Source organism: Cryobacterium sp. Y62 (genome assembly GCF_002929785.1).
GTDB lineage: Bacteria > Actinomycetota > Actinomycetes > Actinomycetales > Microbacteriaceae > Cryobacterium.
In genome coordinates this window covers 1-54,572 of sequence record NZ_PJJK01000095.1, presented here as the reverse complement: position 1 = coordinate 54,572, position 54,572 = coordinate 1, and the positions used below count along the sequence as shown (strand labels likewise).

Annotated in this window: 62 protein-coding genes and 3 tRNA genes; 21 read left to right on the top strand and 44 right to left on the bottom strand. The window is 63.5% G+C overall.

Annotated elements, in window-relative coordinates:
* Positions 1-115: 115 nt before the first annotated feature.
* A tRNA-Met gene (locus tag CXY71_RS06610) sits at positions 116-189 on the bottom strand.
* A gap of 31 nt (positions 190-220) precedes the next feature.
* Positions 221-292 (bottom strand) — tRNA-Thr (locus CXY71_RS06605).
* A gap of 126 nt (positions 293-418) precedes the next feature.
* Here CXY71_RS06605 and CXY71_RS06600 point away from each other — a divergent pair.
* Both CXY71_RS06600 and CXY71_RS06595 read left to right on the top strand, forming a co-directional pair.
* Positions 419-2,116 carry a glycoside hydrolase family 13 protein gene (locus CXY71_RS06600; protein ID WP_104134858.1) on the top strand — a complete coding sequence of 566 codons (1,698 nt, stop codon included), beginning with the start codon at positions 419-421 and terminating at the stop codon, positions 2,114-2,116.
* Complete coding sequence (locus tag CXY71_RS06595) at positions 2,113-2,892, top strand: GTP pyrophosphokinase family protein (RefSeq protein ID WP_199184230.1); 780 nt, start codon at positions 2,113-2,115, stop codon at positions 2,890-2,892. Before CXY71_RS06600 ends, CXY71_RS06595 begins: the two co-directional genes overlap by 4 nt.
* Positions 2,893-3,009: 117 nt before the next feature.
* On the opposite strand, the gene CXY71_RS06590 is transcribed toward CXY71_RS06595, so the two are convergent.
* The 4 genes from CXY71_RS06590 to CXY71_RS06575 form a co-directional block, all read right to left on the bottom strand.
* Positions 3,010-4,164 (bottom strand): M23 family metallopeptidase, encoded by a 1,155-nt coding sequence (locus CXY71_RS06590; protein WP_104134857.1) that lies wholly within the window; start codon positions 4,162-4,164, stop codon positions 3,010-3,012.
* A gap of 203 nt (positions 4,165-4,367) precedes the next feature.
* On the bottom strand, positions 4,368-5,195 hold the full coding sequence (locus CXY71_RS06585; protein ID WP_104134856.1) for an inositol monophosphatase family protein: 828 nt from the start codon (positions 5,193-5,195) through the stop codon (positions 4,368-4,370).
* 73 nt (positions 5,196-5,268) lie between these two features.
* Positions 5,269-5,353 (bottom strand) — tRNA-Tyr (locus tag CXY71_RS06580).
* Positions 5,354-5,457: 104 nt separating this feature from the next.
* The gene (locus CXY71_RS06575) at positions 5,458-5,724 is read right to left on the bottom strand and encodes a hypothetical protein (protein WP_104134855.1); all 267 of its coding nucleotides are present in this window, start codon (positions 5,722-5,724) and stop codon (positions 5,458-5,460) included.
* 181 nt (positions 5,725-5,905) lie between these two features.
* Here CXY71_RS06575 and CXY71_RS06570 point away from each other — a divergent pair, with 181 nt between their 5' ends.
* On the top strand, positions 5,906-6,394 hold the full coding sequence (locus CXY71_RS06570) for a YajQ family cyclic di-GMP-binding protein (RefSeq protein WP_092448417.1): 489 nt from the start codon (positions 5,906-5,908) through the stop codon (positions 6,392-6,394).
* Positions 6,395-6,490: 96 nt separating this feature from the next.
* On the opposite strand, the gene CXY71_RS06565 is transcribed toward CXY71_RS06570, so the two are convergent.
* Genes CXY71_RS06565 through ubiE form a run of 3 tightly spaced genes read right to left on the bottom strand, consistent with a single transcriptional unit; the run spans position 6,491 to position 9,715 of the window.
* Positions 6,491-7,873 (bottom strand): FAD-dependent oxidoreductase, encoded by a 1,383-nt coding sequence (locus tag CXY71_RS06565; protein ID WP_104134854.1) that lies wholly within the window; start codon positions 7,871-7,873, stop codon positions 6,491-6,493.
* Positions 7,874-7,920: 47 nt separating this feature from the next.
* Positions 7,921-8,991: a polyprenyl synthetase family protein gene (locus CXY71_RS06560; RefSeq protein WP_233198149.1), complete on the bottom strand. Its 1,071-nt coding sequence runs from the start codon at positions 8,989-8,991 to the stop codon at positions 7,921-7,923.
* Positions 8,992-9,013: 22 nt separating this feature from the next.
* Positions 9,014-9,715, bottom strand: a complete 702-nt coding sequence (ubiE, locus tag CXY71_RS06555; protein WP_104134853.1) for a bifunctional demethylmenaquinone methyltransferase/2-methoxy-6-polyprenyl-1,4-benzoquinol methylase UbiE — start codon at positions 9,713-9,715, stop codon at positions 9,014-9,016.
* Between the two features lie 94 nt (positions 9,716-9,809).
* Between ubiE and CXY71_RS06550 the strand changes: the two genes are divergently transcribed.
* Complete coding sequence (locus CXY71_RS06550) at positions 9,810-11,042, top strand: isochorismate synthase MenF (protein ID WP_233198148.1); 1,233 nt, start codon at positions 9,810-9,812, stop codon at positions 11,040-11,042.
* A 115-nt stretch (positions 11,043-11,157) separates the two neighbouring features.
* Here the strand turns inward: CXY71_RS06550 and menD are convergent, their stop codons facing one another.
* On the bottom strand, positions 11,158-12,879 hold the full coding sequence (gene menD, locus CXY71_RS06545; protein ID WP_104134852.1) for a 2-succinyl-5-enolpyruvyl-6-hydroxy-3-cyclohexene-1-carboxylic-acid synthase: 1,722 nt from the start codon (positions 12,877-12,879) through the stop codon (positions 11,158-11,160).
* Positions 12,872-13,321, bottom strand: coding sequence for a PLD nuclease N-terminal domain-containing protein (locus tag CXY71_RS06540; protein ID WP_104134851.1), 450 nt, complete (start codon positions 13,319-13,321; stop codon positions 12,872-12,874). The genes menD and CXY71_RS06540 overlap by 8 nt, the downstream gene beginning before the upstream one ends.
* Before the next feature lie 72 nt (positions 13,322-13,393).
* Here CXY71_RS06540 and CXY71_RS06535 point away from each other — a divergent pair, with 72 nt between their 5' ends.
* The gene (locus CXY71_RS06535) at positions 13,394-13,693 is read left to right on the top strand and encodes a DUF4229 domain-containing protein (RefSeq protein WP_104134850.1); all 300 of its coding nucleotides are present in this window, start codon (positions 13,394-13,396) and stop codon (positions 13,691-13,693) included.
* Here the strand turns inward: CXY71_RS06535 and CXY71_RS06530 are convergent.
* The 3 genes from CXY71_RS06530 to CXY71_RS06520 form a co-directional block, all read right to left on the bottom strand.
* On the bottom strand, positions 13,667-14,524 hold the full coding sequence (locus CXY71_RS06530) for a 1,4-dihydroxy-2-naphthoate polyprenyltransferase (RefSeq protein WP_233204532.1): 858 nt from the start codon (positions 14,522-14,524) through the stop codon (positions 13,667-13,669). The two genes, CXY71_RS06535 and CXY71_RS06530, sit on opposite strands and share 27 nt — an antisense overlap.
* A gap of 186 nt (positions 14,525-14,710) precedes the next feature.
* On the bottom strand, positions 14,711-15,868 hold the full coding sequence (locus tag CXY71_RS06525; RefSeq protein ID WP_233198147.1) for an AMP-binding protein: 1,158 nt from the start codon (positions 15,866-15,868) through the stop codon (positions 14,711-14,713).
* 29 nt (positions 15,869-15,897) lie between these two features.
* Complete coding sequence (locus CXY71_RS06520) at positions 15,898-16,809, bottom strand: 1,4-dihydroxy-2-naphthoyl-CoA synthase (protein WP_104134849.1); 912 nt, start codon at positions 16,807-16,809, stop codon at positions 15,898-15,900.
* A 217-nt stretch (positions 16,810-17,026) separates the two neighbouring features.
* Here CXY71_RS06520 and CXY71_RS06515 point away from each other — a divergent pair, with 217 nt between their 5' ends.
* The 4 genes from CXY71_RS06515 (at position 17,027) to CXY71_RS06500 (ending at position 19,782) form a co-directional block, all read left to right on the top strand.
* On the top strand, positions 17,027-18,088 hold the full coding sequence (locus CXY71_RS06515; protein ID WP_104134848.1) for an RNA polymerase sigma factor RpoD/SigA: 1,062 nt from the start codon (positions 17,027-17,029) through the stop codon (positions 18,086-18,088).
* Positions 18,089-18,131: 43 nt separating this feature from the next.
* A complete protein-coding gene (locus CXY71_RS06510) occupies positions 18,132-18,464 on the top strand; it encodes an ATP-dependent DNA ligase (RefSeq protein ID WP_104134847.1) in 333 nt (110 codons plus the stop codon).
* A complete protein-coding gene (locus CXY71_RS06505; RefSeq protein ID WP_104134846.1) occupies positions 18,461-18,718 on the top strand; it encodes a hypothetical protein in 258 nt (85 codons plus the stop codon). The genes CXY71_RS06510 and CXY71_RS06505 overlap by 4 nt, the downstream gene beginning before the upstream one ends.
* 77 nt (positions 18,719-18,795) lie before the next feature.
* Entirely contained in the window at positions 18,796-19,782 is a 987-nt protein-coding gene (locus CXY71_RS06500; RefSeq protein ID WP_104134845.1) for an o-succinylbenzoate synthase, read from the top strand.
* A gap of 90 nt (positions 19,783-19,872) precedes the next feature.
* On the opposite strand, the gene ccsB is transcribed toward CXY71_RS06500, so the two are convergent.
* The 10 genes from ccsB to CXY71_RS06450 all read right to left on the bottom strand — a co-directional run bounded on the left by ccsB (position 19,873) and on the right by CXY71_RS06450 (position 27,959).
* The gene (ccsB, locus tag CXY71_RS06495; protein ID WP_104134862.1) at positions 19,873-20,874 is read right to left on the bottom strand and encodes a c-type cytochrome biogenesis protein CcsB; all 1,002 of its coding nucleotides are present in this window, start codon (positions 20,872-20,874) and stop codon (positions 19,873-19,875) included.
* A 69-nt stretch (positions 20,875-20,943) separates the two neighbouring features.
* Positions 20,944-22,614, bottom strand: a complete 1,671-nt coding sequence (locus CXY71_RS06490) for a cytochrome c biogenesis protein ResB (RefSeq protein WP_104134861.1) — start codon at positions 22,612-22,614, stop codon at positions 20,944-20,946.
* Positions 22,598-23,359 (bottom strand): cytochrome c biogenesis CcdA family protein, encoded by a 762-nt coding sequence (locus tag CXY71_RS06485; RefSeq protein ID WP_104134844.1) that lies wholly within the window; start codon positions 23,357-23,359, stop codon positions 22,598-22,600. Before CXY71_RS06485 ends, CXY71_RS06490 begins: the two co-directional genes overlap by 17 nt.
* Positions 23,356-23,961 (bottom strand): TlpA disulfide reductase family protein, encoded by a 606-nt coding sequence (locus tag CXY71_RS06480; RefSeq protein ID WP_104134843.1) that lies wholly within the window; start codon positions 23,959-23,961, stop codon positions 23,356-23,358. Before CXY71_RS06480 ends, CXY71_RS06485 begins: the two co-directional genes overlap by 4 nt.
* Positions 23,958-24,602 carry a histidine phosphatase family protein gene (locus tag CXY71_RS06475; RefSeq protein ID WP_104134842.1) on the bottom strand — a complete coding sequence of 215 codons (645 nt, stop codon included), beginning with the start codon at positions 24,600-24,602 and terminating at the stop codon, positions 23,958-23,960. The genes CXY71_RS06480 and CXY71_RS06475 overlap by 4 nt, the downstream gene beginning before the upstream one ends.
* 47 nt (positions 24,603-24,649) lie before the next feature.
* Positions 24,650-25,216: a hypothetical protein gene (locus CXY71_RS06470; RefSeq protein WP_104134841.1), complete on the bottom strand. Its 567-nt coding sequence runs from the start codon at positions 25,214-25,216 to the stop codon at positions 24,650-24,652.
* A complete protein-coding gene (locus CXY71_RS06465; RefSeq protein WP_146072760.1) occupies positions 25,213-25,755 on the bottom strand; it encodes a hypothetical protein in 543 nt (180 codons plus the stop codon). The genes CXY71_RS06470 and CXY71_RS06465 overlap by 4 nt, the downstream gene beginning before the upstream one ends.
* A 76-nt stretch (positions 25,756-25,831) precedes the next feature.
* Positions 25,832-26,368, bottom strand: coding sequence for a hypothetical protein (locus tag CXY71_RS06460; RefSeq protein WP_146072759.1), 537 nt, complete (start codon positions 26,366-26,368; stop codon positions 25,832-25,834).
* Positions 26,362-27,663, bottom strand: a complete 1,302-nt coding sequence (locus CXY71_RS06455) for a hypothetical protein (RefSeq protein ID WP_104134838.1) — start codon at positions 27,661-27,663, stop codon at positions 26,362-26,364. The genes CXY71_RS06460 and CXY71_RS06455 overlap by 7 nt, the downstream gene beginning before the upstream one ends.
* The gene (locus CXY71_RS06450; protein ID WP_104134837.1) at positions 27,660-27,959 is read right to left on the bottom strand and encodes a hypothetical protein; all 300 of its coding nucleotides are present in this window, start codon (positions 27,957-27,959) and stop codon (positions 27,660-27,662) included. Before CXY71_RS06450 ends, CXY71_RS06455 begins: the two co-directional genes overlap by 4 nt.
* Positions 27,960-28,038: 79 nt before the next feature.
* Here CXY71_RS06450 and aspS point away from each other — a divergent pair, with 79 nt between their 5' ends.
* Positions 28,039-29,367 carry an aspartate--tRNA(Asn) ligase gene (gene aspS / locus CXY71_RS06445; protein WP_104134836.1) on the top strand — a complete coding sequence of 443 codons (1,329 nt, stop codon included), beginning with the start codon at positions 28,039-28,041 and terminating at the stop codon, positions 29,365-29,367.
* Between the two features lie 115 nt (positions 29,368-29,482).
* Here aspS and CXY71_RS06440 read toward each other — a convergent pair whose 3' ends face one another.
* The 4 genes from CXY71_RS06440 to CXY71_RS06425 form a co-directional block, all read right to left on the bottom strand.
* A complete protein-coding gene (locus tag CXY71_RS06440) occupies positions 29,483-29,782 on the bottom strand; it encodes a Dabb family protein (RefSeq protein WP_104134835.1) in 300 nt (99 codons plus the stop codon).
* A complete protein-coding gene (locus CXY71_RS06435) occupies positions 29,779-30,048 on the bottom strand; it encodes a glutaredoxin family protein (RefSeq protein WP_104134834.1) in 270 nt (89 codons plus the stop codon). The genes CXY71_RS06440 and CXY71_RS06435 overlap by 4 nt, the downstream gene beginning before the upstream one ends.
* A gap of 114 nt (positions 30,049-30,162) precedes the next feature.
* Positions 30,163-30,261: an AURKAIP1/COX24 domain-containing protein gene (locus CXY71_RS06430; RefSeq protein WP_003792170.1), complete on the bottom strand. Its 99-nt coding sequence runs from the start codon at positions 30,259-30,261 to the stop codon at positions 30,163-30,165.
* 133 nt (positions 30,262-30,394) lie between these two features.
* On the bottom strand, positions 30,395-30,850 hold the full coding sequence (locus CXY71_RS06425) for a helix-turn-helix transcriptional regulator (protein ID WP_104134833.1): 456 nt from the start codon (positions 30,848-30,850) through the stop codon (positions 30,395-30,397).
* Between the two features lie 143 nt (positions 30,851-30,993).
* On the opposite strand from CXY71_RS06425, the gene CXY71_RS06420 reads away from it, so the two are divergent.
* From CXY71_RS06420 to CXY71_RS06410, 3 genes are all read left to right on the top strand, one after another.
* Entirely contained in the window at positions 30,994-32,385 is a 1,392-nt protein-coding gene (locus tag CXY71_RS06420) for a TrkH family potassium uptake protein (RefSeq protein WP_233204522.1), read from the top strand.
* Positions 32,378-33,049, top strand: coding sequence for a TrkA family potassium uptake protein (locus CXY71_RS06415; protein ID WP_104134831.1), 672 nt, complete (start codon positions 32,378-32,380; stop codon positions 33,047-33,049). Before CXY71_RS06420 ends, CXY71_RS06415 begins: the two co-directional genes overlap by 8 nt.
* A 156-nt stretch (positions 33,050-33,205) precedes the next feature.
* The gene (locus CXY71_RS06410) at positions 33,206-34,831 is read left to right on the top strand and encodes a chromosome partitioning protein (protein WP_233204520.1); all 1,626 of its coding nucleotides are present in this window, start codon (positions 33,206-33,208) and stop codon (positions 34,829-34,831) included.
* A gap of 3 nt (positions 34,832-34,834) precedes the next feature.
* Here the strand turns inward: CXY71_RS06410 and proC are convergent, their stop codons facing one another.
* Positions 34,835-35,683 carry a pyrroline-5-carboxylate reductase gene (proC, locus tag CXY71_RS06405; protein WP_104134830.1) on the bottom strand — a complete coding sequence of 283 codons (849 nt, stop codon included), beginning with the start codon at positions 35,681-35,683 and terminating at the stop codon, positions 34,835-34,837.
* A gap of 69 nt (positions 35,684-35,752) precedes the next feature.
* Here proC and CXY71_RS06400 point away from each other — a divergent pair, with 69 nt between their 5' ends.
* Positions 35,753-36,715: a cation diffusion facilitator family transporter gene (locus tag CXY71_RS06400; protein ID WP_104134829.1), complete on the top strand. Its 963-nt coding sequence runs from the start codon at positions 35,753-35,755 to the stop codon at positions 36,713-36,715.
* Positions 36,716-36,718: 3 nt separating this feature from the next.
* On the opposite strand, the gene tadA is transcribed toward CXY71_RS06400, so the two are convergent.
* Positions 36,719-37,195 (bottom strand): tRNA adenosine(34) deaminase TadA, encoded by a 477-nt coding sequence (gene tadA, locus CXY71_RS06395; protein ID WP_233204513.1) that lies wholly within the window; start codon positions 37,193-37,195, stop codon positions 36,719-36,721.
* Between the two features lie 44 nt (positions 37,196-37,239).
* Between tadA and upp the strand changes: the two genes are divergently transcribed.
* The 4 genes from upp (at position 37,240) to CXY71_RS06375 (ending at position 40,803) form a co-directional block, all read left to right on the top strand.
* A complete protein-coding gene (upp, locus tag CXY71_RS06390; RefSeq protein WP_104134828.1) occupies positions 37,240-37,872 on the top strand; it encodes a uracil phosphoribosyltransferase in 633 nt (210 codons plus the stop codon).
* Between the two features lie 492 nt (positions 37,873-38,364).
* Entirely contained in the window at positions 38,365-39,066 is a 702-nt protein-coding gene (locus tag CXY71_RS06385) for a winged helix-turn-helix domain-containing protein (RefSeq protein ID WP_104134827.1), read from the top strand.
* A 314-nt stretch (positions 39,067-39,380) separates the two neighbouring features.
* Positions 39,381-39,839 carry a MarR family transcriptional regulator gene (locus tag CXY71_RS06380; protein ID WP_104134826.1) on the top strand — a complete coding sequence of 153 codons (459 nt, stop codon included), beginning with the start codon at positions 39,381-39,383 and terminating at the stop codon, positions 39,837-39,839.
* A 265-nt stretch (positions 39,840-40,104) separates the two neighbouring features.
* On the top strand, positions 40,105-40,803 hold the full coding sequence (locus tag CXY71_RS06375; protein ID WP_104134825.1) for an SDR family oxidoreductase: 699 nt from the start codon (positions 40,105-40,107) through the stop codon (positions 40,801-40,803).
* A gap of 3 nt (positions 40,804-40,806) precedes the next feature.
* Here the strand turns inward: CXY71_RS06375 and CXY71_RS06370 are convergent, their stop codons facing one another.
* The 4 genes from CXY71_RS06370 to CXY71_RS06355 form a co-directional block, all read right to left on the bottom strand.
* Positions 40,807-42,270, bottom strand: coding sequence for a cryptochrome/photolyase family protein (locus CXY71_RS06370; protein WP_104134824.1), 1,464 nt, complete (start codon positions 42,268-42,270; stop codon positions 40,807-40,809).
* 856 nt (positions 42,271-43,126) lie between these two features.
* Positions 43,127-43,288, bottom strand: coding sequence for a methionine/alanine import family NSS transporter small subunit (locus CXY71_RS06365; protein WP_104134823.1), 162 nt, complete (start codon positions 43,286-43,288; stop codon positions 43,127-43,129).
* Entirely contained in the window at positions 43,285-44,895 is a 1,611-nt protein-coding gene (locus CXY71_RS06360) for a sodium-dependent transporter (RefSeq protein WP_104134822.1), read from the bottom strand. Before CXY71_RS06360 ends, CXY71_RS06365 begins: the two co-directional genes overlap by 4 nt.
* A gap of 1,027 nt (positions 44,896-45,922) precedes the next feature.
* A complete protein-coding gene (locus CXY71_RS06355) occupies positions 45,923-46,162 on the bottom strand; it encodes a hypothetical protein (protein ID WP_104134821.1) in 240 nt (79 codons plus the stop codon).
* Between the two features lie 570 nt (positions 46,163-46,732).
* On the opposite strand from CXY71_RS06355, the gene CXY71_RS06345 reads away from it, so the two are divergent.
* The 3 genes from CXY71_RS06345 to CXY71_RS06335 all read left to right on the top strand — a co-directional run bounded on the left by CXY71_RS06345 (position 46,733) and on the right by CXY71_RS06335 (position 48,312).
* Entirely contained in the window at positions 46,733-46,981 is a 249-nt protein-coding gene (locus CXY71_RS06345; protein ID WP_104134819.1) for a hypothetical protein, read from the top strand.
* An 86-nt stretch (positions 46,982-47,067) separates the two neighbouring features.
* Entirely contained in the window at positions 47,068-47,403 is a 336-nt protein-coding gene (locus CXY71_RS06340; protein WP_146072758.1) for a hypothetical protein, read from the top strand.
* A gap of 240 nt (positions 47,404-47,643) precedes the next feature.
* On the top strand, positions 47,644-48,312 hold the full coding sequence (locus tag CXY71_RS06335; RefSeq protein ID WP_199184229.1) for a tyrosine-type recombinase/integrase: 669 nt from the start codon (positions 47,644-47,646) through the stop codon (positions 48,310-48,312).
* On the opposite strand, the gene CXY71_RS06330 is transcribed toward CXY71_RS06335, so the two are convergent.
* The 10 genes from CXY71_RS06330 to CXY71_RS06285 form a co-directional block, all read right to left on the bottom strand.
* A complete protein-coding gene (locus tag CXY71_RS06330) occupies positions 48,309-48,551 on the bottom strand; it encodes a hypothetical protein (protein ID WP_104134817.1) in 243 nt (80 codons plus the stop codon). The two genes, CXY71_RS06335 and CXY71_RS06330, sit on opposite strands and share 4 nt — an antisense overlap.
* On the bottom strand, positions 48,548-48,973 hold the full coding sequence (locus CXY71_RS06325; protein ID WP_104134816.1) for a DUF2746 domain-containing protein: 426 nt from the start codon (positions 48,971-48,973) through the stop codon (positions 48,548-48,550). Before CXY71_RS06325 ends, CXY71_RS06330 begins: the two co-directional genes overlap by 4 nt.
* Before the next feature lie 30 nt (positions 48,974-49,003).
* Positions 49,004-49,726 (bottom strand): M23 family metallopeptidase, encoded by a 723-nt coding sequence (locus tag CXY71_RS06320; protein ID WP_158253000.1) that lies wholly within the window; start codon positions 49,724-49,726, stop codon positions 49,004-49,006.
* A gap of 34 nt (positions 49,727-49,760) precedes the next feature.
* Positions 49,761-50,360, bottom strand: coding sequence for a hypothetical protein (locus CXY71_RS06315; RefSeq protein WP_104134814.1), 600 nt, complete (start codon positions 50,358-50,360; stop codon positions 49,761-49,763).
* A gap of 3 nt (positions 50,361-50,363) precedes the next feature.
* Entirely contained in the window at positions 50,364-51,239 is an 876-nt protein-coding gene (locus tag CXY71_RS06310) for a hypothetical protein (RefSeq protein WP_146072757.1), read from the bottom strand.
* A gap of 231 nt (positions 51,240-51,470) precedes the next feature.
* The gene (locus CXY71_RS06305; RefSeq protein ID WP_146072756.1) at positions 51,471-51,758 is read right to left on the bottom strand and encodes a hypothetical protein; all 288 of its coding nucleotides are present in this window, start codon (positions 51,756-51,758) and stop codon (positions 51,471-51,473) included.
* Positions 51,755-53,242 carry a hypothetical protein gene (locus CXY71_RS06300; RefSeq protein ID WP_104134811.1) on the bottom strand — a complete coding sequence of 496 codons (1,488 nt, stop codon included), beginning with the start codon at positions 53,240-53,242 and terminating at the stop codon, positions 51,755-51,757. Before CXY71_RS06300 ends, CXY71_RS06305 begins: the two co-directional genes overlap by 4 nt.
* Before the next feature lie 113 nt (positions 53,243-53,355).
* The gene (locus CXY71_RS06295) at positions 53,356-53,694 is read right to left on the bottom strand and encodes a hypothetical protein (protein WP_104134810.1); all 339 of its coding nucleotides are present in this window, start codon (positions 53,692-53,694) and stop codon (positions 53,356-53,358) included.
* 4 nt (positions 53,695-53,698) lie between these two features.
* Positions 53,699-54,046, bottom strand: coding sequence for a hypothetical protein (locus CXY71_RS06290; RefSeq protein ID WP_199184228.1), 348 nt, complete (start codon positions 54,044-54,046; stop codon positions 53,699-53,701).
* A gap of 23 nt (positions 54,047-54,069) precedes the next feature.
* Complete coding sequence (locus tag CXY71_RS06285; protein WP_104134808.1) at positions 54,070-54,480, bottom strand: hypothetical protein; 411 nt, start codon at positions 54,478-54,480, stop codon at positions 54,070-54,072.
* Positions 54,481-54,572 lie beyond the last annotated feature (92 nt).

Here is a 54,572-nt window from a genome sequence, read left to right as displayed (position 1 = left end):
CCTGGAAACGATGAGATGCCGAGTTCATGCGATTTCAATCTGCGGGGTTTATGCGGGGTTGGCCCAAAATCGGCGAAAAAATACCCCGGACTTCCGCAGAAATCCGGGGTTTTTGTAGCGGGAGCGGGAATTGAACCCGCGACACCACGATTATGAGCCGTGTGCTCTAACCAACTGAGCTACCCCGCCGCGACTTGTCGGCTGTTCGCTTCCAAGCCTGAGCCCCCTGTGGGAATCGGACCCACTACCTCTTCCTTACCAAGGAAGTGCTCTACCAATGAGCTAAGGGGGCAGAGCAACCAAAAAACAGTAACACTGCCACGTTTTTGGCAACCTAGGAACTTTATCACCCCAGCAGGGCGATCGAGACCACTTAGCCAGCACCGGGCATCCACTGCAGATGCCGTAGCATTTAAATATGACTGGTACCAAACTGATTTCCGGCGCCGAGTGGTGGCGCACGGCCGTTATTTATCAGATTTACCCGCGGTCTTTCGCCGACGCAAACGGTGACGGCATGGGTGACCTCGCCGGCATCAGCTCGCGACTGCCGCAGCTCAAAGACCTCGGCATCGACGCTATTTGGCTCTCTCCCTTCTATACGTCGCCGCAGCGCGACGCTGGATACGACGTCTCCGACTACTGCGACGTCGACCCGTTGTTCGGCACCCTCGACGACTTCGAGGTGCTGCAGCGCACGGCCCACGATCTCGGCATTCGCGTCATCGTCGACATCGTGCCGAACCACTCCTCAAGCGACCACGGCTGGTTTCAAGCCGCCCTCGCCGCCGGCCCGGGCAGCGAAGAGCGCGCCCGCTACACCTTTCGCGATGGCAAGGGCAAGGTTGGCGAACTGCCGCCGAACAACTGGGAGTCCGTCTTCGGCGGCCCCGCCTGGACCCGCACGACCGACCCCGACGGCACCCCCGGCCAGTGGTACCTGCACCTGTTCGATACCAGCCAGCCCGACTTCGACTGGGACAGCGAGTGGGTGCGCGAACAATTTCGAGCGGTGCTGCGCTTCTGGCTCGACCGCGGCGTCGACGGTTTTCGAGTGGATGTCGCGCACGGCATGATCAAGGCTCCCGGCCTCCCCGATTACACGCCACCCGCCGAGGGCGGTAGCATGGGCGGCGCCCCGGCCACCCTCGAGCCCGGCATCAGCGCCGAATCGCCCGTAACCGCGCCCTATTGGGCGCAGGACGGCGTGCACGAAATCTACCGCGACTGGCACAAGGTGCTCGCCGAGTACCCCGGCGACCGCGTGCTCGCGGCCGAAGCCTGGGTCGACCCGCTGAGCAAGATGGCCAAGTGGGTGCGCCCAGACGAGATGCACCAAGCCTTCAACTTCGCGTATCTGGAGACCCCCTGGAACGCAGCAAAGCTCAAGAGCGTCATCGACGAGTCGATCGAAGCCTTTGGCAACGTCGGCGCACCGAGCACCTGGGTGCTCTCCAACCACGATGTGGTGCGCCATGCCTCCCGGCTCGCCCTCACCGGCGAGAACCTGCAGGGGCACGGCATTGGGCCGAAGACCGTTGGGCTACCGAACACTGCAGTCGGGCTGCGACGCGCTCGGGCGGCATCCGCCTTGATGCTGAGCCTGCCGGGCTCGAGCTACCTCTACCAGGGTGAGGAACTCGGGCTGCCCGAGGCCGTCGACCTGCCCGACTACGCCCGCGAAGACCCTACCTGGTTCCGTACGAACGGTGAGCGGTACGGGCGAGACGGATGCCGCGTGCCGATTCCGTGGGAGGCTGCGAGCGCGTCGTTCGGCTTCAGCACCGGCGCCCAGAGCTGGCTGCCCCAACCAATCGCGTGGGCCGGGCTGGCCCGCGACCAGCAGAATGGCGTGGCTGGATCGACTCTCGAGCTGTACAAGCTCGCGCTGAGCCTGCGCCGTGAGCACTCCCTCGCCTCCGGAACGGTCGAATGGCTCGAGAGCCTCGGCTCCGACGTCATGGCCTACCGCAATGGCGACGTGACGATCGTGGCGAACACGGGCGCGGTATCCGTTCAGCTGCCCGCTGGCGACGTGCTACTCGCGAGCGAAGACCTCGTCGGCCGCACCCTGCCCGGCGACGCGACCGCCTGGTTGCGTGCCGTAACAGCATGACCGACGCGCTGGACCAGCCGGACGATACCGAAAGCACCGCGCTGACGACCATCGCCGCCATGCGCGAGCTCAAGCTCGAACTGACCCGATTCATGATGTCGTACAAGTTCGCGACCGACGAAATGCTGACCAAGATCAACATTTTGAAAGAGGAATTCAGTTCGATTCACGATTATAGCCCGATCGAGCACGTCAGTTCGCGCCTCAAATCACCGGAGGGCATTCTCAAGAAAGCCATCCGCAAGGGGCACCCGCTCGAACTCGACGGCATTCGGGACAATATTCAGGACATCGCGGGCATTCGCATCACCTGCAGCTTCATCTCCGACACCTATCGCATTCGCGACCTGCTCGCCGGGCAACGGGACATCACGGTGCTGCAGGAGAAGGACTACATTCGGCACCCGAAGGCGAACGGGTACCAGAGTCTGCACCTGATCGTGGCGATTCCGGTGTTCATGTCGGACCGCGTACAGCCGGTCACCGTAGAAATTCAGATTCGTACGATCGCGATGGATTTTTGGGCGAGCCTCGAGCACAAGATCTTCTACAAGTACAACGGCGCCGTGCCCGATACGCTCGTCGAGGATCTGCGACAGGCCGCGGATGCCGCCAATCGCCTCGACGTCAAGATGGAGCTGCTGCACGACCAGGTCGTGGCGCGGGGGACCGCTACCGATGATGTCGGCCTGTTCAGCTTCGACGGCCTGCCACCGTTTCCGCTGCCGGAGGGCTTGCTCGAGTCCTTCATGCGTGGGCGCACCGAGCGGGAATAGCTAGTTCGCCGGTCAACGCGCATAGCTTCTGCAATTCGCGGGTGATCAGAAAAAGTTCCGCGTCTTTCTGCGGGTTCCACATTCAGCGCGCGCCCGCGGTCTACCTGGTGACGCGAGCTAGTTCGTATTGGCGTAGAGCCAAGCAAGCGGGTCGATCTTGATGCCCGTAATGCCGCCCTGACGAATTTCAAAGTGCAGGTGCGGGCCGGTCGACATTCCGGTGCTGCCGGTCTTGCCGATGACCTGGCCGACCTTGACCAGGTCGCCCTCCTTGAACAGCATCGATCCGTGAATCATGTGCGCGTAGACACTCGTGACGAGCTCGCCGTTGATCATGTGGTCGATCATCATGTGCACGCCGAGGCTGGCTTCGCCGTCTTCGGCGTAGCTGACCACGCCGTCGGCGATGGATTGGATCGGTGCGCCGACGCCCGGGTTGAAGTCTTGGCCGCCGTGGTTGGACGAGCAACCGGCGCAGTTGCGCGGGCCAATCTGATCGCCGATGTGCACGCCGACGGCAAACGGCCACTGAATGGTTCCGTTGGGATTATTGGTGAAGGTATCTTCCAAACGGATGCCGCTGGCCGCGGCCACCTCGGCGATCGAGCTTGACTCGTACCCGTCACGTTCGACGGTGAGAGTATCGCCGTCGGCCAGGTCCATGCTCTGAATGTCTTCGACTGGCGGAACGCGCTGGGCTTGCAGAGCGGAGGCCTGCACGTCCTGCGCCGAGAGCAGCGCCTCGGCCGGAAGGGACGTGGCGATGGCCATCAGGGCGACGAAGGACATCGCGAGGATCGAAGCCCCCTTGGCTGCGCGCTTGCGCATGCTGCCGCCGAGCGGACGCGACGGGGTCAGGCGCCGCGACAGCGTGCCGGCCGGAACGAAATCGCGGGCTGGCGCGAAGGCCTCCCCCACCGTCTGCTCGGTGCGCTGGCGGCGGCGAGGCCGGGCGTCGGCAGCGGGAATCACGGTCGGAATTGACTGGGTGACGCTGAGAACCAACAACTTTTCGTAGTCGGTGAGCTCGGCATCGGCGACCGCGACGATGCCATCGGTCTCGGTGACAACGGCGGTCTCGAGGTCGGGTTCGGTCAGGTCCGCAGCGACGATCAAATCAGCGGCGGGGCTGAGCCTCACTACTTCGGCGACGTCCTCGTCGACCGGCGCTGTGGCGGCGAATGCCACCCGCTCGCGCTCGCGCAACTGACGCCGGGTCAGGGCCGCACGTTCCACGGGGGGAAATACAGCGTCGTCACTCTCGCCGGACACGGAAGTGTCCAGGGATGGAGTGTGACGTGACAAAGTGCAGCTTTCGGCGAGGCGGACGGGAACTGATGCTCGTACTGGACAACGCCAAACAACGACTGGCCAATATAACGAATTGATTAAGGATAGCGCGCAGTCCTGAGAATAGCAGAGGTACGCGGCGGATCACACCCCAATTTGGGCAAGTGGGTAAAGTGTCAGGCTTCCTACGCCGGAGCCGGAAAACGTTCAAACAGCTCGACGAGCACGGGTTCGAACTGACTGTAGAGGCTGGGAGCTGCGGCGATCAGCAGGTCGCGACCCTCAGCATCCGCTTGCAGAGCACCGACCCGGGCACCAGCTTCGCGGGCGATCAGGGCACCGGCGGCGTGATCCCAGGGGTTGAGTCCGCGTTCAAAATAAAGGTCGAGTCGCCCGCAAGCGACCGAACACAGGTCGAGTGCGGCCGACCCGATGCGACGGATGTCCCGTACCTGGCCGATGAGACCGCCAACGACGTTCGCCTGCCACACCCGCCGCGCCGCCTTATAGCCAAAGCCCGTGCCGGCCAGGGCGAGCGACAGCGGAACATCCTGATTCACATGCAGGCGCTGGTCACCGAGCCACGCGCCCGACCCTTCGGATGCCGTGAACACCTCGCCGAGGGCCGGGTTGACGACCGCGCCGGCGAGGGTGTTCCAGCTCACCGGATCGGGATCGCCCTGCACCACGGCGATACTGACGGCGTAAAAAGGAATGTCGTAGAGGTAGTTGACGGTGCCGTCGATGGGGTCGACCACCCAGGTGAGCCCGCTCGTACCGCCCGTCGCGTCGGATTCTTCACCGTAAAACCCGTCGTTCGGCCGGGCATCGGCCAGCAATTCACGAATGTGCCGCTCGACCTCACGGTCGGCCGCGGTGACGATGTCCTCCGGCGATGATTTGGAGGCGGCGATCTCGACCCCCTCGACGCGGCGGTGCTTGGCAAGCGCACCCGCTGTGAGCGCCACGGTGCGCGCGAGATCAAGCAGCTCGGTGGGGGCAGGATGCGTCATGCCCCAACGCTACAGGTAGCCGTCTTAACCAGATCAGGCAGGCCCGAAGGCCTGCCTGATCACGCTGCACTACTGGTGGCGAGTGCGAGGTTCGAACTCACGAAGGCTACGCCGTCTGATTTACAGTCAGATCCCTTTGGCCGCTTGGGTAACTCGCCAGGCGCTCCCGACCAGGTGTAATCACTTGACCGGAGACGCGGGATTAACAATACAAGATGAAACGCCTCACCGAGAAATCAGCTTCTCGATAAAGGCGCATCGGCTACCCGGCGGGCGGACCGCCCATGCTTGCCGGCGGGGCGCCCGGTTCGGTCGACGTGTCGCCGCCAAGGCCCGCGAGCCCGCTCTCGGTCTCAGGCTCGGAACTGGCGATGGCTGCATTCAGATCGGCCAGAATCACTGTGTCACCGGCAGTGACTCCCGACGTGATTTCGGTCAGCTCGGAGCTGACCGCGCCCACCGTTCCGACGGCACCGCTCAGCACCCACCACCGGGCCTTGATTTGACGGATGCGTGTGCGCAGCTTCATTGTTCTCCTCAGATATTCACCTTTGGCACGTTGTTGCCTGTGCCGCTACAACGAACCTAAGGACGCTGTCTATGCCCGAGGCATCCGTGGCCTATGAATCGCCTATGAGTCACACGAGAGCGCGTTTGGAGTGCTCAATCGGACACTCTTTGCGCTCTCGCGGGTCGGATACCATGGGGGAATGGCAGATTCAACGTTCGACATCGTCAGCAAGGTCGACCCGATGGAGGTCGACAACGCCCTCAACCAGGCCCACAAAGAAGTCGCCCAGCGCTACGACTTCAAGAACGTGGGGGCCTCGATCGCGATGAGCGGCGAGAAGGTGCTCATGAAGGCGAACACCGAGGAGCGCGTCAAGGCGATCCTCGAGGTGTTCGAGTCCAAGCTGATCAAGCGCGGCATCTCTCTGCGCAGTCTCGATGCCGGCGAGCCGTTCGCCTCCGGCAAGGAGTACCGCATCGAGACGTCGATGAAGGCCGGGATCGACCAGGAGAACGCGAAGAAGATCAGCAAGATCATTCGCGATGAGGGGCCCAAGGGCGTCAAAAGCCAGATTCAGGGCGATGAACTGCGGGTCAGCTCGAAGAGCCGCGACGACCTACAGGCGGTCATGGCACTGCTCAAGGGCAAGGACCTCGACGTGGCCCTGCAGTTCACCAACTTCCGCTAGCCGGCGCGCGGCCCTCCCGGCTCACCTTACGGAGGCGGGCCCCTGACGGGTTATGGGCCCCGTTTCCGGGCCCGGTCCCGGTCGAAAAAGAGCGGGCTACTCCGCGCGGGAGACCGCGACCATTTCGTCGCGATCGACGACCTTGATGCGGGTGCGGCCAGCCGCCTCACCGAGCGCGAGCTCGTGCTGGTCCAGGTTGTGCCATCCGTCGAGTCCGGTGTAGCGCACGCCGCGCGCGTCGAGCAGCGCCACGATGCTCTCCTCCGACGGCGACTCGGGCCGCCACCAGTTTCCCAGGTCGTTGATCACGTGCTTGATGGTTTCCATCGCGTCGCTCTTGGTGTGGCCGATCAAGCCGACCGGCCCACGCTTGATCCAGCCGGTCACGTAGACGCCGTACATCTGCTGGTTGAACAGTCCGCCGGTCCCAGCTGAGGGGTCGCGCCGCAGCACCTGGCCCTCGCGGTTGGGAATCACGCCGCGCTTCTTGTCGAACGGCACGTCGGCCAGCTCCGACCCGAAGTAGCCGACCGCCCGGTACACGGCCTGAACCGGGATCTCGCGCATCTCACCGGTGCCGACGACGCCACCGGCGGCATCCGTTGTGGTGCGTTCCCAGCGAAACGCGCCGACCCGGCCGGTGCCGTCGTCGACGACCTCGACTGGCTTGGCGAAGAAGTGCAGGTGCAGGCGGCGGCTGGCCGTGCCGGTTTCGCGGGCGCGCCACGCGTTCAGCGTCTTGTCGATCACGAAAACCTGCTTGTTGCTCACGACGGCATCCTTGGCGGCCTCGTCGTAGTCGAAGTCCTCATCGTAGACGATCATGTCAACGTCGTTCAGCTCGCCGATCTCGCGCAGCTCAAGCGGCGTGAATTTAACGGATGTCGGCCCGCGGCGGCCAAACACGTGCACGTCGGTCACCGGTGACGCCTTCAACCCGTCGTACACGTTTCCGGGAATCTCGGTCGGAAGCAGGTCCTCGGCGTGCTTGATCAGCATGCGGGACACGTCGAGGGCCACGTTACCGTTGCCGATCACGGCAATCTCGCTTGCTGTGAGCGGCCAGGTGCGCGGCACGTCGGGGTGACCGTCGAACCAGCTGACGAAGTCGGCGGCGCCGTACGACCCCGCGAGCGACGCGCCCGGAATGTTCAGGTCAGCGTCCTGCACGGCGCCGGTCGCGAAGATGACCGCGTTGTAGTGCTTTTTGAGGTCGTTGAGGGTGACATCGACGCCGAACCGCACGTTCCCGAACACTCGAATATCGCCGCTGTCGAGCACCCCGCGCAGGGCGGTGATGATGCCCTTGATGCGCGGGTGATCTGGCGCCACGCCGTAGCGTACCAGCCCGTACGGCGCGGGAAGGTGGTCGAACAGGTCGATCGAGACCTCAAAGTTGCGCTCAGCCTTGAGCAGAATGTCGGCGGCGTAGATGCCGGCCGGGCCTGCTCCGACGATGGCCAGTCTCAATTTGGTCACGGAAACTTCCTTACTGCGCGAGCAGTCGGGGCAAGCCCCAACACGCTCTAGCTGGAACGTTCGACGATGGTCTCGGCGAATCGGGTGAGGGCTTTCTTGACCGAGCCCTTCGGTAGCGGGGCGAGGGCGGCGACCGCGTCGCGGGCCCAGCCGTGCGCCTCGGCGAGGGTTTCAGCGGTGACGGCGTGCTCACGCAGCGCCGTGATCGCTGCATCGGCAGCTTCGGTCGGCTCGGCGACGCCACTCATCACGTCGCGTTCGAGCCGCTCCAGCAGATCAGCGGATGCCCCATCGCTCGCGGCGCGTTCCCGTAATCGAAGCAGTGGCAACGTCACCACTCCCGCCCGGAGGTCCGTCCCCGGCACCTTGCCGGTCTCCTCGGGTTGCGGTGACAGGTCGAGCACATCGTCGATGAGCTGAAAGGCCACGCCGATCTTCTCGCCGAAGTCGACGACGGGCTGCTCGAACTCGGCCGGAGCGTTGGAGAACACCACCCCACCCTGGGCTGCGGCGGCGATGAGCGAGCCGGTTTTGCCGGCGAGCACCTGAATGTAGTGTTCGACCGGATCATCGCCGGCGCGCGGGCCGACCGTCTCCTGAAATTGGCCCATCACGAGGCGCTCAAAGGTGATCGCCTGCAGTTTGATGGCACGTTCGCCGAGCCGGGCCATCAACTGGCTGGCGCGGGCGAACAGCAGGTCGCCGGTGAGGATCGCGATGGAGTTGCCCCACACCGTTTGGGCACTCGGCACCCCGCGGCGTTTGTCGGCGTCGTCCATCACATCGTCGTGATAAAGCGAGGCGAGGTGGGTCAGCTCGATGGCCGTCGCCGCGGTGACCACGTCGGGAACGACGCCATCGCCGAGGTGCGCGGTGAGCAGGGCGAGCATGGGACGCACCCGCTTACCACCCGCATTGAGCAGGTAGCGACTGGTGACGGTGGCAATTTCGTTGGCGTAAACGAGCTCGTCGAGGAGCGCGGCTTCGATCCGCTCGATGCCGGAATCGATGTTCGCAGCCAAGCCACGATCGGCCGCAGTCGAGAAAATACGATCGCCGAGGCCCGCCTGGCTAATCACCGACGCGCTTCGTCGGATCACGGGGGCTCTGGATTTCACGTAAGTCAGCCTATCGAGTTGATCAGGATTTGGTTCCACGGTGCAGCGCCACGATGCCCAGCGTGAGATTGCGGTAGGCGACGCTGGAGTAACCGGCCGAGCGCAGCCATCCGCTTAATACCGGCTGGGTCGGCCAAGCCGCGATGGACTCCCCCAGGTAGTCGTAGGCCTCGGCGTTCGACGAGGCAAGCCGCACGACCCGCGGCATCACGTAGTTGAGATAGGCGAAATAGCTTTGGCGCACGAGCGTGAGCGGCGGAGTTGAGAACTCGCAGATGACGACGCGACCGCCGGGCTTGGTTACCCGGTAGAACTCGGCGAGAGCCTTCTTCGGTTCGACGACGTTGCGCAGTCCGAACGAGATGGTGACGGCGTCGAATTCGTTGTCTTTAAAAGGAAGCGCGGTGGCGTCGGCCTGCACGAATTCGATGTTCGGGTTGTGCGCGTGGCGAGCCTGGCCGACCTCGATCATTCCAGCCGAGAAGTCGGCGGCGACGACGTGGGCGCCGCTGTGCGCAAGGGCTGCGCTGGAGGTTCCGGTTCCGGCGGCGATGTCGAGAATGCGCTCCCCGGCCTGCGGGTTGACGGCCTTGGTGGTGGCGAGGCGCCAGAGCGACGCGTTGCCGACCGACAGCAGCGCATTTGTGCGGTCATAGTGGGCGGCCACCTCGTCGAACATGGCAGCCACCTGCGCGGGCCGTTTGTTCAGGTCTGCTCTATTCACCCCATCATTCTAGGTTGCGGGAGGCTCCCGAAACTGCACGGTTGCCGGGGCCCAGAGTCGCATTGGCGCAGTGACGCGGGCGTAGGCTACAGAAGTGAATGTGCAGGCCTTGACGGTCGAAACCTCCCCGATAGCCGATATCCGCCAACTGATCCTGTTGCTCGATGACCGCACGCCCCTGCTCTGGATGCGTCGCAACCAGGGTTTGGCCGGCATCGGTTGCGCGCTGCGGCTCGAATTCTCCGGTCCCACCCGCATGACGGATGCTGCGGCGGCGTGGAAACAGGTCGTCGCCCTGGCCACCGTGACCGACCCGCTGGCCCGCACCGGCACCGGACTGCTGGCCTTCGGTGCGTTCGCCTTCGATGAGTCGTCCGCGCAGACCAGCGTGCTGATCGTGCCCGAGATCATCGTCGGCCGCGAAGACGGCCAGTGCTGGGTGACGCGCATTCACGTGACCGGCGAGAGCGCCTCCGCGAACCCGCTCGCGCTGCATCCACTCGGCGACGAGTATCGCATCGCGCTACTCCCGGGAGCGTTACCCCCCGCAGGCTTTCGCACCGCGGTCAGCTTTGGTATCGAACGCATTCGCGCGCAACAGGTCAACAAAGTCGTGCTCGCCCGCGACCTGGTCGGGCGAGTACCGGCCGAGTCCGACCTGCGCCGCGCTATCAGCAAGCTCGCGCTCGGCTACCCGGATTGCTGGACCTACGCTGTCGACGGCCTCATCGGGTCGAGCCCGGAAACCCTCATTCGCGCTGACCACGGCTCCGTCAACGCCCGGGTGCTGGCCGGCACCATCTCGCGGGGAGCGGATGCCGAAGACGACCGCGAGGCGGCACTCACCCTGGCCACTTCGTCGAAGGACGGCGACGAACACGAGTTTGCCGTGCAGAGCGTGCTCAAATCTTTGCGCCCGCACACCTCGGTGCTCGCGACGAGTGAGATTCCGTTCACGGTAAAGCTGCCGAACCTGTGGCACCTCGCGACCGACCTCGAGGGCACGCTGAGCGACGGGTCGACCTCGCTCGATCTGATCGCGGCATTGCATCCGACGGCCGCAGTCGCCGGAACGCCGACTCTCGAAGCCCTGAGCCTCATTCGCGAGCTCGAGCCGTTCGACCGGGGCCGCTATGCCGGGCCGGTCGGCTGGGTTGGCGCCGACGGCGACGGTGAGTGGGCGATCGCCCTGCGCTGCGCCCAAGTCGCCCCCGAGGGCGGCATCACTGCCTATGCCGGGTGCGGCATCGTGCTGGACTCCGACCCCGACCGCGAGTTGGCCGAGACGAAGATGAAGTTTCGCCCCATCGTCGAGGCCTTCGGGTAGCTCGACCACAGCCTCGCCGGCCGTCGCGCCCGACTCGCGCGGCGCTGGGGCGCAAGTTGTCCTAAAACACGCGCCCAGAGAACGCTTTGCGACCCCTCGCCCTCGCGGCACAGTCTCAGCGAACGAGCGGAACCTCGAGGATGACCGGACCGGTCGGAGCGGCGGTCAGGGCACGCTCCAGGTCGGCCCGCGTGGCTGCGGCCTCGTAGTCCCAGCCGTAGGCGGCAGCGAGCGCACGCAGGTCGACATTGCGCGGCGTGTACAACACCCGTTCCATCGCCTCAGCGGGCGCAGTCCGGGCCACCTCGAGGCCGTCGAAGATGCTGCCGCCGCCATCGACTCCGACAATGACCTGCAGTCGCGGCCGCGGTTCGCCGGGAGCGAGCAGCAGCGAACCCACGTCGTGCAGAAACGTCAGGTCGCCCATCAGTACCCGCGTCACTCCGACGGAGCGCGGTTCCGGTTCGGCCTGGCTGGCCAGGGCTACTCCGAGGGCCGTCGCAATGGTGCCGTCGATGCCGGCCAGCCCGCGGTTGGCCAGCACGGTGATCTTTTTGCCGGGAACGCGCTTGTCTGCTTCTCTGATAAGCCGGGAGGCACCGAGCACGAGCCGGTCGTGCGGCCACGATGCACGCCACACGGCGTCGACGAGCAGCGCCCGGGTCAGCGGTGCCCGCAGCACGGCCAGCTCAGCGCGGGTGATACCGCGTCTGTCGATTGGTACCCGGCCTTCATCGGCCGCCGCATCGGTCAGGGCCCGGCTGGTCATGACCCAGCGGCCCAGCCACTGGCGACCGGCCGGCGTACGCGCGGCCGCAGCGCACGAAGCATCCGCTCCAATCGAGCGGGTGAAGGCACGCACGGCGTGGCCGGGGTTGTACCATTCGAGTCCGGTCGGGGCGATCACGATGGTCTCCACACCGTGGCGTTCGATAAGGGCAGGAATCTCACGGCTGAGCGTGGGGTGGCCGAACACGATCACGCGCTCGACCTCGCCGCCCAGATCGACGGCGCCGAGCAGCTCGCGATAATGCACGACCAGGTTCGGGCCGAACCGAGCCCCGCTGGAGACTTCGGCCAACAGCGGCCAGCCTCCGACATGGGCGAGTTCTTCGGCCTCCGTGCCGGCGCCATCGCCGGCAACGACGATCGTGCGGGGTCCGGGTGCGAGCAGCATGGTCGGTCCGCCGGTCGAAGCGACGGGTGCAACGGAAGCAACCGGCGCCACCGGCGGCAATCCAGCAGGAAGCGCGGCCGACAACGGTTCCCGAAACGCCAGATTCACCTGCACCGGGCCGGGGGCCGCGGTGAATACGCCGGTGGCAGCATCCGTCGTTTGGCGGGCCAGCGCTGCGGCAATACCGGTCTCGTCGGGTTCGCCGACCGGCGCCGGAACGTCGAGGCACAGTCGGGTGGCGACACCGAAAATGCCGGGCTGCACGGTGGTCTGGTTCGAACGGATGCCGCGCAGCTCGGTCGGACGATCGGCCGTCAGCAGGATCATCGGCACCCCGGCGTGGTGCGCTTCGAGCACAGCCGGGTGCAAATTAGCCACGGCCGTGCCCGACGTGACGACGACGAGGGCAGGCCGACCGGTCTCCAAGGCGAGGCCAAGCGCGAGAAAGCCGGCGCTGCGTTCATCGGTGCGCACATGCAAGCGGATGCCGCCGGCCCGTTCCAGCTCGGCCGCGGCCAGCGCAAGCGCCTGCGAGCGCGCTCCGGGACAGAGCACGAGATCGCGCAGCCCGAGAAGGACGAATTCGTTCAGCAGGGCGATGCTGAAGTCAGAAGCCGGGCTCTTCTGGTGTGGGTTGACAACAACGACCCGCTCAGGCATCCCGACGGCCAGGCTGCTCGCCCTCGCCCGGTTCCTTCTTCTTCGGGTCTACGCCGGCACCCTTGCCCGGTGCCGGATCGTTTTTGTCGAGATCGGCGAGGTCCTGCTCCATCCGCCGGATGCGTTCCTGCTGGTCTTTCTCGTTGAATGGTCGGTTTTCGCCGGTTGCTGTGGCAACGCCGCCGCCGTTCAGGCCACGCAGAAAATCGAGGTCGTCATCGGGAGCAACCGATCGGTACGACCGGGTGGTGGGAGTGGAGCGTCCGTGGCCGACCAGCAGCCAGAGCAGCGGGCCGATCAGTGGTACCAGTACGATGACGAAAATCCATACCCAGCGCGGCAAACCACGAATGCGTTTGCGGTCGAAGACGGCGCAGTCTACGAGGGAGTAGACCGTGAGAATGACCAGGGCCAGTCCTAGTCCGATCAAGAGCTTGGGCATGAGCTAATTGTATGGCGCTTGGCCGTGAGAGACATGTGCGGATGCTCAGGCGCGGCATTCTAAACTTGGCTCATGAAATTCGTGGCCCCTTGGCTGTACTACTCCGTGATGCGCGTGCTGATGTTTGCCGTACCGCTGGCGATCCTGCTTTCCTTCGGCTTCTGGCCCTGGGTTGCAGCCGTCATCGCTGCCATACTCGGCCTGTGCCTGTCCTACCTGTTCCTCGGCAAGTCCCGCGAGAGCGTGGCGCGTGACCTGTATAAGGCGCGGCACCCCGACAAGGAGCCGGTGAACCCGGATTCTGAGGTCGAGGATGAGGCGCTGAATACCGAAGAAACCACCAACTCAAAACGCGAAAGCAAGTCCCAGTAACAGCCCATAGGCCAACGCCGCGAGGCTGGTCAGCTTGAGCGCAAGTATGAGTTCCTTGGCCGACGTCGCGGTGACCGTGATGAGGCAGGCCGGCAGCGCCAGCAGCAGCACGAAGAACGTGAAGATCCCGAGCGGATAAACCAGGCTGAACAATCCGGCGATCACGAACGGCAGCAGCAGGAAGACGCAGAAGACAACCCGGGAGGCTGTGCGTCCGATGCGCACCGCGAGGGTGCGCTTGCCAGCGGCCTTGTCGGGCACGATGTCACGCAGGTTGTTGACCATGAGCACGGCACAGGCGATCAGGCCGATGGCCACACCGCCGAGCACGCTCTCGGTCGTAAAGTCGCCGACCTGCACGTAGGTGGTGCCGGTGGTGGCGACGAGGCCGAAGAAGACGAACACGAACAATTCGCCGAGGCCGAGGTAGCCATAGGGCTTCTTGCCGCCGGTGTAGAACCAGGCCGCCAAAAGGGCGACGACGCCGACGAGTAGCAGCCACCAGTACTGGGTCAGAATGACGAGGGTCAGGCCGGCCACAGCGGCGAGGCCGAAGAAGACCAGCGCGACGCGCAACACGGTGCGGGGGTCGGCGACACCGCCGCCGGTGAGCCGGGCCGGACCGACCCGAAAAGCGTCGGTGCCGCGAATGCCATCGGAATAGTCGTTGGCGTAGTTGACGCCGATCTGCAGCAGAAGGGCCGCCGCGAGGGCGAGCAGCGCGCGCACCGGGTGGTAGATACCGGGGCCAGCCGCGACGATGGCGGCTCCGGTGCCGAGAAGCACAGGAGCGATGGCGAGCGGCAGGGTGCGCAGGCGCGCACCGGCGATCCAGTCGGCGGCGGTGGCTTGTTTGACCGCAGCCGGTCCCTTGCGCGGCGGACCGTTCTTGTAGGCGGGGTGGCCGGATCTGCCGCTGGTTTTGCCGCCGGAAGCGGCACCGGCCAGCGTCGCTGCAGGGTTCAGTCTTTGTTGTTTGGGCCTGACCGGCCTAGCTCCTTGTGCCACGCCACCATATTACTGGTCGGGCGTACCGGCGAAAGCCTGCCGGGCCAGCGCCACCCGGTCGGGCTTACCCGAGGCCAGCAATAGAATCTGCTCCACTCGCACGACGCGCGCGGGCCTGGCCGCACGCCCCAGCAGCGCTACAACGGAAGCCCTGACTCCAGCCAGATCCGCGGCTGCGCCTTCTGCCCCGGCGACCACCAGAACCGGCACCTGGCCCCATTGGGCATCATCGCCGCCGAGCACAACCGCCGTCTCGAAGCCTCCAAAAGACCGTACGATCCGTTCGACGGCGTCGAGGGACACCTTCTCACCGCCGGAGATGATCACGTTGTCAGCCCGGCCGAGCACCGTGACGCGGCCACTCGCCGGGTCGATCGAGCCGAGGTCGCCGGTGCGATACCAGCGCACCCCGTGCTCCACGACAAACCGGTCAGCCGCGCGCGCAACATCGTCGAGGTAGCCCTCGGCGAGCACCGAGCCCGACAGCTCGAGCTGCCCGTCGACGATGCGCACAAGGGTGTCACCGATCGGAACCCCGTTGTAGACGCACCCACCTGCGGTCTCCGACGATCCATAGGTGCGCACGACCCGCACATCCAGTTCGGCCGCCCGCGCAATGAGCTCGGGTCGGATGGCCTGCCCGCCGACCAAAATCGCAGTGAAACGACGCAGCACGGCCAGCAGGGCCGGGTCATCCGCAGCGTCGAGCAGCCGGGCCAGCTGCACCGGAACCAGCGCGGTATAGCGCAGCGGCTCGGTCAGGCTCTCGGCCAGGCGAAGAAAGTTCTGCGGATCGAAGTGGCCCGGCGCCAGCACGAGCGGGGTGGTTTCGGCAGCGATCGAGCGCACCAGCACCTGCACCCCAGCGATGTAGTACACCGGCAGGGCCAGCAGCCATTGCCCCGCTCCACCGAGGGCGACCGCCGACGCCGCGGCACCGGCCAACAACGCATTGGTGGCGAGCATGGCCCGTTTTGGCACCCCCGTCGACCCGGAGGTCTCGATCACCACGGCGACCCGTTTCGGCACGTCGCCCAGGACCGGCATTCCAGCAGCCCGCTCGGTCGCCAGCGGCAGCACGGCCGGCCCGCTGCCAGCGAGCGCGTTTCGCAACACGACCAAAAAATCGAGCGGATTCTCCGGCGCGACCGCGAGCAACGACCTCACGACGGGCCGATCATGACGGGCGAATCACGTCAGTACTGCCATGGGTACGGCGACCAGTCCGGTTCCCGCTTCTCCAGGAAGGAGTCCCGGCCCTCGACGGCCTCATCGGTGCCGTAAGCGAGTCGGGTCGCCTCGCCGGCGAACACCTGCTGGCCGACCAGGCCGTCGTCGACGGCATTGAAGGCGAACTTGAGCATGCGAATCGCGGTGGGCGACTTGGTCAGAATCTCCCTGGCCCAGTCCAGTGCCACGGTTTCGAGTTCGGCGTGCGGCACGACGGCGTTGATCGCGCCCATCTCGAGCGCCCGCTGGGCCGAGTATTCGCGGGCCAGAAAGAACACCTCGCGGGCGGCCTTCTGGCCGACCTGGCGGGCGAAATAGGCGCTGCCGTAACCGGCGTCGAAGGAACCGACGTCGGCATCCGTTTGCTTGAATTTGCCGTTTTCGGCGCTGGCAATGCTCAGGTCACAGACCACGTGCAGGGAGTGCCCGCCGCCGGCCGCCCAGCCGGGTATAACCGCGATGACGACCTTGGGCATGAAACGGATGAGGCGCTGCACTTCAAGAATATGCAGGCGTCCGGCGCGCCCGCGGTCGATGCCCGCTGCCGTCGCGCCCTCGGAGTACTTGTAGCCGTCCCGGCCGCGGATGCGCTGATCGCCACCGGAACAGAAGGCCCAGCCGCCGTCTTTGGCGCTTGGGCCATTGCCGGTGAGCAGAACGACGCCGATCTTCGAGTTCAGCCGAGCGTCTTCAAGAGCGCTGAACAACTCGTCGACCGTGCGCGGGCGAAAGGCGTTGCGCACCTCGGGCCGGTCGAAGGCGATGCGGGCGATGCGCCCACTCAGATCGTGATGGTAGGTGAGATCGGTGAGATCCTCAAAGCCCGAAACGGCCTTCCATTGGCTCGCGTCGAAGATTTCGGATACCTGTTCGCTCATACTCTCAGCCTACGGGGACAGACGCGCGGTTTGCGGCGTTGCCGACTCGTAATACTCACGGTTGTAAAAACGAATTAACCTCAGGTAACCTTTACCGAACAATAAGTCAAGCCCTTGATCGCTACCCCCTTTCGGGGGTGTACTAATGACTTGGAATGCACGGGGAGGTGGCCATGAATATCACAGACAGCAGTAGCCAGTGCGGGGGCAAGCGCTCATGATAACGACAGTTCAAACGAGTACCGCCTCGGCCAAGACCGTGCACGTCACGAGCCTTCAACCGCCGCGCCTTCAAACTACCTCGGCTTCGCTGTCGCGCCCGGCAGCGACTGCCGCTCCACGCCGCGCCGCGTCATCGGCCAGCTATAGCGCCGCATCGACGGATGCCTTCGGCGATTACCTGCGCCGCATCGGCAAGGGGACCCTGCTCAACGCCGAGCAAGAGGTTGATCTGGCGCGCCGCATCGAGGTGGGTCTGTTCGCTGAGGCCCGACTGCTGCGGGACGGCGATGCCATCCCGCGCGATTCGGTGGAGCAGCGGGAGCTGGCCTGGCTCGTGCACGACGGGCGCCGCGCCAAGAACCAGTTCATCGAAGCGAACCTGCGGCTGGTCGTCAGCATCGCCAAACACTATTCCGGTCGCGGGGTGCCCATCATGGACCTCGTGCAGGACGGCAACATGGGCCTGGTGCGGGCGGTCGAAAAGTACGACTTCATGACCGGCTACAAATTCTCCACCTACGCCACCTGGTGGATCCGCCAGGCCATCCACCGCGGCATGGCCGACAAGTCACGCATGATCCGCATCCCAGTGCACACTGCGGAGAAGCTCAACAAGATCAAGCGGATCCGTCGCGATCTCACGAGCGTGCTCGACCGCGACCCGACAGCACGCGAGATCGGTGAGGCCGCCCAGATTCCTGTGCGCGATGTGCTGCGGCTGCTGCAGTATGACAACGAACCGATTTCCCTGCACACCCCGGTCGGCGATGGCGCCGGCGACATGGCTGAACTCATTATCGATGACGACCTGCCCCAGCCCGACGAGCACGCCACCTTGACCCTGCGTGCCGCGGACATTCGCTTCTTTCTGGAAACACTGCCGCCTCGGGAACACTCTATTCTGCGGGCCCGGTTCGGCCTCGACGGCAACGAACCCCGCACCCTCGACCAGATCGCCCACATCGAGGGCGTCACCCGGGAACGCGTGCGGCAGATCGAGAAACGCGCGCTGGCACTGCTGCACGTACCTCGACTGGAGCACTACCTGAGCGACTAGCGGGTTCACCGATCAACCGAATGCACACGAGCTGGAGCGAGACATGGGAAAGCTGACCTACGCCTCAACCCTCACCGCAGACTTCGACGATCGCGTGCTGGCCCATATTCAGGTGGTCGTCGGTGCCAAGCTTCGGCGCGGCGAGTCGTTCTATTTCACCTGGCGCGATGACCCGCAGGTGGGCGACGGGCGCACCACCATCTGGCTACACCCCGGCATCCCGATCGCGTACAAGTACTTCGGCAGCCGCTCCCCTACCCTGAACCGCGAGTGGATCGAGGCGCTCATGGCCACGGCCAACTCCTCTGGCGGCCTGCAAATCGTTCCCGAACCCCGTTCCCCAGCCGCGCCATCGAGTTCGAAGGACGAACCATGAACCGCATCGATATCGTCTATGGCGGCAAGCCTTATTCCCTTGGCGGCCGTTCGGTCGAGTCGATCCAGGTGGAGATCGACGGCGCCATCGCTGCTGGGCTGCCGTACTGGTGGCGGGTGAACAGCGGGGAGGGCCGGCTTGAAGACGCCTACCTGCTCATCGCCCCCGGCATCGCGGTCGCCCTGGTCAACGTCAAGTCGAACGGCATCGACCACGATGATGAGGGCGATGACCGCTATCAGGATTCGCTTTGAACCCTGAGCAGCAGGCCGGTCACCAGCCACAAGCTGGTCTGGCCGTCTACCCAGCCGGAGGCTGCCAAACTAGAACCATGATGCCCTCACTGGATGAGATACTCGGTTCCGCGCACGTCGTCTCCCTGAAACTGTTCGACCGCTTTCGAGGCTTGGACAACCGGGAAGCGCTGCTGTTCGAGGGGCCGCAGGGATGGACGGAGTTCTCGCCATTCGTCGAATACGACGGCGCTGAGGCCACCAACTGGCTGCGGGCCGCGATTGATTTCGGCTGGCAAGACACGCCGCACCCGCTGCGCAGGAGTATTCCGGTCAACGCCACCGTGCCGGCCGTCGCTGTAGACAAGGTCGCCGAGGTGCTGGCCCGTTTTCCCGGCTGCCGCACCGTCAAAGTGAAAGTGGCCAGCCCTGACCAGACCCTGGCCGATGACGTGGCCCGGGTCGCCGAGGTGCGCCGCGTGCTCGGCTCGGAGGGACGCATCCGGATCGATGCGAACGGACTGTGGAACGTGGATGAGGCCGAGCATGCCATTCACGCCCTGAGCGCCTTTGATCTCGAATACGTCGAGCAGCCCTGCATGACCGTGCCGGAACTGGCAGAGATTCGCCAACGCACGACCTACCTGAGCGTACCGATCGCCGCCGACGAGAGCGTACGCAAGAGCAGCGACCCGCTCGCCGTGGCGAGGGCCGGCGCCGCCGACATCCTGGTGATCAAGGCGCAGCCGCTCGGCGGCATTCGCGCCGCCCTGTCGATCATCGGCCAGACCGGGCTTCCGGTCGTCGTCTCCAGCGCCCTCGACACCTCGGTCGGGCTGTCCATGGGCGCCCACCTGGCCGCATCCGTTCCCGGCTTGTACTTCGACTGCGGGCTGGGCACAGCCTCGCTGATGGCCGAGGACGTCACGACCGACCCGCTGCTCCCGGTCGACGGCGCGATTCCGGTGCGCCGGGTCGCCCCCGACCCTGCTCTGTTGAAACAGCACGCGGCCAGTCCGGAGCGCCGAGACTGGTGGCTGGCGCGCCTCGCGCGCACCCACGCGCTCCTCGCCGCCGCCGAGTAGCGCGCATCCCAGCTCACGAAAGTGGGAAAATTGTTGCTTCAGCCCGGTCGAAGCAACGTTTTTCCGCTTTTGCGGGACCTCGGGTTTGGGCTAGAGGCCCGAGTAGGCGTGCAGGCCCTTGAAGAACACATTGACGATGCCGAAGTTGAACATGACGGCGCTGAAACCAATGATAGACAGCCACGCCGAGCGTGATCCGCGCCAGCCGCGGGTTGCGCGTGCGTGGATGTAGCCGGCGTAGATGACCCAGATGATGAAGGTCCAGACCTCCTTGGTGTCCCAGCCCCAATACCGGCCCCAAGCCTGTTCGGCCCAGATCGAGCCCGCCATCAGGGTGAAGGTCCACAAAATGAAGCCGACGATATTGATGCGGTAGGACAGATTCTCCAGGGTCGCCGACGACGGCAGCGTGGCCAGAAAACGCAGGCGCAGAGCGGATGCAATCGCCCCGCGCGGCGAGACAACCCCCTCGAGCACGTGGTTCTCTCTTCGCGACTGCAACAGCTGCACGGTCGACAGCGCAAAGCCGAGGGCGAACATTCCGGTGCCGAGGGACGCCACGAAAACGTGGATCACCAGCCAGGCCGACTGCAGCGCAGGCGGCAGCGGGGCCACCTCGACGTAGAACTGCAGGGCGGCAATTCCGAGCAGCACGAGCACGAGGCCGGTGACGAAGGTTCCGAGAAAACGCAGGTCCGAGCGCACCAGCACCAGCAGGAACACGGTCATGATGAGCAAGGTTCCGGTCATTGCAAACTCGTACATGTTCGCCCACGGCACCCGGTCCGCGGCGAAACCGCGCATGACAGTCGCCGCGAGGTGCAGTGCCCAGGCGAGCACTGTGAGCGAGACGCCGACCCGCAGGCTCGACGAGCGGCCATAGGGCAGGGCCGCGTCGTTGTCCATTCGCGCGCTGATGCGGGACAACACTGGCCGTTTCAGGGTCAGGGTGCCGCCAGCGGGTGGTGCGGCGCCGGCCGAAGCAGCGGCATCCTGTTCAACCAGGTGGGCCGCCTCGATCACGCCGACCGCGCTCGAGCGGCGGGCAAGGTCGATCGCGAAGGCGATGAAAGCGAGGGCATAGACGGCCATCGCCGAGTACAGCGCGTAGAGCGAGTACGAGTTGAGCAGTGCGGAGTCAGTCAGATTCACGATCTAAGCCTAAGTCGATTCGGGGGTGGCGGCGATGGGTTGGTGGAATTTGAGCAGTTTCAGGTGTCGGTCGGCCAGGGCTGTGACGGCGATTTTGAGGGCAGGGTCGTCGCCGCGGGCGAGACCGGCGTATTCGAGGTGCACCGTTCCATCGGCACGCGTGGTCGCCTTCACCCAGACTCGGCGACGCGGCACAAGCAGTCCGGTGAACAGGCCGAACAGCACGAGTGCAGAGAAGGAGATCAGCCAGATCTGGGTCGGATCGTGATGGATGTCGAAGCTGGCAAAGCGCGGAACGGACTGCTTGAAATCGCCGGCAGCCGAAGCGGCTGGGTCATTGTCGATGAAGCTGACGGTGCCGAGGTCATTCGGCAGCTCGGTGGACTCGCCCGGCTTGAGTTCGATCGAGTCGACACCGGTGGTGCCGCCGGTCTGCCGGGTCAGATCGTCGGTGACGAGTGCATAAACGGATGTCGGCACGCCGTCATCGAGACCGAGGTCGCCGGTGTACACGTTCAGGGTGAGCAGCGGATATTCAAGGTCGGGGTAACTTGAGAAGTTCGCCCCGGACTGGGCCTTGTCCTGGGTGGGATAGAAGAAGCCGATCATACCGAGCTGTTCGGCCAGACCGTCTGGGACCTTGACAATGCCGAGCGAGGTGAGGTTGGCGTCTTGCGGCAGAAACGGTACCGAGTCGGAGAACACGACGGTACCGTCGGGTGCCGTGACCTGAATGGTCGGTGCGTAGCCGTTGCCGAGCAGGTAGATGCTCGTGCCATTCGTGCGCAGCGGCCCATTGACCTTGACCGCGCTGGGCTCGGCTTCTGCGCCCTTGGGAGTAACGGTCACGTCGGCGGTGAAGTCGATCGGCTGGCCGTAGGCTTGCAGGTTGAGCTGCTCGTAGGCCACCGCGAAGTCGTCGAGGCTCAGGGTGTACGGGTCGAGGGTGCCGTCGTCGAAAAAACGCCCGGGGTTGAAGGAGTCGTACGCCAGCAGCGTGTTCACGAAGGTCTGGCCTTCGACCAGCACGCGCTGGCCGCTGAAGCCGTAGCCGCCGCCGAATCCGACGGTGATTAGAACGCCAACCAGGGCGCCGTGAAAGATCAGGTTCCCGGTCTCGCGCAGGTAGCCGCGTTCGGCCGAGACCGATGACTCTCCCTCGGCCTCGAACCGGGCGACGCGGTAGCCGCTGGATTTCAGGAGGGTGCGGGCGTGGGTGATGGCGGCGGCGGCATCCGCTTCAGCCGGCGCGTCACGCTCGGTGAAACCCGCCAGGCGGGAGAGCCGGGCCGGAGTGGTCGGCGGCTTCGCGCGCAAGGCCAGAAAGTGGTGTTTGGTGCGCGGAATGACGCAGCCGATGAGCGAGATAAACAGCAGCAGGTAGATCGCCGAGAACCAGGCCGAGGTGTACACGTCGAAGGCTTGCAGCTGGTCGAGGGCCGGCGCCAGGTCGGGGTTGTCGGCGAAATACTGCGTGACACCGTTCGGATCCGAGCTGCGCTGCGGCACAAGCGATCCGGGAATAGCGGCGATGGCGAGCATCAGCAGCAGAAACAGGGCGGTGCGCATGCTCGTGAGCTGGCGCCAGAACCAGCGTAGCCAGCCGGTCAAGCCGAGCTTGGGCTGCAGGACCCCTGGTGTTTGCGGTCGGGAGTCGTAGTGGTCAGATGGCCGGGACAAAGCTGCCAATCACCCCTTGCAGGTCGAGGAGCCAGGTGTTCCAGATACCGGTCACCATAAGGACTCCGATGACGACGAGCAAAACGCCGCCGAACAGGTTGATGGCACGTATATGCCGTTTCAGGAATGCGACCGATCCGGTGGCCCAGTTGAGGCCGAGGGCGATCAGCAAAAATGGAATACCGAGGCCGAGGGAGTAAAACAGCGCCAGCAGGCCGCCCTGCCAGGGCGAACCAGTGCCGAGACTGAGCGAGTTGATGGCGGTGAGCGTCGGGCCGGTGCACGGCGTCCAGCCGACCGCGAACACCGCGCCGAGCAGGGGCGCTCCGGCCAGACCCATTTTGGGGCGCCAGTTGGTCTTGATGGTGCGCTGCATCACCCCGAACTGGCCAACGAAGACCAGGCCGAGCAGAATAACCACGACGCCAGCGATCCGGGTGATCACGTCGCGGTAGGAGTTAAGCCAGAATCCGGCCGCACCGAAGACGACGCCGGTGAGCACGAACACCACTGTGAAGCCGAGCACGAACAGGCCGACCCCGGTCAGCAGTCGGTTGCGTCCGCGCCGATCCCGCTTGGACGTGCCGGTCCTCCCGTCGGTGAAGCCGCCGATGTAGGCGAGGTAGCCCGGCACGAGCGGCAAAATGCACGGGGAGGCGAACGACACGAGACCTGCGAGGAGCGCGATGGGAATAGCGAAGAGCAGCTGCCCGCTGAAGACGATCTCTCCGAAGGGATTATTCACTCGGTCGGGCCAGTCTCCGCGATCGTGTCCCGAATCAGGGTTTCCAGAATGGATGGCGAGGTGACCTGACCGAGAATGCGCGCGGCGACCCGGCCTTCGGCGTCGAGTACGAGCGTCGTGGGCACCGCGTTCGGCGGAATGCTGCCGCTGAAGGCGAGCTGCATGGCGCCGGTGTCGACGTCGAGCACCGAGGGGTAAGTCACGCTGTAGGTCTCGTTGAACGCGATCGCGTTCGGCGCCTGGTCACGCACGTTAACGCCGAGAAAACTCGCGCCCTTGTTCTCGAATTGCGCGTTGAGGTTCTGCAGATCGGATGCCTCGGCGCGGCACGGCGCGCAGCTCGCGTACCAGAAATTGACGACCAGAACCTCGCCGAGCAAGGCGTCGCTGGTGACCGTTTCACCGGTCTCGGTCACGCCGGAGAACGCGATGGCCTCGCCACGGTCGGCGAGGGCGATCTCGGTGACGCTGCCGTCGCCGGCGATGAAGCCCTTGCTCGAGCCCTCGCGGTACTGCTCGGCTAGAGGGTCAGAGGAGCAACCAGCGAGAAGGAACGAGGCGGCTGCAAGTCCGGCAAGCAGCCGAATCAAACGGCGGCTCATACTGCGCCCACATCGTTGCTCGGGTTCAGCAGCGCCAAGGCCGGGCTGGCGTAGCCGGTCTCGGCGAACCGGTCGCCGCGCCAAGACAGGGTCGTGATACTCGACAGATCGCAGCAGCGCTTGCGCGGATCGTGGGCGAGGCTTTCGTGGGCGAGCGCACGGTGCACCATCCAGATCGGCAACTGGTGGCTGACCAGCACGACATCGCCCTCGTCCACGGAGTTCCAGGCGTCATCGATCGCCGCGAGCATCCGCTTCGCGACAGCCCGAAAAGGCTCACCCCAGCTCGGCCGGATCGGGTTGACCAGAGCCGGCCAGTTGCGGGGGTCGCGCAGAGCGCCGCCCTGGCCACGCACCCGCTTGCCTTCGAACCTGTTGGTCGGTTCGATGATGCGTTCCTCGGTGTCGATCGGCAACGCGAAGGCTGCGGCGATCGGAGCGGCCGATTCCTGCGCACGCTGCAGCGGCGAGGCGATCACGCGCACGACCGGGCGGCCACGTTCGACCAGTTCGGCCGCGGCGGTGGCAGCCATGAGCACGCCCTGCTCGGACAGTCGATAATTCGGCAGCCGTCCGTAGAGCACGCGTTCAGGGTTAAAGACCTCACCGTGACGCACGAGATGCACTTGACTGGCTACCACCCGACTAGTCTACGGAGGCCCCAGCCTTGAAACCGCCGTGAGAGCGCTCAGGCGTCAACGATGCTGATGCTCCGGGCGAGGTCATCCACGATCGGCAGCAACTCGGTCAGCAGCGCAATGTTGAAATTGGCGGCGATGACCACCACGTCTAAGTCGTCACCCTTCCACGCATACTGCGCAATCGCTGCAATGTCATGATCGGGCTCTCCCGCGTCTGCATAGCGGATGCTGCGCACCCCGTCACCGAGCAGCTCCGACGAAAACGTGGTCACCGCGACCGCGCTCGTGGCGGCGGGGTCATGCACCGCCGCGAGGTCGTCGAGGGTCAGTTCCGGTGACCTCGCCGGGTAGAGCACGCTCACAAAGAAGACAGACTCCGCTGGGTTGGCCAAGTAGACAAAGCGGGACTCGGTCTTCGGTCGGTCGTTCGCGATCGAGTGCAACGATTCATCAATCCAGCGCGCGGTAGCCGCATCGAGGGTATAGGCATCCGTCAACAGAACCGTGATCGTGCCGGCCCAGTCGTCGAGATCCGCGAACTGGTTCCACGGCCATTCCTCGGGTACATAAAGCCACAGGTCGCGATCGAAGTCCACCCGAATGGTTGCGGTCATGACCAGACCACCGATTCCATCATGACGTCGAAGAGCTCGGTGAGGGCCTCGACGATTGGCTCGAACTCCGTGATCGGCTGTCCAGAGATCGTGAGCGCGGCGACCAGAAAGGTGCCCGGTGCGCCAGGGACGGGCCAGGTGTAGTGCACGGTGCGCACGGCGGCCACGGTCAGTTGATCAGCACGCGGCAGATCAACGAGTTCGCGCACGCAGCGCCCGGCCCGGGTCACGGCGCTCGTCGCGTTGGGTTGCCGCACCTGCATGCGTTCCACGAGCAGAGCGACCGCCGTGCCGGACGGCGCGTCCGTTCGCACCTCGCTCACCACAATGCCCGCTGAGACGGGTACCAGCCAGGGCATAGCCAGCGGAAAAATGAGGTCAATCCCACCGGCCTGGCGAGCTTCGGCGGCGATGGTGCGGAGGCCGTCGCCGAGACGCTTCTTCTGCGGGCCGTAACTGTCATTCGGCAGTCCGGCGAACTGTCGGTCGATGAGATTCGTGATGGCCTGCTCGGCAGACTCACCAACTGGAATCAGCACCCAACCGGGCGGAAGCACGAGCCGGTAGGCGCTTCGGACGCGTGGGGCTGATGGCGCGGTTGGCCGGGAACCCAAGTCAGGCATCCGCTGACGCCGGCTTCCGTGCACGACGGCTGCGCGCCGTTGGGCTCTCTCGCCACGCCCGTGGAACGAGGTGCACCCAGCCGAGGATGTCGCGTACGACGAGGAGTACCCACGCCGCCAGGTAGACAAAGAGTGCCAGCGTCCCTTCGTTGTGAATGCCGGGTGCCCCGAAATAGGCGGTGCCCAACGGAATGGAGAACAGGAAGGCCACGAAAGCGAACCAGGCGAACGTGGCGCGCCCGGGTTTGGGGAACCGTCGAAGCGGCAATGGGATGGTGAAGATGGAGAGGAACAGCAGACCGATTGCTGGGACGAAGAGCGTCCAGGATTGCGGGTTGAACGCTGGATACTTGGCACTCCAGCCGAAGAACCCACCCTGTTCCTCGGTCGGCGTCGAGCCGGTGGTTAGCCCGAGCACCGCGATGACGAGTGCCGGTCCCATGCAGACAATCACGAAAAAGACGACGGAGCCGAAGAAAACGAGGTCTGAGATTCGGTGGGCCTTGTTCGGCCATCCCGGCTTCACCACGATGTTCCCACTCTCCATGTTGCCTGCTCATTCACGTGCTCGTACCAATCGTCCACGGAGGCACCCGCGTTGAGTACGTTATCAACGGCGTCGGGCATGATGGGGTTGAGCACCTGCGCTGGGAGTCCGAGCTGGTCGAGGGCTAAATTCGTTCCCTTGAGCACGGTGGGGATTGCCAGTTCCACGCGCTGAAACCCGATATTAACCTTGGCCAAGCCAACGAGCAGATCATCGCCAGGGCCACCAGCGCCGGCTCGCGCATTGCTCAACACCCGCGACGCCTGAGCGTTGGCGACTCCCTTGGTCGAAAGCACCTCTCGGTACCAGCCCACCTTGTTCGAGAACCCGACCTTACTCGGGAGCACGCCGTTGAAGCTGGACGATACCGAGCGCAGGGGATTCTTGCTGGTCCCCAACCTGGTGATTTGGGCTACCCGTGTGGTCTTCAAGGCTGCCATCGTGCCCTTGAGCGCCACGCCGGCGATGGCGGCGACGCCCAAACTAGCAAACGTGAGCGCGTCCAGGCCAAACTCAATCCATGAGATTTGTCCGGTGCTGGCGAGAACCAGGCTCAGCAGTGCCGTTGCCCCGGCGATGGCCAGGGCAAATGGGATGAGGAGCGGAAAGAACAGGCTCAGAAGCGCCAGTCCCGCCGCCAGATAACCCAAAATGTTCTTGATGGTGGTTAGGACGGCAGCATTTTCGGCGACCCAGCCGCTGAAATCATCCCAGAGGGAGTCGTTAAGGCCATCCTGCTCGATCGCAGCAGCGATTTGCTCGGCAGCGACGGCCGCGGCAGAATCGCGCAGTGAAATCGCATCATGATAATTCTGCAGGGTCGCGGCAAGTTGTACCGTCAGTTCCTCAACGACCGACTCGTGCGCGAAGGCTAGTCGCTGGGCGTCCACCTGGTCTGCCGGGTCGATCGCTGCGCGCGCCGCGTCGGAATAGTGGTCGGCCCACGACTGAGCGGTAGATGCTTCGGTCGCCGCGTAGTCACGCGCATCGATTGCCTGCCGCGCCATGGTTTGGGCCGTTTCCAATGAATCGGCGTAGACGGTGAGCGACGAACCCGCTGTCTCATAGCGGCCGTGCAGCTTTTCCAGCCGGCCAGCGACATCGCCGGACAACTCCACAAGTGCCGACACGGCCTCGCTCCGACCCAGGTCATCAGCCGCAATGAGCCGGCGCAGTTCGGCGGCGGAATCGCGCACGGCATCCGCTGTCAGCGTGTACTTGGTTGCCGCTGTACGCACGCCGGTCGGATCGCCCGGAAGCGGGTCGTAGCCGCTCACGAACTTGGGGTCTCGGTCAGAGCACGAGCTAGTCCAGAATCCACCGATTCGAATCCGTCCGCCACTGCTTGACCCATGGTGTGCATTTGCGTGAGCTGCTCGGTCAGTTCGGTGCGGCGATCGTCCCATTTCGACGAGAAGTCGTCGATAACGCTCGCCAGGTGCGCGTGACCGACCATGGTCCCCAATTCCACACCGACGGCGCTCGCATCGCTGAGGCCGCGACGAACGACGTCGAAATTCTCTGCGAGGCTGCGAACGGCCCCGGTATCAACCTCAAGTCTATTCTGCGTCATGGCGTCGTCCCTCCCGAAACATACTCTACCGGGCGCCCCTCGGCGGGGACCCTCGAGCGGCTCCGGCTAAGCTCGAACAGTGACTTCGCGCGTATTAATCAAGAACCTGTCCGCTCTCGACGACGGCCCCGTATCGGTGTCCGGCTGGGTCGACACCGTTCGAGACCAGAAAAAGGTGCAATTCGTCGTGCTGCGCGACGAATCCGGCGCCGTGCAGCTGGTTAATCCCCGCACAACGGATGCCGATGGCGTCGTTGTCGCCGACGAACCGGCTACCAGCATCTCGGGTCTCGCCCAGGGTACCTTCGTCACGGTCACCGGGGCGCTCAAGCACGACGAGCGAGTCAAGCTCGGCGGCATCGAGATCAAACTCACAACCCTCACCGTGGTATCCGCTGCCATCCCCGAAACACCGATCGCGGCCGATTCAAGCCTCGACAAACGCATGGACTGGCGCTTCCTCGACCTGCGCAACCCGAAGCAGAACCTCATCTTTCGCATCCAGACCACGTTCGAGCACGCGCTGCGCACCTATTGGATCGAGCACGACTTCATCGAGTTGCACACCCCGAAGCTCATGGCCAGCGCGAGCGAGAGCCGCGCCGAACTGTTTGAGGTGGGCTACTTCGACACCAAGGCCTACCTCGCGCAAAGCCCTCAGTTCTTTAAGCAGATGGCGCAGTCCGCCGGCTTTGGCAAGATCTTCGAGGTGGGCCCGGCATTCCGCGCCGACCCCTCCTTCACGAGCCGGCACGCCACCGAGTTCACCAGCGTTGACTCGGAGATCAGCTGGATCAACAGCCACGACGACGTCATGCAGCTGCACGAGGACCTCCTGGTCGCCGGCTTCACCGCGGTCAAGGCCAAGCACGGCGACGAGGTGCTCGCCCTGTTCGACGTTGAGGTAACCGTTCCGAGCACGCCGTTCCCGCGTATCCCGCTGGCCGAGGCCAAAGAGATCGTGAAGAGCCGCGGCTACGAGGTTCCCCGCGACGACGACGACATGGACCCGGAGGGCGAGCGCCAGATAGCCGCCTATGTGGCCGAGAAGTACGGGCACGAATTCGTGTTCCTCACCGACTACGCCTCGAGTATTCGCCCGTTCTATCACATGCGTCACGAGGACGACACGTCGATCACCAAAAGCTACGACCTCATCTTCAACGGCACCGAGATCTCGACGGGAGCCCAGCGCGAGCACCGCATCGACGTGCTCGAAGCGCAGGCGGTGGAGAAGGGCCTCGACCCGAAGGAGATCGAGGGGTACCTGGACTTCTTCCGGTATGGCGTGCCTTCTCACGGAGGGTTCGGCATGGGCCTCGCGCGCGTACTGATGCTCATGCTGCACCAGGCGAGCATTCGCGAGGTCACCTACCTGTTCCGTGGCCCGACCCGCCTGGAGCCGTAGCCCCGACTCCACACCAAACTTGCCCGTGCGTAAAACGGGAAGAATTTGAAACACGCCGGCGAGAGCATCGGCCTCACCCGGTGTGCCGCAAATCTGCCGGCATCGGCTACGCCAGCTAGACCTCGAGGTCTACGGCCAGGCGGTCGGCGACGACGGTGCGAATGAACGCGCCGACCTTTTTGTGCTCTGGGTGCTTCTGGTAGCGGTCGAGGGCTTCGAGGTCGTCGAAGTCGGCGATCAGCGCGACGTCCCAGTTTTCGTTACCGGCGACATCCGGCCCCACCGTCAACGCGCGAATCTCAGGCACAATCCCGACGAGCGCCTGCAAGCCAGCGGCGAGCTCAGCGGCGGCGTCGGCTTTCTTGCGCGGGGTGAGGGCATTGAGCTTCCAGCAGACAATGTGACGAATGGTCATGAGACCTCCAGTAGGGCGGTGCGCAGGCGCACGGGATCAATGCGCCAGTAGTTGTGCATCTTGCCGTTGATGAGGAGCACCGGGATGTCCTCAAAGTAACGCTCGTGCAAGTCGGCGTCATCGAGAATGGAACGTTCCTCGAGCGTGATCGTGGGGGCCGATGCGTCATCGGTGAGCTTGGCCACAACGCTGCCGACCACGTCGCGTGCATCGTCGCAGAGGTGACAACCGGGCTTGCCGATCAGAGTCAGGTGTGCGATGGCCATTGTTCCAGCCTAGGCCGACGAACCAGACGCTGACACCGATACCGCTCGCCGGACAGCAAAAAGCGCCAGTCCCGAAGGGCTAGCGCTTTGCTCACAGAACGACGAGGAGTCGTTCTACTTCTTATTACGACGCTGGTGGCGAGTTTTGCGAAGCAGCTTGCGGTGCTTCTTCTTCGCCATACGCTTGCGTCGCTTCTTAATTACAGAACCCACACGGACCTCACAAGTTTTGGTTTAGTCGCGGGGCCCGCGACTGACACGAAAACACCATTCTATCGGACAAATCGCGCCCCAACTACTCACCGGTCGGATCGCCCCGTTCGCAGCGACACGAAGGCGCCCGATTTCAGCCGTTTCTGCGCCACTTCTTGGCTGTCGCATCCTTGACGACCTGAGACATCTGCGTGGCATCGGCAAAAGCCTTGCCGATTGCCGAGGCGAATGCTCGCTGCTCTTCTTTCAAGCCCTCACCCTCCAGATCGGCGGTCTTGACGGCCTGATCGAAGTCGACACTGAGGAATGGAATCAGCCAATCCTCGATCTCTTCAAGCGGCGAATATTCCAGTCGGTAGAAGCGGTGTTGCCCATCTTCGCGCACAGTGACCAAACCGGCTTCGCGCAGCACCTTGAGGTGTTTGGATACTGTCGGCTGGCTCAGCCCAAGATGACCGACGATGTCGGACACGCTCAGTTCGCTGCGCCCTGCGCCCACGGGCTCGCGGGCGGGATCAGCCCGCTCCAAGAGGATGCGCAAAATGTCGCGCCGCGCCGAGTCCGCCACCACGGTAAAGATGTCTGCCATACCCTCAGGGTAGTCATTCGTGCTGGGGAAAAACACCGCCGGGTAGTACCATGTCAAACTGGTATAGGTCGCAGGTCAATCGGGGGTCCCAGGTGTTGTCTCGAAGTGGGACTGGGCCGCCCGTTCGTCGCCCACTGAGCGTTCTGGCGCACCTGCGCGACGGCGTAGACGCCCTCGCTCACAAATCACCATCGCGGTTTGCCATTCTCATTTTCACGGCACTCATCATGCTGTTCACCCTGTTGTTCTCGTTGCCGGTCGCATCGGCTGACCGCACGGTGACACCCCTGCACGATGCGGTGTTCACCGCCGTCTCGGTTATCTGCGTGACCGGACTGACTACGGTCGACATGGCGACACACTGGTCACCATTCGGCAATATTCTCGTCTTCGTCGGGGTCAACATTGGGGGCGTCGGCGTGCTGACCCTCGCGTCCCTAATGGGGCTCGTCATCGCCCGGCGCCTCGGCCTTCGCGCCAAACTCATGGCCGCGAGCGATTCCAACCCGTCACGCATCCACGCCGGCCCGGTCAACGAGGGTCAGACCGTGCGCCTCGGTGAGGTCGGCAGCCTGTTACTGACCGTGGCGATCAGCGCCCTGGTCATCGAAGTCGGCGTTGCCGCCCTGCTCTTTCCGCGCATGCTGGCCGACGGTGTCGCGATCGGCGAGGCCGTTTGGCACAGCTTCTATTACGCCGCGATGGCGTTCACCAACACCGGTTTCAACCCGAACATCGGCGGGCTCGAGCCGTTCGCCAACGATTATTGGTTTCTCGGTGCGCTGATGATCGGTGTATTTCTGGGCAGCCTCGGTTTTCCGGTCATTTATGCCTTCGCCCGCGGGTGGCGTTCCCCACGCCGTTGGTCGGTGCACGTGAAACTGACCCTCGTGACCACGACCGCCCTCATGGTCCTGGGCATGGTGTTCTACATCATTCTGGAATTCGACAATCCGAAGACGTTCGGCTCGTTGAATGCCGGCGACACTATTTTTCAGTCGCTTTTCATGTCGGTGATGACGCGCTCGGGCGGCTTCGCAACCATCGATATCAGCGAACTGCACGGGTCGAGCCTGCTGCTCAGCGACATGCTCATGTTCATCGGCGGCGGGTCGGCGTCGACCGCCGGAGGAATTAAGGTGACGACCCTGGCCATCCTCTTTCTTGCTGCCTTTGCCGAGGCCCGGGGCAAACAAGAGATGGAGGCCTTCGGCCGCCGCATTCCCAGCGACATTCTGCGCCTGTCGGTGAGCGTGGTGCTGTGGGGCGCGACGACCGTTGCGGTGGCGAGCATCCTCATTCTGCATATCTCCAAACAACCGTTCGACCTCGTACTGTTCGACGTGATCAGCGCTTTTGCGACCTGTGGTCTCTCCACCGGTCTCACCGCCGACCTGCCACCTGAGGGCGTGTACGTGATGGCCGCAACGATGTTCATGGGCCGGGTTGGTACAGTGACTCTCGCGGCAGCATTGGCCGCCAGTCAGAGCAGGCAACTGTTCAAACGCCCGGAAGAGAGGCCCATCGTTGGTTGATCGCATCAAACACGACGCCCCCGTACTCATCGTCGGGCTCGGGCGGTTTGGCGCAGCCACGGCCGGCCAGCTTGATCGGCTGGGTCGTGAAGTCCTCGTGGTCGACACGAGCGAGGCCCTCGTGCAGAAATGGTCGGAGCGAGTCACCCACGCTGTGCAGGCCGATGCCCGTTCCCTCGAGGCGCTGCAGCAAATCGGTGCCCAGGACTTTTCCATCGCCGTCTGCGCAACCGGTTCCTCGGTCGAAGCGAGCGTGCTCATCGTGGCGAACCTGGTTGACCTGAAGATCCAGCAGATCTGGGCCAAGGCTATTTCTAAGTCACACGGCAAGATCCTCGAACGCATCGGCGCTAACCACGTGATCTACCCAGAAGCCGAGGCGGGGGAACGCGTCGCCCACCTCGTGTCGGGTCGCATGCTCGACTTCATCGAGTTCGATGATGATTTCGCCCTCGTGAAGATGTACCCGCCGAAGCAGATCCGCGGCCTCAACCTGGTTGATTCCGGGGTGCGTCGCAAGTACAACGTCACGGTGGTCGGTGTGAAGAGTCCGGGAAAGCCGTTCACCTATGCCACCGCTGAGACGGTGGTGTCCAACCATGACCTCATCATCGTGTCGGGCGCCGAGGCCGACATCGAGCGGTTCGCGGCGCTCGGATCCTAGCCGATCAGCGTCCGTTCTGGCGGAATCCACGCGGATTCAGTGAATAATCCTCCAATTCAGGGACGGCGACCAGCTATTCTCCTACTACGCACATAACTCGTCGCAGCTCACCCGAGGCTGCCTGCGACGTCATGTCCGAGAACGGAAGGCTTACTCATGTCACGAAACGTTCCCGCGCTCCCCGATACCGTTGCGCCCGAGGCCGGATTTACGGTGTCTGACACCACGGCTGACATCATCGCCGAAGTGCAAACCGATACGACGGGCGAGGTCACCATCAACGGTGCCACGCGCATGGTGACCGGCAACGATGAAGCCGGCGTGCGTGAGGAGATCATTGGTCTCGTCGTCGAGACCGCCCGTAGCCGTGGGCAGTCCGTGCTGCTGCAGGTCAGCGATGAGCAGGGTGACTGGCCTTTGACCGTGCACCCCAACGGGCGCGTCGAGTCTGCTGGTCCGGTCGTCGTCGGGCGGCACCCCAAGCCGGCTCACACGGTGCCGCTTCCGGTGCAGGCGCAGGGGCAGGCCGAGACTGATTCGCCGCGGCCTGCCGTGCCGGTCGAAGCGGATGCGCCCACCCCGTTCGCTGTGCTGCTGCAGCCGCCCGCCGCAGAAGCCGCCGATGAACCCGACGATGAAGCCGGTGATGAACACGTCAGCCTGTTCGAGTCGCTGCTCGCGCCGCTGGATGTTGCCGCGGAGCCGCGGGTCTCCCGCGGCGGAGTGTCGCGGACACCGTCGCTGCCGGTCGCATCAGTGCCGGTCCCGTCACGTCCGATCACGTCACGTCCGATCACCTCGCCATTCGTCACCTCGCCCGCTGCCGCGGTCGCCGTACCATCGACGAACGTGCCGCCCAACCTCGCCGACTTTCTGAGCTCGCGGCCACCGGCGCCGACCGGTCCGGCAGAGCACGGCTGGCAGGGCGCCGTGCGCCGTCTCACCGGCGGGCTGGTCTCGCTCGCGCCGAGTCCGACCGAGCAGATGCAGCGCGGCGCAATCACGGCCGTGCAGCGCAGCCTGAACGGCCCTCGCACGATCGTGGTCCTCAACCCCAAGGGCGGGGCCCACAAAACCACAGCCACGCTGCTCATTGCGGCAACGTTCGGCATCTATCGCGGCGGCTACACCCTCGCCTGGGACAACAACGAGACCATGGGAACCCTCGGCGTACGCGCCCAAGCCGCGCGGCACACCAATACGGCCGTCGATCTGCTCCGCGACCTGGACCGCTTCGGCGATGCTCGCTCCCGGGTGGGCGACCTCGACAACTATGTGCGGTCGCAGGGCGACGCCCAGTTCGACGCACTCGCCTCCGACCTCGATCCGGCCGGCGCCGCGAGCATCGACGATGTCGCATTCCGCAAACTGCATACAACGCTCAGCCGCTTCTACCGAGTACTCGTCATCGATACCGGCAACAACATGCGGGCCAGCAACTGGGAGGCGGCCGTGGAGACCGCCGACCAGCTCGTGATCGTCTCGACCATCCGCGAGGACACCGGTTATGGCGCGGCCTCGCTGCTCGACGGCCTGCGCCAGAAGGGACACGCCGATAAGGTCGCCCAGGCGGTGACCGTGCTCGCTTCACCGTCGAAGACGGCGGATGAGCAGTTGTCCGCGCGCCTGCACAACCACTTTCGCCAGCTCACCCGTACCGTCGTCGACGTTCCCTACGACGCTTCGCTGGTCGGCGGCGGACCGCTCAACGTCGACGCGCTGGCGCCCCGTACCCGCGCTGCGTGGCTGCAGGCGACGGCCGCCATCGCCGAGGGGCTGTAGGCGCTAAGAGGCGGCGAGTTCCTTCGCGCGCGCGAGGGCGGCGTCTGTTGCCGTGTCGAAGAGTTCCTTGAGACCACCCTTTTCGAGCTCCCAGACGGCGCGCTCGGTGGTGCCGGCCGGACTCGTGACCTGGCGGCGCAGCTCGCTCGGTGACTTGTCGGAGACCGCGAGCAGGGCGCTTGCACCGAGGAAGGTTCCGTTGACCATGACGGCCGCTTCTTCGGGCGTGAACCCCTTGGTGATGGCCGTTTCGGTGAGCTGCTCGATCAGATAGAACACGTAAGCGGGGCCGGAGCCGCTGATGGTGCTGAGGGCGTCTAGCTTGCTCTCGGGAACGACCAAAACGTCACCGACGGTCGCGAACAAGGCGCGGGTGAGTTCGAGGTCGGCATCGCTCGAGCGGGTGCCAGCGCTGATCCCGGTGACGGCCATGCCGACGACGGCGGGGGTGTTCGGCATGGTGCGGATGACGTGCACGGTGCTCGGCAGAAGAGATTCGAAGGTGTCGATGGTGACGCCGGCCGCGACGCTCAGCACGAGCGTGCCGGGCGCCAGGGCGCCGCTGATTTCAGCGAGCAGGTCGGCGACCATGTAGGGCTTGACGGCGACGATGACGATCTGGGCACCGTCGATGGCTTTGAGGTTCGCGTCGACGTCGATTTCGGTCGCGTAGGCGGTGACCCCCTCGGTGTCGGCGAGCTCGGCGGCCTTCACCGCCGTGCGGTTGGTGACACGAATGCCGCCCTCGACGGTGACACCCGGCCCCCGCAGACCGGCCAGAATGGCGCGAGCCATGGAGCCGGCTCCGAGGAAGGCGATCGTGGGCAGAGTCACATTCGGGGAAGAAGTCATCCCAGCAGTCTACTTTTTCGCCAGTCAGCCACCCACAACGGTCTCCCCGAGCAGTTCTAAGATGATTCCATGAGCCCATCGGACGGAAACAAGGCAATTGTGGCGGCCTTCGCGATTAATCTGGGCGTTGCCATCACCAAGTTCGTGGCCTGGGCCTTTTCCGGCTCCTCCTCAATGCTGGCGGAGGCGGTGCACTCGGTAGCGGATGCCGGCAACCAGCTGCTCCTGCTGCTCGGTGGCCACAAGGCGAAGAAGCGGGCCGACCTGGAGCATCCGTTCGGCTATGGGCGCGAACGATACGTCTACGCCTTCGTGGTGTCGATTATTTTGTTCTCGATCGGCGGTGTGTTCTCGCTCTATGAGGGTTTCAGCAAGCTGCAGAACCCGCATCCGCTTGAAAATGCCTGGCTGCCGATTCTGGTGCTCGCTATCGCCATGGTCCTCGAGAGCTTTTCGCTGCGCACCGCGATTCGGGAATCGAATCCTGTGCGAGCGAAACAGAGCTGGGCGCAGTTCGTGAGGCACGCGAAGGCGCCCGAGCTGCCGGTCGTGCTGCTCGAAGACGTGGCAGCTCTCACCGGCCTGGCATTCGCGTTCGTAGGTGTCGGCCTGACCATCATCACCGACGAGCCGATCTGGGATGCGATCGGCACGCTCGCCATTGGCGCGCTACTCGTGGCGGTCGCGATCATTCTCGGCATTGAGACCAGGAGCCTGCTGGTCGGTGAAGGGGCCAACACGAAAGACCTCGATGCAATCAAGGCGGCCATTCTCGACGGCCCGGAGATCAAGCGCATTATTCACCTCAAGACCCTCTACCTCGGCCCGGACGAGATTCTGCTCGGTGCCAAGGTCGCCTTTGACGGCGACCACCGCCTTACCGACGTCGCCGCGGATATCAATGCCGTGGAGACCCGCATTCGAGCCGCTGTTCCGTTGGCCCGCACTATCTATCTCGAGCCGGATATCTACTTCGACCCGAACCTGGCCAACCCAACGACCGACAGCTTCGTGATCAAGGGACTCGAATAGGGCTCAGCGCCGACTTCTGCGCGCGGGATCTTCGAAGAATTCCCGCAAAATGATACCGCACTCGACCGCTTTGACGCCCGCGAAGACCTCGACCCGGTGGTTGAGTCGGCGGTCGCGCAGCACGTCGTAGACCGACCCGACCGCTCCCGCCTTTTCATCCCAGGCGCCGAAGACGACGGTGGGCATCCTGGCGGCGAGGATGGCGCCGGCGCACATGACGCAGGGCTCAAGCGTGACGATCAGGGTGCAGCCGGTCAGGTGCCAGTCGCCGGTGTGCGCGGCGGCCTGGCGAATGGCGACGAGCTCGGCGTGCAGGGTGGGGTCCTGGTGCAGTTCGCGCTCGTTGCGGCCACGGCCGATCACCTGGCCCGCACTGTCGACGATGATGGCACCGACCGGCACGTCGCCCCCGATCAGGGCGGCGCGGGCCTCGGTCAGGGCTAGCAGCATCCACTCATCGTGCTGGTCTCGTCCACCCATGTCTCACCTCATCGCGTCGGTTCGTCTCTAGTAGAATCGAGCCTATGCGAGTCCACGTTGCCGACCACCCGCTCATCACGCACAAGCTCACCGTGCTCCGCGATAAGAACACCCCGTCACCGCTGTTTCGATCGCTGGTCGAAGAGCTCATGACGCTGCTCGCCTATGAAGGTACGCGCGGCGTGCGGGTTGAAGCCGTCACCGTGCAGACCCCCGTGTCGGCCGCGCAGGGAGTGCGGATCAGCGACCCGAAGCCGCTCGTGGTGCCGATTCTGCGTGCCGGCCTGGGCATGCTAGAGGGTATGGTCAAGCTGCTGCCGACCGCCGAGGTCGGTTTTCTCGGAATGGCCCGCAACGAGGAGACCCTGCAGCCGACGACATACGCCGAGCGTCTGCCCGACGACCTGTCGGATCGACAGTGTTTCGTGCTCGACCCGATGCTCGCCACCGGCGGCTCCCTCATCGCCGCCATCAACTTTTTATTCGACCGCGGCGCGGTCGACGTGACGGCGATCTGCATCCTGGCTGCCCCCGAAGGCCTCGCGGCCGTCGAGAAAGCCCTGGCCGGCCGCGAAGTGACCATTGTGCTGGGTGCTGTTGACGAGAAGCTAAACGAGTTGGGTTACATCGTGCCAGGCCTCGGCGACGCGGGCGACCGCTTGTACGGCCTGGTCTGATTTCATGCAGGTCCTGCGACCGACGACACACTAAGCCGAAATCACATCAATAATCTTTGATCAATCCACGTTTCATCATGAAATATTTTACGAAGACGTGATTTTGCACGGAATCGCCTAAACGAGCAGCACACTGCGAACGTGTTGCACGTCATTCGGCGACTTGCCGCGTCGTCAAATTGACACGCGGCGTCACATTCCGCTTTACTCACAGTTATGACAATCAGCGCACGCCCCCTGACCTCCCTCGAGGCCCCCGGGACTGCCGCCATGATGATGGCCGGCACCCCCGCCATCCGCTGTTGCCGAATGCACCGCTAACCGAGACTTTCCTCCTCGCGTCCCCTGCTTAACAGGTCAGGCTGACGCCCCGGATGCTTTCTAAGCATTCGCTCTCGCGGCCCCACGGGCCACACCTCGAGCGCCGACCGGATCAAGCACTTTTGCGCATCCGTCGGGCTCCCGTCGATCGAACAGTCAAGGACCTTACCCATGTCTCTCGCACACATTCACGCAACTCGCCCCACGTTCAACCGCCCCGACCTGTCCCTGGCCCCGCCGGTGGCCGCCCCCCGCATTCGCGCCGTACCCAGCGGCACCGAGGCTCGCGGCTTCGTGCTCTACGTCGGCATCGATGAGGCCAAGGCGGCCGCGGCCGGCACGAGCTTGAACCGCATCGTCGAGGCGCTCAAGGCCCTTGCCGTCGACATCGCCCCCTCGGCAGAGACCTACGCCGCTGTCGCTTTGGCGCCGCAGGGCACCGGCGGCCGCGACGTTGACGTCGTGCGCCTGGCCCTGCAGGATCCGGCCGCACTCGCTGCACACCGCGCCGAGCCCGAAGAGCTTGACCGGGCCAGCAGCGGTGTTATCGTCGACATCTCCCGCAAGCGCGTCATTCTCGACAACGAGACTGCAGCTCTGACCTACAAGGAGTTCGAGCTGCTGCAGTACCTCGTGCTGCGTGAGGGCCGCACCATTGACCGGGCCGAAATCATTTCGTCGCTGTGGAATTCCGCCGACGAGGAAGACACCCCGAACGAGCGCACCATCGACGTGCACGTTCGACGTCTGCGCTCCAAACTCGGCCGCTACGAAGACATCGTGCGCACGGTGCGCGGTGTCGGCTACCGCTTCGACCGCCACGCGGACGTCGCCATCCGCCAGTCGACCACGCCGAGTCCCGACCTGTTCTAGGCCGCCGGGCGCATGGTGCCAGTCAAAAGAACTGAGGGCCAGTCGCAGAGGCTACGACTGACCCTCTTCCCTTGCACCAAGAGTGTCCTGCAATCACATTTCACGTCGTCCGCCACAGCAAACGGTTGACGCACCTAAAACATATAACGAATAGGTAACGGGCGCCACCTTTGGGCCAGAAAATCACCTGCGAGTTTCATGCACGGCATCCGTTTGTTTCTCGAAAAGCGGATGCTGCCTGCCCTGGCCCGGTCTGCCCCGCCGAGTCTCTATCCTTGGAGAACGAGGTTAGGAGCCGCAAGGTGGTGGATCGAATGATCGCGGTGGGTGCATGGGAGTCCCTCTTTCGGGCTCAGGTTGCCATTATGCGCAATCTGGCAGCGAATTTCCCCTCGAAGGAGATTTCTCTCAATGAGTATGACGTTATATTCAACCTGTCTCGGCAGCCTGACCGATGCATCCGCTTGCGTGATCTCAATCAGCATGTGCTGTTGACTCAGCCGAGCGTGAGTCGCCTCGTCGATCGGCTCGTCTTGCGCGGGTATCTGCACAAGCACAGCGACCCGAGCGACGGGCGCGGCGCGATCATCGAGCTCACCGAGGCGGGCCTGGCCCTGTTTCGACGGGTCGCCGTTCTGCACATGGGCGCGATCACCGAGCGCATTGGCGAGTCCCTGACTCAGGCCGAGCTGCTGCAGCTCACCGCGCTGTGCGACAAGCTGCGCGTCGACTGTCTTGGCGAGCGTGACGAGGTCCCAACGCTCGACGCCTGATCCACCCCGGCCAACGAAAGGTGGGGCAGTGGGACGAGGGCCCTACCCCTCGTCCCACCGAGGCAATCCCTCGCGGGAATGCCTTCCTCACCGGGCGCCCGAACATTGCCTGGTGAGAAACTCGGGCGCAAGCACGAACCGATCCCTCAGAACAAGAAGAACGCAAATCAGTTGAGCAATGCTCACGCTGGTCGAGGCTATCCCAGCTTGGGGGTGGAAACCTTAATCTTGCGCAAGCACTCAGCATCTCGTTTACTCTGGAGCCATGACTTCTCTCTCCGGTTCATCCGTTCTTATCGTCGGCGCTACCGGTGGCTTGGGCCGCGAAATTGCCCAGCTTCTGAGCGAAGGGGGGGCTCTGCTCACTCTGCATGGACGCAGCGTTGAGCGTCTCGCCGAACTCGGCAGCTTTGGAGCGACGGTCACTGGCGATCTGAGCGATTCGAGCACGTCCGCACAGCTCGTTTCCGCCGCCATCGCAGCACACGGCCGTCTCGATGGAATCATCAACGCCGCCGGAGTCGTCGCGTTCGGCCCCCTGGCGGATGTCGCTGACGAAACAATAGATACCCTGATGGCGGTGAACGCGACGGCACCGATGCGCCTGCTCCGGGCAGCCCTTCCCGCTCTGACCGAATCGTCCGGCGGGCATCGTGATCCGTTCTTTGTCACGCTCAGCGGAATTGTGAGCGAGCGCCCGACCGCGAACATGGCGGCGTACTCGGCCTCGAAGGCAGCCCTCGCGGCATTCGCGCAAGCGGCAGGCCGGGAGATGCGACGGGACGGCATCCGCTTTCTCGATGCACGACCCGGTCATACCGAAACGGGATTGGCCACCAGGCCAATCCAGGGTTCGGCACCGCCACTACCTACCGGCTATCAGCCAGCGGATGTCGCCCGACGCATTGTCGACGCGATCATCTCCGGCGAGCGCGACCTGCCGAGTACCGCCTTCGCCGGATAGGCCCTACCAGTTCGTGCGCGTGCGCTCCTGAGCCACAACCTCGTCGCGGTCCACCAGACGCCGCAGGCCGGCGAGCGGCTGGGCCATGCGGTGATTACCGCGGATGCGCGGCTCCACTCGATCCAGGAATGCCCAATATCCGGCCGTGAACGGGCAGGCCTCCGGCCCCAGCCGAATTTTCGGATTGAATCGACAGCTCCCGCAGAAATCGGTCATCTTCGAGATGTAGGCGCCACCGGCGGCGTAGGGCTTCGTCGCGACAATGCCACCGTCGGCGTGCTGCGACATGCCGACAACATTGGCCGGCATGACCCACGGTGTTCCGTCGACGAAGGCATTGATGAACCAATCCGACAGTGCTGACGGCTCGTAGCCCCGCTGCAATGACCAGTTGCCCAGAATCATGAGACGCTGAATATGATGCGCATACCCGGTGCGGGAAACCTCATCGAGCACGTGGCTCAGGCACCGCGCTTCGACGGCGTCACCGTCCAACTCCAGAAACGCCGGCGGAAGCGGCTCATGGGCGCCGAGAAAGTTGCTCTCCGCGATGTAGTTCTCGCCGAGGTGCCAGTACAGGTGCCAGACCCAGTCCCGCCAGCCCATGACCTGGCGTACCACGGCCTCGGCGCTCGGCAGCGGAACCTGACCGGAGTGGTACGCCGTGACGACCGCGTCGATGACTTCCTGCGGATGCAGAAGGCCGAGGTTGAGTGGAACGCTCAACCTCGAGTGGGCCATCGTGCTGTCCCCGATCAGCGAGGCATCCTCGAAGGGCCCGAAGTCCGGCAGTCGCGTTTCGATGAAATCATCCAGCGCCGCGAGCGCTTCCGCGCGGGTGGCCGCAAATCGGCGTGGGCCATCCGCTCCGATCAGGTGCACTCTGCCTTCGGTGACGAGGCGGTCAAGGTCTCGGCGCACCTCCTCGTCGATGTCGTCTTCGACCGGGGCCCACGGGTCGGGCAGGCCGAGACTGGCCGCACGTTTCGGGGGCGGCTGACGATTGTCGTGATCGAAATTGAAACGCCCACCCTCCGGCTCAGGGCCACGCATGAGTATGCCGGTGGTCGTGCGCACCTGGCGGTAGAACTGTTCCATCACGAGTCGGGATGCGGGCCGGCCATCGGCCCAATTGGCGAAGTCCTGTTCGCTCGTCACGAAGCCTCGACTCGGCAGAACGGATGCGCCCAGTTCGGTGACCAGCGCGCGTGCACCCCATGAGGTGGGGTTGATCACCTCGAGGTCACGGCCCTTGAGCACGTCCCGGTAGTGCTCAGCTCGCAGAAACTCGACGCGGTCGCCCAGCTCACGCGCGCGGTGGCGAAGCGCGCTGAGAATGAGATGGGCTTTGGCCCGATGGTAGGTACGTCGCCCCAGCACGGCAGTCGCCTCGACCAGCACAATAGGCCCACCGTCGTCGTAGTGGGGACCGAGCTGGTCGGCAAACAGAAAGCGCGGCAGGGACATGCTGCCGATTCTATCCCCGCCGATAAAAGACACAAAAAACCCCCTCCGACACGTGTTGAACGGGGTTTAGCTGTGCGCCCGAAGGGATTCGAGCAGTGCTCCCGCCAACATCGAGAATCCAAGACCCACTGTCTTCGTCCATATAAATACCGATACTGCCTTCCGTATTTTTACGAGTATGCGATGACGACCGTGGAGATAGTGTGGCGCACTTTGGCCGATGTCGCGCTGGACGGTCAACGGGATTGGGCCAGCATCGGTGATATCGCCGGCGCAGCTTCTGTCGCGCCGTCCACCACAACCTGCGTGCCGACACGACGGTGTCAACAACCCGTCCCGCTACCCAAAACCTCTTTGACGACATCGAGGTCGACTACGTTCAACTCGACATCTACCTGCTCTACGAATCTCAACTCGGCGCAAACTGCGCCCAAAGGTTGAAGTCTTCGCAGAATACCCCGATGAACTCTCGTTCGGTGGAATACCCGTTGGGACCATCATGCTGCCGTGATCTTCTACACGAGCAACGGTATCTTCCGCGACGGGGACCTCACCAGCAGGAACCTGTCGTGGCGGAGGGACAAAGCACGCCGCAGTCGAACCGCCCTCCCGGCCACCGAACAACGCAAATTTGTGGCATTGCGAACAGGTGGCTTAGGGATCCGCGCACCAACTTTTCGTCGCTTTCAGAAAATCTGTTCCTCGCGGCCGTCGTCGCGCGAGCCCGCTTTCTCAAGCTCATACAAAGGTCGCCCGCTCCGGGTAGCGGGGCGTGCTGAAGAACTATCCGCGAACAGCCGATCTGGTGAACCGACTCAGCCGCGGGCAAATCAACGTCACTTTGCGGGTCACGAATTTATCGTAGTGGCGACACGGATGCGCCGTCGTGCAAAACGGCATCGGCTTCCTCGTCGTCGATGGCTTCTGGATTGCGCTTGAGATTGAGCAGGGCCAATCCCAGCCCTCCCCATACGGCCAACAGAGCGATGATCATCATGACGATCGCGGAGGTACTCATGGGTTCTTCCCTTCCCCTGCTGCGGATCCTGATGCGGCGGTTTCGGGTAGGCCAGTTTGGCCACCCTTGGTCTTATTCGTGGCGGATTTATTCGCATCGAGTTCGGCGTCCAGGATCGGTTCATGGATATTTTTCTCATAAGCGGCAGATCGAAGGCTCCACGGAATCTTCGAGAGCAGGTAGGCGATCAGTACCAAGGCAATCACCATGCCCCAGCCGAAGACGCCGACAAACCAGTCCGGCAAACCGCCGTAGCCCTCGCTGATCCTGGTGGTGAGGGTGTCGATCAAGATGTAACCCAGGACCACCGGAGTGACACCGCCGATGAAAATCTGCCAACTGCGGCCCAGCTTAACCGAGGACGTTGCATTGATGTGTTCGCGCAGCCGGGGAAGTGCGCCGAACCCAGCGGACATCGCCACCACGGCCACCAGTGCAACGGCTACAATTCCGAAGCTATTGACAAAGGCATCGGTCACATCGAGCAGGTTCAGGCCCGTCGTCGTTGGAAATAGCAGGATCGATATCAGGGCAATAGGGATGCCGACGATCAGCGCTGCCTTCACCCGCCGCCAGCCTAACTTGTCCTGAACGGCGGCAATGATAACTTCGACGATACTGATCAGCGACGTTAGACCGGCGAACACGAGCGAACCGAAGAACAGCACTCCCAACAGAACACCCGCCGGCGCCTGCGCAATGATCGTCGGGAATGCAATGAATGCCAGACCGATACCGCTGACAGCGACTTCGTCCACACCAACCCCGCTCGATGCCGCCATGAATCCCAAGGCAGCGAAGACCCCGATGCCGGCCAGCAACTCGAAGCCGGAATTGGCGAAGCCGACGACGAACCCAGAACCGGTCAGATCGGTTTTTCGCCGCAGGTAGGAGGCATACGTGATCATAATCCCGAAGGCCACCGACAGCGAGAAGAAGATCTGCCCATAGGCAGCAACCCAGATAGAACTGTCACCGAGCCGGGTCCAGTCCGGCGTGAAGAACGCGTCCAGTCCGGTCCAGGCGCCCTCAAGGAACAGCGCTTGGACGACCAGAATGAGGAACATGATCAAGAGCAACGGCATAAAAACGATGGAGGAGCGGGCAATTCCTTTTTGTACTCCCAAAGCCAGGATGGCGATAACCACGCCCCACACGAGAATCAGTGGAATGAGTACGGAGGGCACGAAGTCGAAGCCCAGGTTCACCTGATCACTGACCTGGAGGAACTCGCCGGTAAAGAAACCCGCAGCGTCCTCGCCCCAAGCGGTGGTGAAGGAGAATATGAAGTACATGCCTGCCCAGGCAATGATCACCGCGTAGTACACGGCAATGACGAAACAGATTCCTACTTGCCACCAGCCAATGGCTTCGGCTTTGGGATGCAGTCTTCGCATTGCCAGCGGAGGTGACCCACGGAATCGGTGCCCGATGGCATAATCGAGGAAAAGCAGCGGTATTCCGGCAGTGAGCAGGGCGACCAAGTACGGGATAATGAACGCCCCGCCGCCGTTTTCGTAGGCAACGTAGGGGAAGCGCCAGATATTGCCTAGTCCCACGGCGGACCCGATGGCGGCGAGAATGAACACTCTCCGCCCGGACCACATTTCACGTTGTGGCCGCGCGCTCACGTTCGAGGGCGCTTGTTGTGTCTTTCCCGATGCACTCACAATTAGGATCCTCGCTGCTAATGCTTTTGGTGGGTAATTATCTTCACGGTATCCCCGCCCCAGAAATCATGTCAAGACGCCCGGCTAGATTGATTCTTAGAATCATTCGAAAGAAAGCCTCATATAAGTCGATATCTTCTGATTTCATTTCTGGTTATCGGTGTCACTGGTGCTTGCGACCGCGTAGTCAGGCGTCTTTGACAGGAGGCTGAGTGCGAGGTACCGCATGTTTGGGTCGTTGTGGCTGTATTCGATAGATAAAAAAGGTGTAGTTCTGAAATATTGGCAATAGAAACCGGGTGGCCCGGGCACCCGTGAGGTATGCCCGACCAAAATCTTTATCGGTTAACACCAGTTGTGCTGCCCTGCCGGTCACGCACCCGTGCAAGTGCACAATTCCGGCGAACTCCTTGTCCAAGGGTGGGGTGGGGTGGGACCAGCCAAGGTCTCCAAGACCTCACGGTCAGCTGCCGCCGCCGCAGATAAGAGATGCATGTCGAAATTTGTCATCACAATTTGCAGTGCGCCTGTCGAGTCGGCGATTCGCACAATGGCGGCATGCGTCAAATTGGGTTCAGAACTCTCGCGATCGATGAGATCGCATGCGTGTCGACTGACTTCGAAGTCGTCGGGCATCAAGCCAAGAAAGTAGTCGATTCCAATGTAATCGTCTAACGGCGCGTGGGCCATATTGGCTAGCGTCTGGGTTAATTCGTCAAAGTCTGGGCTAATTCGTCAAAAAGGAGTAGCCCTAGTGGTCCTTCCAACGACGCCCCGCACCCTTATACCTTCCCGTCCGCCCAATTTGGCCGACCGGGGTTTGCACAATCCAGCCGCTCCCACGCTCTAATTTCTCGCAATTTCACTCGTCCGAGCGTCAATGGACAGACAATCGCGTTTTGCGCGAGACTCCACGTCTCAACCCAGGTGATACTAACATTTACTTCAGGAGCCTGCGGACCTATCAAAGAGGCCAGAAGACTTTAACGAAGTGCGCCGACATGTCGCCAAGTGGAGAGACGCCCGCGCTGGCATGGGCGGCGCTCAGCGCGACCCATCGTTCATTCTGACAGACGTCATCGAAATTCTCGGAGGTACGGGGGTGCGCATCAACGTGCTCCTCGGTCTTCGACACTCCGACGTCGACGTTGACGTTGACGTTGATGTTGATGTTGACGCAGGGTACGGTGGCGGTTTGCGCCACGCTCGTCGAGCTAAAAAGCCTCGGCCTCTCCCAGCCACGAGCAAAGACTTCCGCGGGGAATGCGCATGCTCGCGCTGCCTTAAATCATTCTCGACAAGCGTCGCCGTCAGTCAACTTTTAACGGTCATCCTGAATACATATTCTCTACGGGCACGGGCAACTTCGTGAACGCCCACAATCTGGCTCGGTCATTGCGGGAGGCTCGTCGGGGTTTGCGATTCGGCTGGCTCACCCTGAAATCCTTTAGGGCCACCCTCGCGACCTGGCTGAAGGCGAAAACGGGTCTCGCTGCGGCCTCGGCCCAGCTCCGTCACGCCGTCGAAGTGCTAGGCGTATGGAAAGCGACACAGAAGCCCTACATCGGCAAGGAAGACCGAATTACTGTGCACAACGCAAAAATTCTCAGCCGACTTCTCAGACCCAATGTGGCGAATGCAAGTGGTGAGTGAAATTTCGAGAGAAACAAAAAAACCCCACAATCCCAATGATTGCGGGGTTATCTGTGCGCCCGAAGGGATTCGAACCCCCAACCTTCTGTTCCGCAGCCCGGAGCGCCTGGGAGCTGGCAGCATGAGCACCTTCGAGGAACTGGAACTCGAGGCCGCGGTAGCGGGAACTGCCTACCGTGCGGCGCGGGCGCGCGCCGATGAGGCATCCCACGCTCTCCTACGTGCACAGTGCCGGCAGGAATTGCGGATGGAGCACGGCGCGACTAGGGACGGCTGGGACATACACATCCAGTGCCTCAGGGAGCGCGGCCACGAGGGCGAGCACGTCAACCTACTGCTTCCTGAGGGCGCATCGGCAGTACGCGCGTGAATGTCCGATCCACGGTGAAAAATGTCTCAATCGGCGTCGAAAATGTCCAAAATGTCTCATCCGAGGTGACAGATGTCCCGATTCCGGTGACAAATGTCCCAAAGGGAAGCGTCGACCTGACCGCGCCGGTCGAGCGCTTCGAGGTCGGTCAGCTCGTCCGTTGGCAGTACGGCGACAAGGTCAAGACAGGTACGATCGTGCGCATGCGTACCGATGATGCCCGATACTGCGATGAAGAGGGCTCGCCCTACGCCCCGTGGGGCACCTACTTCGGGCGTCTGTGCGAGGTCGAGTGTGACCAGCGAAAGTGCTTCTGCAGGAAGCCGCAGGAGGGCGAGCTATTGACATACCACCTTTGCAACGAGTGCCAGTTCACGGACGCGTCGACGCTGGTGGAGGCATCCGCTGGCATGCTGTTTTGAGCACGGCCGCGACAGGATTTGGACCGTGTTCGTTTCGTGATCTGCGTCTGATCAGCTAGAACACATGAACCCACCGCCGAAATATGCTCGAGGAACTTTGAACGATGACTGGCTCTCGGTGATCGACCGCTACCTGATCCACCAACGTGCCGGCGGGTCGCCGGAGACCACACTCGGCACGCGCCGCGCCGACAGCACCTCCAGCACCTCGCCCGGCGCATCGAGTGCGGGCCGTGGCAGGTGGACGGCGACCAGCTGCTGGAGTGGACCGGGGCGCAGACCTGGGCGCGCGAGACCCGCCGGGGTCGCCGGTCAACGTTTCGCAGCTTCTACGGCTGGGCGCACGGGCGCGGCCTCATCGCCGTCAACCCAGCCTTGGACCTCCCCCGGGTCAAGGCGGGCGAGCCGACGCCGCGGCCCGCGCCCGATCGCGTCTACCACGAGGCGCTGCTCCGCGCGGGAGAGCGCGATCGTCTGATTCTGCGGCTTGGCGCGGAGATCGGAATGAGGCGTGGCGAGGTTGCCGTGGTGCACTCCGACGACCTGGTCGAAGACCTGATCGGCTGGTCGCTGCTCGTGCACGGTAAGGGTTTGAAGAATCGGACCGTGCCGCTGACCGACGGAGTATCATTCGACCTGCTCCACCTCCCGCTCGGGTGGGCCTTTCCGGGCGCGGTCGACGGCCATCTGTCGCCACGCTGGGTCGGTAAAATCGTGACCCAGCTCATGCCCGGCAAGTGGACGATGCACACGTTGCGGCACCGGTTCGCCACGAGGGCGTACACGGTCGACCGCGACGTGTTCACCGTCCAGACGCTCCTCGGGCATGCCTCCCCCGCGACGACGCGACGATACGTGCAGATATCTAACGACGACCTGCGGCGCACCGTCATGGCTGCGTCGGCCTAAGCGGCGTGCTTGGCTAACTCCGTTCCCGAGCGCAGCGGGTCGGAGCGGAGCCACCCGGCTAGGGTGCTGCCGACGGCAACGGCGGCCGCGTAGGCGACGGGAGCCCACACGCCAAGAAACTCGAATGCCTCGGGGGTAAGTGCGGTGACGGAGGCGACCACGACAGTCAGGCCGAGGCCGGTGACGCCGGCGGCGACCACCTTGGGACTGATCGGGGTGGCGGGTCTGGTGGTGGTCATGGAAGTAGTCCTATCGGTGTGTGGCCGTTCTTGCGGGCGGTCGATTCGAGGCGTTCAATGCGCGCGTCGGTGAGGAGGGCACGGCGGGTGTGGAGGTTGTCGGAGTCGGCGAGGGTGCGGAGTGTATCGCGCATACCACCCATGGCCGTCGCCTGGTGTTCGGTGGTCTTGACGAGCCGGGTGAGCAGATCGCGGTTCTCCTGGTGGCGATCGTCCTGCTCATCGCGGAGGTTGGTGTCGTGCGTGTTGGCGAGCTGGTCGCGAGACACAGCGGAGTTGTGGTCGATTCGTTCGAGCCGGGCGCGGTCTTTCTGCGCGCTCGACTCGATGCGGCTTAGCTTGCGCCCCAGGTACGCCAACACGAATAAGACACACGGCGCGACTACTGCACCGACCAGAGCAACCTCTAAACCGTCAGTCATCAGGCCCCGCCCGGATATTATCGAGGTCCATTAGTTCGACTTGTGGATCTGGATTAGAAGGTTGAAAACGTCGCGGCGCACGGCCTCGGACATGTTTGGACCGCCGACAACCATAACGTCATCGATGTTGTCAATAGTGCCGCGCCAGACATTCTTAAAATGGGCAAGCTCACCTTCATTAGGGAATGCATAGGCAACGTCCCCAATCACGCCACGGTCGGGCAGGTTATAGGGCTGAATAATTTTGATCTTCATATCGTCGGTGTCCTTCATTGTCGGGATGCGAACCGGGGCATTCGCTAAGGCCCCAGTAGTGTTTTCGTGCGCCAGCGCGGAACTATGCGCGTTGATCCAGGCGATAGGGTCGATCACGTCAAACCCTCCCGCTGCGCCCGCCATACTCGACGCGACCGTGATGTGAAGGTGGCGACCTCGGGAGAGACTGCCGGTGTCGCCGATCGTCGCGAACGCTGCGCCGCGCTCGATGGCGGTTCCAATCGTGAACGGAGACTCGGCGGCCAGGTGGGCGTATCCGCTAAATTTGCCGTCCGCGTGAGCGAGCACGGCGACATGCCCCAGGCCAGGGCTAAACCAATCCCAGACCAGAATGCCCGCCGCGATGGCCTTGCACGGTCCGCCGCCATCGGGGGCTACGTCTGCGCCCAGGTGCGGGTTCGAGCGGCCCTCGGTCGCGCCGTACGGGTCGCCCAGGTCGGCGGATAGATACGGCAATACGTACTGAACATAAGTCACAATATTTCCCCTAGTCCCTCATCGATGCGGGTCATCACACGACAGGCCAGGAGCCATTACAGGACACGCGACCCGATGACCCGGCTCCCGTTTCACCGAATATCAGAAGCGCACCTGAACCAGTTACAGAACCGGATCTTCCATCGCCGGTAGAGCCATTTAGGACCATCACTGGTGCGCCGAATGGGGGCCGAAAACCTGCCGGGATGGAGGCGACTTGGGCAGCATTACTCCAAGCGGCCGAACGGGTCGCATTCGAGATAAACAGACTGACAATATTTCCAGTGCGTGTTAGCGAAACAAATTCGCTCGTAACCCCGGTAGATAACGTGACGGTCCCGGAAACTGCGGAATAGCGGCTTTCGGCCTCTGTCTGGGTCAGATAGCGGGCGTCGGCGGCGGTCTGCGTTTCGCTCGTGCCGGTCGTGCTGATGTAGGACGCTACGGCGGTGTCAGCGGGGTTTGCGTTGGTCCCGGCTAGGCCTTGCGCTCCCGTCAGGCCTACGGGGCCCTCGACGGCGTTTTCGTAGATGTATGCATCGAGGTCGCCCGCCATCGTGGCGAGTTCCTCTCCGAGTTTGACCGCTTTCGTCGTGCCGTCGGGGTAGCGGATGCCGTGCGTCGTGGTGCCCATTAGCTAAGTCCATTCGTGATGTTGCCCAGGTCGGCCAGGTTGATACTCGGAGAAGTCGCCCAGGGTGGCGGTCGTGCTGGTGGAGAGCTGCGCGACGGTGAGCATGCCCGCATTATTGATGGTCGGCGCGAGGGTGGCGTCGAGTGTCCATCCGTGGTTATATTCCAGAGTTCCGCCGATAAGTTGAAACATCGGACCGAACGCGGGTAACGCTGCGTAGGGCGAACCGATCAGATACAGGGGTTCGGCTAGGTCGCGAGTGCTTAGGAGTATGTCCTCGACCAGTTCGCCATACTCGACCCGTTCGAGGTCGAAGCGCACGGCGGGCGTTGATGTTTTCCCGTTGATCTGCGCGACTAGGCGGGCGTTATCGCCAGCGAGTAGGCCGGGGGTTGTGAAGCTCGCAGAGCCGCTAACAAACTGCGTCCCGCTTACGACTTCCAGCCGGTTTTTTCCGCCGTTGCTGGCCACGTTGGCCACGTCTACGTCAACGTCAAAAATGCCGATTACGGAGGTATTTTGCGTGGTGCCGTTCACTTCAATCGTCGGGCCGCTCGTGGTGATGCTGTAGGAGAGAATCACGTTGGCGATATTCTCGGCCAGCTCGGAGCGGATCGATCCGGCCCCGTTGAGGAAAATCTCCGTCGATTCGAGGGCGTGGCCGTTGCTTGGATCAATCTGGATGATTCCGGCGCTATCCTCGATCAGGCTCAGGCCGGTTTCAGGGGCAGGGTATCCGGCGACTATGCGGTGTTGTGCGGCGTCGTAGTTGGGATGACCTAGTGCGATTACGGCCATCGATTCACGTAGATAGTCCATGACGGAACGTTTCTCGGCCATCGTGCGCAGGTACATAAGATAGCTCTGGGATACGGGCATAGTTATTGAGTCCACGATGCCAGCGGCGGGGGCGCGCATCGCGTCGATGCGGTTGTTGTCGTAGTTGGCGGGCCAGAGGTCCGCGCCGAATTGTTGGATGGCGGCGGCGCGTAGGTTGCCGGAGGCATTGGGTCCGGGGCCTGCTGGGATGATTTTTTCCAGGTCAGCGGTCGGCGAGGTCGCAGTTAGCGTGACTTCCCAGACCAGAACGCGGGCGGCGCGAAAGGGGCTCTACATCGCGCGCTGGGCTATTTCGATACTGTCGATAGTCCCTCGAAAAACGCGGGCGGCGGGCCGGTCGATCGTGAGCGTTTCGCCGTAGAGGTCGGGGTTTGATGCCCAGGCCCCGGAAGGGTCGATGATGACGGCCCGGGCGGTCGTGTTTGAGGGCTGGTCGTATAGGTCGGACCGGCCCCAGGTGATGCGGAGCCCGTCGAGCGCGAACCGCCCGGAGCCGTCCCAGTCGCCCGCTATGGCCTCACCTGCCACGGTCACAGTCGCCAGGTGCCGGGGAGTCATCGGAGCGCCCCAGCGCTGGCCACGGAGCCCGTACGGCGGCGGCGACGGTCGAGTATTCCCTGAATCTGCGTGGCCACGGCGTCGGGGTCGAGTGCCCCGTTTACGGTCACGTTGTACGTGTCCCCGGCGCGAGAATCCGCGCCGCTGCCGGTCCCGGTTCGGCCTGCGTTGGGGGTCGCGGTTAGCGTCGCGGTGGTTTCGGCGGTCGTGGCCGTGGTGGTGTAGGCGGTGCGCTGCATTGTCTGCGCTTGCTGGGTCTGCGCGTCGGCGGTGAAAACGGTACTAGAAAAGGTGGTGGGCGCGGTGGCCGTTTTCGACTGTCCACTAAATAGACGGTCGAGCCATTCGACGGCGGATTTGATCCAATCGATGAGCGGGCCGAATGTATTGGCTGCCCATTCCCCGATGCTGGCAAACCATGCCCCGATAGCCTCCGCGCCGGACTCGATGACGCCAGACAGATACTCCCAGTTCTGAACCCATAAAACGATAATCGCGATGACCAGGCCAACGGCCAGGACTATGGCCAGAACGACCAGAGTAATCGGGGAGGCGAGCCAGGCGGCGTTACTTGCCCATTGGGCGACCGTCTGGATAGCTTGCACGGCGGCGTAGATTTTCATTGCAGCGGCGATAGCAAGAATTCCCGCCGCCAGGCCTGCAAAAGTAACGACTAGTACGGTCGTTAGCTCGGTGTTGTTAGCGATCCAGAGGGCCCTGTCTGCGCCCGCCGCCGCCATCTGGGTCATAACGGGCAGGAGCTGCTCACCTAGGGCGACTTTGGCGTTGGCGAATTCGGCGTTAGCGTTTTCCTGCCTGCTCGTGGCGGTGTCAATCTCGCGCCCGAATGAGCCGGTAGCGTCGGCGCTTTGAAGTGTCAGAAGCGCCAGGGTCGCCTGTAGGTTGGCGTTTTTCTCCGCCTCCCCGGTCAGGCCGGTTAGGCCCATTGCGGCTTTCTGCGCGTCCACGGCGGCTTGGTTCATGCTGATGCCGTAACGCTCGATCGGGTCGCGTTCCCCGCGTAGGAGTGAGCTAATCGCGCTTACGGCGTCGGAGGTAGGCCCGCCGAATTGCGCCGCCAGGTCGGCGCCGACCGTGATTAGACCCTTGGTTTGGTTTACGGCGGTGTCGAGGGGTACGCCCATGTTCTTAAGCTGCGCGCCCAGGATGGTGGCCATCGTGGAGTAATCCGTGGCGGCCAGGTTCACGTCTGTTGCGGCGGAGGCGGCGAGCTTGTGGATGCTGTCGGAATACTGCCCAAAAACGGCGTCAACTCCGCCGTAAGCCTGCTCAGCGATGGCGGCGGCTTGGCCGACCTCGGCGGCGGCGGCCGCGACGGCGAGGAGGGCGACGGCGGCGACGGGTGCGGCTTTGTTGATGCCGTCCGCCATCCGCTTAGAGGATTTCGCGGTGCGGTCGAGCCCGGCGACGGCGTTATCTGCGTCGGCAATGATCTTGACGGCCAGGATGGCAGTTTTAGCCATTGTCTCTTACTCCGCTCGGCTCTGGATCATGTGAATTGTCGTGGCTATGTTCTCGGGGGTTTCGTGCGCCCAGGCGCTTGGCGTGGTGTTGGTCGCCAGCGCCAGGGCGCAGATTAGAGCGTGGGCGCTCCCGTCGGGGTGTCGAAACCCGCGCCCTCGACCTCTAGGTCGTCGTCGTCGTCGTCGTTGTCGTCGTCGTCGGTGTCGATGTTGTCAACAGAGAGCGCGGCGGTGTCTCCGCTGCTGAATTCGTCCCACGTCTGCGTGGTCTGCTCGGTGCGCTTGGCTGCGTGCCAGGCCTGAAACATCACGAACCGGAGAGTATTGGAGGCCAGTGGACCCCAGGCTTTATTTTTGCGGAGTACCCCCTCGAACGCGAGGGAGTCGGCAATATTCGAGGAAACATCGATGATGGTTCCGTCGTGTTGGGTAATGCGGGTAATTTTGGACATTCGATTATTTCCCTTGGATTTGGTTGATTGTCGTATCGACGTAGGTTTCGTAAACGCGTATCCACGTTGATTCGGAGGATTGCGCGCCATTGGTCAAAAACGGATTTGCGGGGATGCCGCGCGCTTTCCATCCCCAGTGGATTACCCCGGCATACGGCACGCGGGTATTGTTCCCGGCGCGGATAATTCCCGCCGTGCGTGTTCCCGCTGCGCGGATCGAGCGGCGCAGGAGGCCGGACACTACCGGGGCGCGGGAGGCGGAGGCGTAGGCGGCGATCTGCGCCGCCTGCTTGTGTACGGCTTTGAGGTCGCCTAGGTCTACGCCCGCCCGCTTGAGGGTGGCGCGGAGCATCCGACCCCCCTCGACTTCCAGCATTAGACGATGACGCCCGGTGTTGGCGATCCGATGACGGGAAACGTGAAGTCTGCCGTATTTCGGGTCTTGACTGCGCCGCCGACCGGGAGAGCGCGGATCTTGCAGGTACCCGAATAGCTTCGATAGCCAGCGCTCGAGGGAGTGAATACGAATGGCACGGTGAGCGATTTGTTATCGAAACACCAATCCTCTAGAGAGTCCATTTCGTAGTCCTGTAGGAGCGTTCCCGACAGCTCCCAGGTTTCCGTATCGAGCCCGGGCAGGTTTCCGCCGTCGAGGGTGGCCACGTCGTCCTCCTTCTCGAATGTCGGGGTCAGGAGCGCGTTAGTGAGCTGCGTGGCGAATTCGCGCGGGGTGGCGGTTTCTCCCAGTTTGAGAGAGCCCGGGCCCAGGGTTGATGCTTTCGTCATTCGGTCGGTTTCCTTAGCCTGAATCCACCGGTCGACGTGAGATTCTGACGGCGCGTTAAACCGAGAATGCCCATCTGATCAGGTAAAATAGG

What these genes read in the sequence shown, in the direction of transcription:
- CXY71_RS06300 (WP_104134811.1), bottom strand. Translation starts at nt 53,242, where the DNA reads ATGGCTAAAACTGCCATCCTGGCCGTCAAGATCATTGCCGACGCAGAT.
- CXY71_RS06285 (WP_104134808.1), bottom strand. Translation starts at nt 54,480, where the DNA reads ATGACGAAAGCATCAACCCTGGGCCCGGGCTCTCTCAAACTGGGAGAA.
- CXY71_RS06290 (WP_199184228.1), bottom strand. Translation starts at nt 54,046, where the DNA reads ATGCTCCGCGCCACCCTCAAGCGGGCGGGCGTAGACCTAGGCGACCTC.
- CXY71_RS06365 (WP_104134823.1), bottom strand. Translation starts at nt 43,288, where the DNA reads ATGAGTACCTCCGCGATCGTCATGATGATCATCGCTCTGTTGGCCGTA.
- CXY71_RS06480 (WP_104134843.1), bottom strand. Translation starts at nt 23,961, where the DNA reads ATGAGCCGCCGTTTGATTCGGCTGCTTGCCGGACTTGCAGCCGCCTCG.
- CXY71_RS06510 (WP_104134847.1), top strand. Translation starts at nt 18,132, where the DNA reads ATGGGAAAGCTGACCTACGCCTCAACCCTCACCGCAGACTTCGACGAT.
- CXY71_RS06540 (WP_104134851.1), bottom strand. Translation starts at nt 13,321, where the DNA reads ATGCCCAAGCTCTTGATCGGACTAGGACTGGCCCTGGTCATTCTCACG.
- CXY71_RS06505 (WP_104134846.1), top strand. Translation starts at nt 18,461, where the DNA reads ATGAACCGCATCGATATCGTCTATGGCGGCAAGCCTTATTCCCTTGGC.
- CXY71_RS06435 (WP_104134834.1), bottom strand. Translation starts at nt 30,048, where the DNA reads ATGGCCATCGCACACCTGACTCTGATCGGCAAGCCCGGTTGTCACCTC.
- CXY71_RS06535 (WP_104134850.1), top strand. Translation starts at nt 13,394, where the DNA reads ATGAAATTCGTGGCCCCTTGGCTGTACTACTCCGTGATGCGCGTGCTG.
- CXY71_RS06385 (WP_104134827.1), top strand. Translation starts at nt 38,365, where the DNA reads ATGTCTCTCGCACACATTCACGCAACTCGCCCCACGTTCAACCGCCCC.
- CXY71_RS06520 (WP_104134849.1), bottom strand. Translation starts at nt 16,809, where the DNA reads ATGAGCGAACAGGTATCCGAAATCTTCGACGCGAGCCAATGGAAGGCC.
- CXY71_RS06500 (WP_104134845.1), top strand. Translation starts at nt 18,796, where the DNA reads ATGATGCCCTCACTGGATGAGATACTCGGTTCCGCGCACGTCGTCTCC.
- CXY71_RS06310 (WP_146072757.1), bottom strand. Translation starts at nt 51,239, where the DNA reads ATGCCCGTATCCCAGAGCTATCTTATGTACCTGCGCACGATGGCCGAG.
- CXY71_RS06360 (WP_104134822.1), bottom strand. Translation starts at nt 44,895, where the DNA reads ATGTGGTCCGGGCGGAGAGTGTTCATTCTCGCCGCCATCGGGTCCGCC.
- CXY71_RS06330 (WP_104134817.1), bottom strand. Translation starts at nt 48,551, where the DNA reads ATGACCACCACCAGACCCGCCACCCCGATCAGTCCCAAGGTGGTCGCC.
- CXY71_RS06400 (WP_104134829.1), top strand. Translation starts at nt 35,753, where the DNA reads ATGAGCCCATCGGACGGAAACAAGGCAATTGTGGCGGCCTTCGCGATT.
- CXY71_RS06440 (WP_104134835.1), bottom strand. Translation starts at nt 29,782, where the DNA reads ATGACCATTCGTCACATTGTCTGCTGGAAGCTCAATGCCCTCACCCCG.
- CXY71_RS06600 (WP_104134858.1), top strand. Translation starts at nt 419, where the DNA reads ATGACTGGTACCAAACTGATTTCCGGCGCCGAGTGGTGGCGCACGGCC.
- CXY71_RS06370 (WP_104134824.1), bottom strand. Translation starts at nt 42,270, where the DNA reads ATGTCCCTGCCGCGCTTTCTGTTTGCCGACCAGCTCGGTCCCCACTAC.
- CXY71_RS06380 (WP_104134826.1), top strand. Translation starts at nt 39,381, where the DNA reads ATGATCGCGGTGGGTGCATGGGAGTCCCTCTTTCGGGCTCAGGTTGCC.
- CXY71_RS06515 (WP_104134848.1), top strand. Translation starts at nt 17,027, where the DNA reads ATGATAACGACAGTTCAAACGAGTACCGCCTCGGCCAAGACCGTGCAC.
- CXY71_RS06595 (WP_199184230.1), top strand. Translation starts at nt 2,113, where the DNA reads ATGACCGACGCGCTGGACCAGCCGGACGATACCGAAAGCACCGCGCTG.
- CXY71_RS06450 (WP_104134837.1), bottom strand. Translation starts at nt 27,959, where the DNA reads ATGACGCAGAATAGACTTGAGGTTGATACCGGGGCCGTTCGCAGCCTC.
- CXY71_RS06375 (WP_104134825.1), top strand. Translation starts at nt 40,105, where the DNA reads ATGACTTCTCTCTCCGGTTCATCCGTTCTTATCGTCGGCGCTACCGGT.
- CXY71_RS06325 (WP_104134816.1), bottom strand. Translation starts at nt 48,973, where the DNA reads ATGACTGACGGTTTAGAGGTTGCTCTGGTCGGTGCAGTAGTCGCGCCG.
- tadA (WP_233204513.1), bottom strand. Translation starts at nt 37,195, where the DNA reads ATGGGTGGACGAGACCAGCACGATGAGTGGATGCTGCTAGCCCTGACC.
- proC (WP_104134830.1), bottom strand. Translation starts at nt 35,683, where the DNA reads ATGACTTCTTCCCCGAATGTGACTCTGCCCACGATCGCCTTCCTCGGA.
- upp (WP_104134828.1), top strand. Translation starts at nt 37,240, where the DNA reads ATGCGAGTCCACGTTGCCGACCACCCGCTCATCACGCACAAGCTCACC.
- CXY71_RS06410 (WP_233204520.1), top strand. Translation starts at nt 33,206, where the DNA reads ATGTCACGAAACGTTCCCGCGCTCCCCGATACCGTTGCGCCCGAGGCC.
- menD (WP_104134852.1), bottom strand. Translation starts at nt 12,879, where the DNA reads ATGCCTGAGCGGGTCGTTGTTGTCAACCCACACCAGAAGAGCCCGGCT.
- CXY71_RS06315 (WP_104134814.1), bottom strand. Translation starts at nt 50,360, where the DNA reads ATGGGCACCACGACGCACGGCATCCGCTACCCCGACGGCACGACGAAA.
- CXY71_RS06295 (WP_104134810.1), bottom strand. Translation starts at nt 53,694, where the DNA reads ATGTCCAAAATTACCCGCATTACCCAACACGACGGAACCATCATCGAT.
- ccsB (WP_104134862.1), bottom strand. Translation starts at nt 20,874, where the DNA reads ATGGCCGTCTATGCCCTCGCTTTCATCGCCTTCGCGATCGACCTTGCC.
- CXY71_RS06570 (WP_092448417.1), top strand. Translation starts at nt 5,906, where the DNA reads ATGGCAGATTCAACGTTCGACATCGTCAGCAAGGTCGACCCGATGGAG.
- CXY71_RS06585 (WP_104134856.1), bottom strand. Translation starts at nt 5,195, where the DNA reads ATGACGCATCCTGCCCCCACCGAGCTGCTTGATCTCGCGCGCACCGTG.
- CXY71_RS06575 (WP_104134855.1), bottom strand. Translation starts at nt 5,724, where the DNA reads ATGAAGCTGCGCACACGCATCCGTCAAATCAAGGCCCGGTGGTGGGTG.
- CXY71_RS06305 (WP_146072756.1), bottom strand. Translation starts at nt 51,758, where the DNA reads ATGACTCCCCGGCACCTGGCGACTGTGACCGTGGCAGGTGAGGCCATA.
- CXY71_RS06425 (WP_104134833.1), bottom strand. Translation starts at nt 30,850, where the DNA reads ATGGCAGACATCTTTACCGTGGTGGCGGACTCGGCGCGGCGCGACATT.
- CXY71_RS06470 (WP_104134841.1), bottom strand. Translation starts at nt 25,216, where the DNA reads ATGACCGCAACCATTCGGGTGGACTTCGATCGCGACCTGTGGCTTTAT.
- CXY71_RS06345 (WP_104134819.1), top strand. Translation starts at nt 46,733, where the DNA reads ATGAGCACCTTCGAGGAACTGGAACTCGAGGCCGCGGTAGCGGGAACT.